Annotated in this window: 60 protein-coding genes and 1 pseudogene (1 of these 61 cut by a window edge); 45 read left to right on the top strand and 16 right to left on the bottom strand. The window is 71.1% G+C overall.

Features of this window, described 5'->3' with window-relative positions:
• From K5S26_RS05935 to K5S26_RS05925, 3 genes are all read left to right on the top strand, one after another.
• Window positions 1-590, top strand: the 3' portion of a protein-coding gene (locus tag K5S26_RS05935; protein ID WP_221856946.1) for an ABC transporter permease subunit. 262 nt of this gene lie to the left of the window's left edge; 590 of the gene's 852 nt are visible here — the last part of the coding sequence; its start codon lies beyond the left edge, outside the window; it ends in the stop codon at window positions 588-590.
• Window positions 591-674: 84 nt separating this feature from the next.
• The gene (locus tag K5S26_RS19140) at window positions 675-1,955 is read left to right on the top strand and encodes a sensor histidine kinase (RefSeq protein WP_221856944.1); all 1,281 of its coding nucleotides are present in this window, start codon (window positions 675-677) and stop codon (window positions 1,953-1,955) included.
• Window positions 1,952-2,647, top strand: coding sequence for a response regulator (locus K5S26_RS05925; RefSeq protein ID WP_221856942.1), 696 nt, complete (start codon window positions 1,952-1,954; stop codon window positions 2,645-2,647). Before K5S26_RS19140 ends, K5S26_RS05925 begins: the two co-directional genes overlap by 4 nt.
• 26 nt (window positions 2,648-2,673) lie before the next feature.
• Here the strand turns inward: K5S26_RS05925 and K5S26_RS05920 are convergent, their stop codons facing one another.
• Window positions 2,674-3,660: an SDR family NAD(P)-dependent oxidoreductase gene (locus K5S26_RS05920; protein WP_308122799.1), complete on the bottom strand. Its 987-nt coding sequence runs from the start codon at window positions 3,658-3,660 to the stop codon at window positions 2,674-2,676.
• Between the two features lie 175 nt (window positions 3,661-3,835).
• Here K5S26_RS05920 and K5S26_RS05915 point away from each other — a divergent pair, with 175 nt between their 5' ends.
• The 5 genes from K5S26_RS05915 (at window position 3,836) to K5S26_RS05895 (ending at window position 8,733) form a co-directional block, all read left to right on the top strand.
• A complete protein-coding gene (locus tag K5S26_RS05915) occupies window positions 3,836-4,666 on the top strand; it encodes an HAD-IIA family hydrolase (RefSeq protein ID WP_221856940.1) in 831 nt (276 codons plus the stop codon).
• Window positions 4,667-4,719: 53 nt separating this feature from the next.
• Window positions 4,720-5,904 carry an MFS transporter gene (locus K5S26_RS05910; protein WP_221857391.1) on the top strand — a complete coding sequence of 395 codons (1,185 nt, stop codon included), beginning with the start codon at window positions 4,720-4,722 and terminating at the stop codon, window positions 5,902-5,904.
• Between the two features lie 68 nt (window positions 5,905-5,972).
• Window positions 5,973-6,668 (top strand): endonuclease NucS, encoded by a 696-nt coding sequence (gene nucS / locus K5S26_RS05905; RefSeq protein WP_221856938.1) that lies wholly within the window; start codon window positions 5,973-5,975, stop codon window positions 6,666-6,668.
• Window positions 6,669-6,772: 104 nt separating this feature from the next.
• A complete protein-coding gene (locus K5S26_RS05900) occupies window positions 6,773-7,447 on the top strand; it encodes an HAD hydrolase-like protein (protein ID WP_221856935.1) in 675 nt (224 codons plus the stop codon).
• A gap of 11 nt (window positions 7,448-7,458) precedes the next feature.
• Entirely contained in the window at window positions 7,459-8,733 is a 1,275-nt protein-coding gene (locus K5S26_RS05895) for a hypothetical protein (protein WP_308122797.1), read from the top strand.
• Window positions 8,734-8,816: 83 nt separating this feature from the next.
• Here K5S26_RS05895 and K5S26_RS05890 read toward each other — a convergent pair whose 3' ends face one another.
• The gene (locus K5S26_RS05890) at window positions 8,817-9,023 is read right to left on the bottom strand and encodes a cold-shock protein (protein WP_135114861.1); all 207 of its coding nucleotides are present in this window, start codon (window positions 9,021-9,023) and stop codon (window positions 8,817-8,819) included.
• 302 nt (window positions 9,024-9,325) lie between these two features.
• Between K5S26_RS05890 and K5S26_RS05885 the strand changes: the two genes are divergently transcribed.
• Both K5S26_RS05885 and K5S26_RS05880 read left to right on the top strand, forming a co-directional pair.
• Entirely contained in the window at window positions 9,326-10,018 is a 693-nt protein-coding gene (locus tag K5S26_RS05885; protein WP_221856933.1) for a hypothetical protein, read from the top strand.
• Entirely contained in the window at window positions 10,008-11,339 is a 1,332-nt protein-coding gene (locus K5S26_RS05880; protein ID WP_221856931.1) for an enterochelin esterase domain-containing protein, read from the top strand. Before K5S26_RS05885 ends, K5S26_RS05880 begins: the two co-directional genes overlap by 11 nt.
• 39 nt (window positions 11,340-11,378) lie before the next feature.
• On the opposite strand, the gene K5S26_RS05875 is transcribed toward K5S26_RS05880, so the two are convergent.
• Window positions 11,379-12,326: a CE1 family esterase gene (locus K5S26_RS05875; RefSeq protein ID WP_281427184.1), complete on the bottom strand. Its 948-nt coding sequence runs from the start codon at window positions 12,324-12,326 to the stop codon at window positions 11,379-11,381.
• A gap of 21 nt (window positions 12,327-12,347) precedes the next feature.
• Between K5S26_RS05875 and K5S26_RS05870 the strand changes: the two genes are divergently transcribed.
• The 9 genes from K5S26_RS05870 to K5S26_RS05830 all read left to right on the top strand — a co-directional run bounded on the left by K5S26_RS05870 (window position 12,348) and on the right by K5S26_RS05830 (window position 20,618).
• Window positions 12,348-12,698 (top strand): MerR family transcriptional regulator, encoded by a 351-nt coding sequence (locus K5S26_RS05870; protein ID WP_221856928.1) that lies wholly within the window; start codon window positions 12,348-12,350, stop codon window positions 12,696-12,698.
• Between the two features lie 62 nt (window positions 12,699-12,760).
• Window positions 12,761-13,372 carry a hypothetical protein gene (locus K5S26_RS05865; RefSeq protein ID WP_221856926.1) on the top strand — a complete coding sequence of 204 codons (612 nt, stop codon included), beginning with the start codon at window positions 12,761-12,763 and terminating at the stop codon, window positions 13,370-13,372.
• Window positions 13,362-14,147 carry an SDR family oxidoreductase gene (locus tag K5S26_RS05860; RefSeq protein ID WP_221856924.1) on the top strand — a complete coding sequence of 262 codons (786 nt, stop codon included), beginning with the start codon at window positions 13,362-13,364 and terminating at the stop codon, window positions 14,145-14,147. The genes K5S26_RS05865 and K5S26_RS05860 overlap by 11 nt, the downstream gene beginning before the upstream one ends.
• Before the next feature lie 109 nt (window positions 14,148-14,256).
• Window positions 14,257-14,904 (top strand): DUF998 domain-containing protein, encoded by a 648-nt coding sequence (locus tag K5S26_RS05855; RefSeq protein ID WP_221856922.1) that lies wholly within the window; start codon window positions 14,257-14,259, stop codon window positions 14,902-14,904.
• Window positions 14,905-14,997: 93 nt separating this feature from the next.
• Window positions 14,998-15,999 (top strand): LacI family DNA-binding transcriptional regulator, encoded by a 1,002-nt coding sequence (locus K5S26_RS05850; RefSeq protein ID WP_221856921.1) that lies wholly within the window; start codon window positions 14,998-15,000, stop codon window positions 15,997-15,999.
• Between the two features lie 280 nt (window positions 16,000-16,279).
• Window positions 16,280-17,080, top strand: coding sequence for an HpcH/HpaI aldolase family protein (locus K5S26_RS05845; RefSeq protein ID WP_221856918.1), 801 nt, complete (start codon window positions 16,280-16,282; stop codon window positions 17,078-17,080).
• Entirely contained in the window at window positions 17,077-18,015 is a 939-nt protein-coding gene (locus K5S26_RS05840) for a 2-hydroxyacid dehydrogenase (protein WP_221856916.1), read from the top strand. The genes K5S26_RS05845 and K5S26_RS05840 overlap by 4 nt, the downstream gene beginning before the upstream one ends.
• Before the next feature lie 76 nt (window positions 18,016-18,091).
• Window positions 18,092-19,606, top strand: coding sequence for an MFS transporter (locus tag K5S26_RS05835; protein WP_308122794.1), 1,515 nt, complete (start codon window positions 18,092-18,094; stop codon window positions 19,604-19,606).
• 76 nt (window positions 19,607-19,682) lie between these two features.
• Complete coding sequence (locus K5S26_RS05830; RefSeq protein WP_221856914.1) at window positions 19,683-20,618, top strand: dihydrodipicolinate synthase family protein; 936 nt, start codon at window positions 19,683-19,685, stop codon at window positions 20,616-20,618.
• A 27-nt stretch (window positions 20,619-20,645) separates the two neighbouring features.
• Here K5S26_RS05830 and K5S26_RS05825 read toward each other — a convergent pair whose 3' ends face one another.
• Window positions 20,646-21,344, bottom strand: coding sequence for a TetR/AcrR family transcriptional regulator (locus K5S26_RS05825; RefSeq protein WP_308122793.1), 699 nt, complete (start codon window positions 21,342-21,344; stop codon window positions 20,646-20,648).
• A 70-nt stretch (window positions 21,345-21,414) separates the two neighbouring features.
• Here K5S26_RS05825 and K5S26_RS05820 point away from each other — a divergent pair, with 70 nt between their 5' ends.
• The 5 genes from K5S26_RS05820 to K5S26_RS05800 all read left to right on the top strand — a co-directional run bounded on the left by K5S26_RS05820 (window position 21,415) and on the right by K5S26_RS05800 (window position 25,734).
• Entirely contained in the window at window positions 21,415-22,170 is a 756-nt protein-coding gene (locus K5S26_RS05820; protein WP_221856910.1) for an SDR family oxidoreductase, read from the top strand.
• Window positions 22,171-22,199: 29 nt separating this feature from the next.
• Entirely contained in the window at window positions 22,200-22,535 is a 336-nt protein-coding gene (locus K5S26_RS05815; protein ID WP_221856908.1) for a nuclear transport factor 2 family protein, read from the top strand.
• Window positions 22,536-22,617: 82 nt separating this feature from the next.
• Window positions 22,618-23,571, top strand: a complete 954-nt coding sequence (locus K5S26_RS05810; protein ID WP_221856906.1) for a LysR family transcriptional regulator — start codon at window positions 22,618-22,620, stop codon at window positions 23,569-23,571.
• Window positions 23,572-23,698: 127 nt separating this feature from the next.
• Window positions 23,699-24,682 (top strand): DUF1852 domain-containing protein, encoded by a 984-nt coding sequence (locus tag K5S26_RS05805; RefSeq protein ID WP_221856904.1) that lies wholly within the window; start codon window positions 23,699-23,701, stop codon window positions 24,680-24,682.
• A gap of 26 nt (window positions 24,683-24,708) precedes the next feature.
• Window positions 24,709-25,734, top strand: coding sequence for a methionine synthase (locus K5S26_RS05800; RefSeq protein WP_221856902.1), 1,026 nt, complete (start codon window positions 24,709-24,711; stop codon window positions 25,732-25,734).
• Window positions 25,735-25,775: 41 nt separating this feature from the next.
• On the opposite strand, the gene K5S26_RS05795 is transcribed toward K5S26_RS05800, so the two are convergent.
• Both K5S26_RS05795 and K5S26_RS05790 read right to left on the bottom strand, forming a co-directional pair.
• Entirely contained in the window at window positions 25,776-26,474 is a 699-nt protein-coding gene (locus tag K5S26_RS05795; RefSeq protein WP_221856900.1) for a GntR family transcriptional regulator, read from the bottom strand.
• Between the two features lie 392 nt (window positions 26,475-26,866).
• The gene (locus tag K5S26_RS05790) at window positions 26,867-27,859 is read right to left on the bottom strand and encodes a LacI family DNA-binding transcriptional regulator (RefSeq protein ID WP_221856898.1); all 993 of its coding nucleotides are present in this window, start codon (window positions 27,857-27,859) and stop codon (window positions 26,867-26,869) included.
• Window positions 27,860-27,954: 95 nt separating this feature from the next.
• Between K5S26_RS05790 and K5S26_RS05785 the strand changes: the two genes are divergently transcribed.
• Both K5S26_RS05785 and K5S26_RS05780 read left to right on the top strand, forming a co-directional pair.
• Entirely contained in the window at window positions 27,955-28,953 is a 999-nt protein-coding gene (locus K5S26_RS05785) for an alpha/beta hydrolase fold domain-containing protein (protein ID WP_221856896.1), read from the top strand.
• On the top strand, window positions 28,950-29,663 hold the full coding sequence (locus tag K5S26_RS05780; protein ID WP_221856894.1) for an alpha/beta fold hydrolase: 714 nt from the start codon (window positions 28,950-28,952) through the stop codon (window positions 29,661-29,663). Before K5S26_RS05785 ends, K5S26_RS05780 begins: the two co-directional genes overlap by 4 nt.
• Before the next feature lie 18 nt (window positions 29,664-29,681).
• Here the strand turns inward: K5S26_RS05780 and K5S26_RS05775 are convergent, their stop codons facing one another.
• Entirely contained in the window at window positions 29,682-30,548 is an 867-nt protein-coding gene (locus tag K5S26_RS05775) for a helix-turn-helix domain-containing protein (protein ID WP_221856891.1), read from the bottom strand.
• A 138-nt stretch (window positions 30,549-30,686) separates the two neighbouring features.
• On the opposite strand from K5S26_RS05775, the gene K5S26_RS05770 reads away from it, so the two are divergent.
• Window positions 30,687-31,715, top strand: coding sequence for an NAD-dependent epimerase/dehydratase family protein (locus tag K5S26_RS05770; RefSeq protein WP_221856889.1), 1,029 nt, complete (start codon window positions 30,687-30,689; stop codon window positions 31,713-31,715).
• 38 nt (window positions 31,716-31,753) lie between these two features.
• On the opposite strand, the gene K5S26_RS05765 is transcribed toward K5S26_RS05770, so the two are convergent.
• Window positions 31,754-32,554, bottom strand: coding sequence for a hypothetical protein (locus K5S26_RS05765; protein WP_221856888.1), 801 nt, complete (start codon window positions 32,552-32,554; stop codon window positions 31,754-31,756).
• A gap of 385 nt (window positions 32,555-32,939) precedes the next feature.
• Between K5S26_RS05765 and K5S26_RS18645 the strand changes: the two genes are divergently transcribed.
• From K5S26_RS18645 to K5S26_RS05735, 6 genes are read left to right on the top strand one after another with little or no spacing between them, the layout of a single operon-like run.
• Window positions 32,940-33,029 carry a potassium-transporting ATPase subunit F gene (locus tag K5S26_RS18645; protein WP_221856886.1) on the top strand — a complete coding sequence of 30 codons (90 nt, stop codon included), beginning with the start codon at window positions 32,940-32,942 and terminating at the stop codon, window positions 33,027-33,029.
• Window positions 33,029-34,699: a potassium-transporting ATPase subunit KdpA gene (kdpA, locus tag K5S26_RS05755; protein WP_221856884.1), complete on the top strand. Its 1,671-nt coding sequence runs from the start codon at window positions 33,029-33,031 to the stop codon at window positions 34,697-34,699. Before K5S26_RS18645 ends, kdpA begins: the two co-directional genes overlap by 1 nt.
• Before the next feature lie 3 nt (window positions 34,700-34,702).
• Window positions 34,703-36,859, top strand: a complete 2,157-nt coding sequence (kdpB, locus tag K5S26_RS05750; RefSeq protein ID WP_221856882.1) for a potassium-transporting ATPase subunit KdpB — start codon at window positions 34,703-34,705, stop codon at window positions 36,857-36,859.
• Between the two features lie 22 nt (window positions 36,860-36,881).
• On the top strand, window positions 36,882-37,496 hold the full coding sequence (gene kdpC, locus K5S26_RS05745) for a K(+)-transporting ATPase subunit C (protein WP_221856880.1): 615 nt from the start codon (window positions 36,882-36,884) through the stop codon (window positions 37,494-37,496).
• A 2-nt stretch (window positions 37,497-37,498) separates the two neighbouring features.
• The gene (locus tag K5S26_RS05740; RefSeq protein ID WP_221856877.1) at window positions 37,499-40,006 is read left to right on the top strand and encodes a DUF4118 domain-containing protein; all 2,508 of its coding nucleotides are present in this window, start codon (window positions 37,499-37,501) and stop codon (window positions 40,004-40,006) included.
• Complete coding sequence (locus K5S26_RS05735) at window positions 40,003-40,698, top strand: response regulator (RefSeq protein WP_221856875.1); 696 nt, start codon at window positions 40,003-40,005, stop codon at window positions 40,696-40,698. Before K5S26_RS05740 ends, K5S26_RS05735 begins: the two co-directional genes overlap by 4 nt.
• A gap of 3 nt (window positions 40,699-40,701) precedes the next feature.
• Here the strand turns inward: K5S26_RS05735 and K5S26_RS05730 are convergent, their stop codons facing one another.
• On the bottom strand, window positions 40,702-41,223 hold the full coding sequence (locus tag K5S26_RS05730) for a DUF6611 family protein (RefSeq protein ID WP_308122830.1): 522 nt from the start codon (window positions 41,221-41,223) through the stop codon (window positions 40,702-40,704).
• 268 nt (window positions 41,224-41,491) lie between these two features.
• Between K5S26_RS05730 and nhaA the strand changes: the two genes are divergently transcribed.
• Together nhaA and K5S26_RS05720 are read left to right on the top strand one after the other, a co-directional pair.
• Complete coding sequence (gene nhaA / locus K5S26_RS05725; RefSeq protein WP_308122791.1) at window positions 41,492-42,700, top strand: Na+/H+ antiporter NhaA; 1,209 nt, start codon at window positions 41,492-41,494, stop codon at window positions 42,698-42,700.
• 11 nt (window positions 42,701-42,711) lie between these two features.
• Window positions 42,712-43,902 (top strand): glycosyltransferase, encoded by a 1,191-nt coding sequence (locus tag K5S26_RS05720; protein WP_221856870.1) that lies wholly within the window; start codon window positions 42,712-42,714, stop codon window positions 43,900-43,902.
• Window positions 43,903-43,962: 60 nt separating this feature from the next.
• Here the strand turns inward: K5S26_RS05720 and K5S26_RS05715 are convergent, their stop codons facing one another.
• Window positions 43,963-44,511: a DUF6611 family protein gene (locus tag K5S26_RS05715; RefSeq protein ID WP_308122789.1), complete on the bottom strand. Its 549-nt coding sequence runs from the start codon at window positions 44,509-44,511 to the stop codon at window positions 43,963-43,965.
• A 152-nt stretch (window positions 44,512-44,663) separates the two neighbouring features.
• Between K5S26_RS05715 and K5S26_RS05710 the strand changes: the two genes are divergently transcribed.
• The 3 genes from K5S26_RS05710 to K5S26_RS05700 are packed head-to-tail and all read left to right on the top strand — an operon-like array spanning window position 44,664 to window position 45,823.
• Window positions 44,664-45,167 carry a hypothetical protein gene (locus K5S26_RS05710; protein WP_221856866.1) on the top strand — a complete coding sequence of 168 codons (504 nt, stop codon included), beginning with the start codon at window positions 44,664-44,666 and terminating at the stop codon, window positions 45,165-45,167.
• Entirely contained in the window at window positions 45,157-45,660 is a 504-nt protein-coding gene (locus K5S26_RS05705; RefSeq protein ID WP_221856864.1) for a hypothetical protein, read from the top strand. The genes K5S26_RS05710 and K5S26_RS05705 overlap by 11 nt, the downstream gene beginning before the upstream one ends.
• Before the next feature lies 1 nt (window position 45,661).
• Window positions 45,662-45,823, top strand: a complete 162-nt coding sequence (locus K5S26_RS05700) for a hypothetical protein (protein WP_221856862.1) — start codon at window positions 45,662-45,664, stop codon at window positions 45,821-45,823.
• Between the two features lie 48 nt (window positions 45,824-45,871).
• Here K5S26_RS05700 and K5S26_RS19135 read toward each other — a convergent pair whose 3' ends face one another.
• The 3 genes from K5S26_RS19135 to K5S26_RS05685 form a co-directional block, all read right to left on the bottom strand.
• Complete coding sequence (locus tag K5S26_RS19135) at window positions 45,872-46,549, bottom strand: Atu4866 domain-containing protein (protein ID WP_221856861.1); 678 nt, start codon at window positions 46,547-46,549, stop codon at window positions 45,872-45,874.
• 127 nt (window positions 46,550-46,676) lie between these two features.
• Window positions 46,677-47,585, bottom strand: coding sequence for an SDR family oxidoreductase (locus K5S26_RS05690; protein WP_221856859.1), 909 nt, complete (start codon window positions 47,583-47,585; stop codon window positions 46,677-46,679).
• Entirely contained in the window at window positions 47,582-48,319 is a 738-nt protein-coding gene (locus K5S26_RS05685; RefSeq protein ID WP_221856857.1) for an SDR family oxidoreductase, read from the bottom strand. Before K5S26_RS05685 ends, K5S26_RS05690 begins: the two co-directional genes overlap by 4 nt.
• Before the next feature lie 87 nt (window positions 48,320-48,406).
• On the opposite strand from K5S26_RS05685, the gene K5S26_RS05680 reads away from it, so the two are divergent.
• Together K5S26_RS05680 and K5S26_RS05675 are read left to right on the top strand one after the other, a co-directional pair.
• Window positions 48,407-49,003, top strand: coding sequence for a TetR/AcrR family transcriptional regulator (locus tag K5S26_RS05680; protein ID WP_221856855.1), 597 nt, complete (start codon window positions 48,407-48,409; stop codon window positions 49,001-49,003).
• Between the two features lie 155 nt (window positions 49,004-49,158).
• The gene (locus tag K5S26_RS05675) at window positions 49,159-49,437 is read left to right on the top strand and encodes a hypothetical protein (RefSeq protein WP_221856853.1); all 279 of its coding nucleotides are present in this window, start codon (window positions 49,159-49,161) and stop codon (window positions 49,435-49,437) included.
• A gap of 30 nt (window positions 49,438-49,467) precedes the next feature.
• Here K5S26_RS05675 and K5S26_RS05670 read toward each other — a convergent pair whose 3' ends face one another.
• Window positions 49,468-50,034, bottom strand: coding sequence for a TetR/AcrR family transcriptional regulator (locus K5S26_RS05670; RefSeq protein WP_308122788.1), 567 nt, complete (start codon window positions 50,032-50,034; stop codon window positions 49,468-49,470).
• Window positions 50,035-50,097: 63 nt separating this feature from the next.
• On the opposite strand from K5S26_RS05670, the gene K5S26_RS05665 reads away from it, so the two are divergent.
• Window positions 50,098-51,081: an NAD(P)-dependent alcohol dehydrogenase gene (locus K5S26_RS05665; protein ID WP_246603689.1), complete on the top strand. Its 984-nt coding sequence runs from the start codon at window positions 50,098-50,100 to the stop codon at window positions 51,079-51,081.
• Here K5S26_RS05665 and K5S26_RS05660 read toward each other — a convergent pair.
• Window positions 51,068-51,523, bottom strand: coding sequence for a hypothetical protein (locus K5S26_RS05660; RefSeq protein ID WP_221856849.1), 456 nt, complete (start codon window positions 51,521-51,523; stop codon window positions 51,068-51,070). The genes K5S26_RS05665 and K5S26_RS05660 overlap by 14 nt on opposite strands.
• Window positions 51,524-51,748: 225 nt before the next feature.
• On the opposite strand from K5S26_RS05660, the gene K5S26_RS05655 reads away from it, so the two are divergent.
• From K5S26_RS05655 to K5S26_RS05645, 4 genes and pseudogenes are all read left to right on the top strand, one after another.
• Entirely contained in the window at window positions 51,749-52,603 is an 855-nt protein-coding gene (locus tag K5S26_RS05655; RefSeq protein ID WP_221856847.1) for an SDR family oxidoreductase, read from the top strand.
• A 113-nt stretch (window positions 52,604-52,716) separates the two neighbouring features.
• Window positions 52,717-52,908 (top strand): annotated as a pseudogene (locus K5S26_RS19295) (helix-turn-helix domain-containing protein); the annotation flags it as partial.
• 97 nt (window positions 52,909-53,005) lie between these two features.
• Entirely contained in the window at window positions 53,006-53,581 is a 576-nt protein-coding gene (locus tag K5S26_RS05650) for an MmyB family transcriptional regulator (protein WP_308122786.1), read from the top strand.
• A gap of 84 nt (window positions 53,582-53,665) precedes the next feature.
• On the top strand, window positions 53,666-54,160 hold the full coding sequence (locus tag K5S26_RS05645; protein WP_221856843.1) for a hypothetical protein: 495 nt from the start codon (window positions 53,666-53,668) through the stop codon (window positions 54,158-54,160).
• A gap of 111 nt (window positions 54,161-54,271) precedes the next feature.
• Here K5S26_RS05645 and K5S26_RS05640 read toward each other — a convergent pair whose 3' ends face one another.
• Window positions 54,272-55,225 (bottom strand): DUF3137 domain-containing protein, encoded by a 954-nt coding sequence (locus K5S26_RS05640; protein ID WP_221856841.1) that lies wholly within the window; start codon window positions 55,223-55,225, stop codon window positions 54,272-54,274.
• Between the last annotated feature and the right edge of the window lie 204 nt (window positions 55,226-55,429).

Here is a 55,429-nt window from a genome sequence, read left to right as displayed (position 1 = left end):
TCCTCAACGGGATCGCCGTGCTGCAGACCGTCGCGGTCCTCCTCGGCGTGAGCATCTTCGCCAAGGAGCACTCCACCGGCGCTCTGCGCACCCACCTGTCCGTCGCGCCCCGCCGCGTGGCCGTCGTGGGCGCGAAGGCCGTGGTCGTCTCGATCACGGTGTTCCTGTGGGGTCTGCTCACGCTCCTCGTCGCCACCGCCGGCGTCGTGGCGGTGTACAGCGGGTTCGGGCTGGACGCCTCGCTCGACGACGCGCTGCGGATCCTCGTGCTGCCCCTGCTCGGCGGTGCCCTGCTCGCCGCGCTGTGCGGCGTGCTCGGCCTCGGCGTGGCCGCCCTGCTGCGCTCGGAGACTTGGTCCGTGACGCTCGTGCTGCTGTTCCTCCTGCTGCTGCCGAGCGTCCTGATGTCGCTGCCGTTCGAGTGGGCGCCGCGGATCGCCGAGCTGCTGATGGGCCCCGCCGGCGCGGCGCTCCACACGCCGCACGACGCGATCGACGGCACCGTCGTGCGCGACATCGTCCTCGCCTTCGCGTGGCCGGCCGCCGCGGTCGCCGCCGGAGCCGTCGCCGTCTCGCGGCGAGACGCGTGACGGACGCCCGTCGTCCGACCCTCGTCTCGGCGCCGGCGGGGCCGCATCCGCTCGGGTGCGGCCCCGCCGCGTAGGGTCGTGAGCGTGAGCGCGCTCGAGCCGTCCGCCGCCGCGGCGCCCGCCGGGCCCGACGAGGGCGACCTCGCGCTGCCGCGCCCGCCGAGCGCCATCCGGCGCTGGCTCGGCCGCCATCCGGTCGTGGTCGACGCGGCCGTCGTGTTCTTCGCCCAGGTGGCGCCCGGGCTGCTCGTGCTGATCGCCGCGACCGCGCCGCTGAGCGACGTGCCGTTCAACGGATGGCACGTGGCCGGCACGGCCGCGAGCGTCACGGCCGGTGGCGTCGTGCTGATGCTGCGCCGCCGCAGGCCCCTGCTCGCCGCGATCGTGTGTGGCCTCCTCGCGGTGCTGCCCTCCCCCTACAACCTCGGCGGCGGGATCGCGGTGTTCGTCGCGCTGTACTCGCTCGGCGTCTACAGCACCATGCGGCGCACCTGGCTCGGCTACGGCATCGCGTCCGCCTTCACGGTCGCCGCGGCCGCCACGATCGGGCTCGCGGCAGCGCTGAACGACAGCGAGCCGATCCGGGGGCTGTTCGGCGAGGCGTCCGTGGCGCTGCCCAACATCGTCGTCTACCTGGTGCCGACGCTCATGGGCGTCACGATCGGCAACCGGCGGCGCTACGTCGAGGCGATCATCGCCCGCGCCTCAGACCTCGCCCGGGAGCGGGACCAGCGCGCACGGCTCGCCGTCGCCGACGAGCGCGCCCGCATCGCCCGCGAGATGCACGACATCGTCTCGCACAGCCTCACCGTGATCGTCACGCTGTCGGAGGGCGCGGCCGCCCAGGCGGAGGCGGGGCGACCGGGCGCGCCGGATGCGATGCGCACGGTCGCCGAGACCGGCCGGTCGTCGCTGGCCGAGATGCGCCGCCTGCTGGGAGTGCTGCGCGCCCCCGGCGAGGAGGCGGGCCGCACGCCGCAGCCCGGCGCCGCCGACCTCGACGAGCTCGTCGAACGTTTCCGCGAGGCGGGCATGCCGGTGCGGCTGGTGCGCAGGGGGCCGCCGGTCGACGACCGCGCGCTGCAGCTGGCGGTCTTCCGGATCATGCAGGAGGGCCTCACGAACGCGCTGCGCCACGCCCCCGGTGCGGCGGACGTCACGGCGCGGGTCGCTCACGACGCCGACGGGGTGGTGGTCGAGGTGACCAACGGCCCCGGCACGCGCCCCGCGGTGTCGCCCGCGGGCCGCGGCAGCGGCATCGTGGGCATCCGGGAGCGTGTGGCCGTCCACGACGGCGAGGTCGAGGCCGGGCCGGCGCCCGGGGGCGGATGGCGCCTGCGCGCGCAGCTGAAGGAGGAGACATGACCGATCCCACGACCGGCGACCCCGGCGCGACGACGGAGGCGCCGGTGCGGGTCGCGATCGTCGACGACCAGCACCTGGTGCGGCTCGGCCTGCGGATGGTGCTGGACGCGCAGCCCGACATCGAGGTCGTCGCCGAGGCCACCGACGGCGCCGAGGCGATCGACCTCGCCGGGCGCGGCGGGCTCGACGTCATGCTGATGGACGTCAGGATGCCGGGCGTCGACGGGATCGCCGCGACCGAGCGGATCGCGCGCGACGGCGACCTGCCGCGCATCCTCGTGCTGACCACGTTCGACCTCGACGAGTACGCGTTCGCCGCCCTGCGCGCGGGCGCGAGCGGCTTCCTGCTCAAGGACGCCCGGCCGGCCGACCTGCTCGGCGCGATCCGCGCCGTGCACGCCGGCGATGCGGCGCTCGCCCCCAGCGTCACGCGCCGCATGATCGAGCAGTTCGCGGCCCCCGCGGCGCCGGAGCGACGCCCCGACCCCCGGCTCGCGACGCTCACGCCTCGGGAGCACGAGATCTTCGCGGCGATCGCGGAGGGCCTCACGAACGAGGAGCTCGCGGAGCGCTTCTTGCTCGCGCCGTCCACCGTGAAGACCCATATCGGCCGGATGCTGCAGAAGCTCGGCGCCCGCGACCGCGTCCAGCTGGTGATCCTCGCCTACGAGGCGGGCGTCGCCGGGCGCTGACCGCGTCCGAGTCGGGGAGCGCCCGGTCAGCGGGCCGCGCGGGCGGCTCGGGCGAGCGGCCACTCGGTGCCGGTCAGCCGCTCGCACTCCTGCCAGATGCGGGTGCGCACGTCCTGGTCGGTGGCCCACCGCGACGGCGTCTGCCGCACCGGCAGACCGCGCGTCCAGAAGCGCGGGCCCCAGTACTCCCCGCCGCGCACGTCCGGATCCACCAGCGCGCGCACGAGCGAGTTCGCGCCGCGCTCCTTGCTCTGCGCCACCGGCGCCTGCAGCCCGTCGCGCAGACGCTTCCAGCGGCTCGGCTCGTTGACGCCCTGCACGCGCGGCGTGCGTCCGCCGATGGAGTACCCGGGGTGCGCCACGACGCTGTCGATCGGGACGCCGGCCTCGCGCAGCCGCGCGTCGGCCTCGATGCCCAGCGCGTGCACCACCAGCTTCGACTGCACGTATGCGTGCCAGGCCTCGTAGCGGTTCTCGAGTTGGATGTCGGTCGGCTCGGCGACTCCGAGGTGCGTGGAGGCGCTGCCCAGCCACACGAGCCGGCTGTTGCGGCGGCGGTCGGACGACTTGGCGAGGGTGGTCAGCAGCTCGGCCGCCAGCACGAAGTGGCCGAGGGCGTTGGTCGCGAACACCAGCTCGCGGCCGTCGCGCGTCAGCTCGCGCGTGCGCGGCGTGTGCACCATGCCGGCGTTGAGCAGCACCCCGTCGAGGCGCGAGCGTGAGAACAGCCCGCCGCGCACCGACGCGGCGGCCGCGCGGATCGAGCCGGGGTTGCTCACGTCGAGCAGCAGCGTCTCGACCGACGCGTCGGGCACGCGGGCCTCGATCGCGTCGTGCGCTGCGGCGAGCCGGTTGGGGCTGCGGCCGCTCATCACCACGTGCGCGCCGGCCGCCGCGAGCTGCTCGCTCGCGAAGTATCCGAGGCCCGCGTTGGCCCCGGTGACGAGATACATGCGGCCTGACAGGTCCGGCAGCGAGGCCGGATCCCAGGAGGGCTCGCCTCGGTCGATCACACGGGAACGATATCCCGCCGCGGGCCGCCGCTCACCCCGACACAACGCAGGAACGGTTTCCCGTGCACGTCGATCCTGCCGCGGGATCCCGCGGGACGGCCCCCGCCGGGCGATGTGTCGTCCTGCGTTGTGTCGCGGCGCGGCGCGGAAGCGCTCCCGGTCCTACGCTGGGGGCATGGAGCGACGCGACGAGATCGAGTGCTGGCTCACCGACATGGACGGCGTGCTCGTGCACGAGAACGTGCCGATCCCCGGGGCCCGCGAGCTGCTGGCGAAGTGGCGTGACGACGGCACCGAGTTCCTGGTGCTGACCAACAACTCGATCTTCACGCCCCGCGACCTCAGCGCCCGGCTGCGCGCGTCGGGCATCGAGGTGCCCGAGGAGCGGATCTGGACGAGCGCGCTCGCGACCGCGGACTTCCTGAAGTCGCAGGCGCCGGGCGGATCCGCTTTCGTGATCGGCGAGGCGGGCATCCTGACCGCGATGCACGAGGCCGGGTTCATCATGACCGAGACCGACCCTGACTACGTCGTGGTCGGCGAGACCCGCAACTACTCGTTCGAGGCCATCACCAAGGCGATCCGCCTGATCGGCCGGGGCGCGCGCTTCATCGCCACCAACCCCGACGCCACCGGGCCGAGCGCCGAGGGCCCTCTGCCCGCCACCGGCGCCATCGCCGCGCTCATCACGAAGGCCACCGGCCGCGACCCCTACGTCGTCGGCAAGCCGAACCCGATGATGTTCCGCTCGGCGCTCAACCGCATCGGCGCGCACTCCGAGAACACCGGCATGATCGGCGACCGGATGGACACCGACATCGTCGCGGGCATCGAGGCCGGCCTCCACACCGTGCTCGTGATGACGGGCATCAGCGACCAGCGCGAGATCGAGCGCTATCCGTTCCGCCCGAACGAGGTGCTCGACTCGGTCGCCGACCTGCTGCGCCCCGCGGATCCCGCCGATCGCCTCGCCCCGGGCCAGCCGGCTGCCGAGGACGCACCGTGAGTCACGGCGCGACGCCCGTCGCGCCGTCGCTCTCCCTCACGCCGTCGCAGGCGATGCGGTGGCGCATCGCGATCTTCGCGGTGTTCGCCGTCACCGGGCTCGCGCTGGCGACCTGGGCCTCGCGCATGCCGGCGATCAAGGCGGCGCTCGGGATCGACAACAGCCACGTCGGCGCCATGCTGGCGGCGGCGGGCATCGCGTCGATCGTCGGCCTCTCGCTGGCGACGCCCGTGCTCGCCCGATTCGGCGCGCGTCGCTCGATGCTGACCCTGATGCTGGCGTATGCCGCCGGCGTCGCCGTGATCGGCGTCGGGACGGAGGTGCTGGCGTCGTATCCGCTCGTGATCGCGGGTCTCGTGCTGTTCGGGCTCGGCAGCGGCTGCACCGACGTGATCATGAACGTCGAGGCGACCGAGATCGAGCAGCTGGCGGGCAAGACGCTCATGCCGCTGTTCCACGCGTTCTTCAGCCTCGGCACGGTGCTCGGCGCGGGCGCCGGCATCCTCGCGGTGTCGTGGGGCGTCGGCGTCCTCGGCCACGCGGTGGCGGTCGCTGTCGCGATCGCCGTGATCGCGGTCCTGGCGATCGCGAACGTGCCGCGCCGTCAGGCCGTCGAGCCCGGCACGGCCGAGCCCGGCACGGCCTGGCGTGACCGGCTGCGCGTGTCGCTGTCGGCATGGGCGGAGCCGCGCACCTATCTGATCGGCGTCGTCATGCTCGGCATGTCGTTCGCCGAGGGCGCCGCCAACGACTGGCTCGCGCTCGGGGTGGTCGAGGGCCACGGCGGCGAGGAGACCCTCGGCGCCGTGGGTCTCACGGTGTTCTCCGTCGCGATGACGACGATGCGGGTGCTCGGCGGCCCGCTGGTCGACCGCTTCGGGCGCGTCGCGATGCTGCGTCTGCTGGCCGTGTCGGCCGCCGGCGGGCTGACCCTGTTCATCCTCGCGCCGACCCTGCCGCTGGTGCTGCTGGGCGCGGCCCTGTGGGGTGTCGGCGCCTCGCTGGGCTTCCCCCTCGGCATGTCGGCGGCGGCCGACGACCCGGCCCGCGCGGCCGCTCGCGTCAGCGCCGCCGCGACGATCGGCTACGTCGCGTTCCTGGCGGGCCCTCCCGTGCTGGGCGCGATCAGCGAGACGATCGGCCTGCTGAACACGCTGTGGATCATCGTCGGCCTCACCGTCGCCTCCGGCCTCGCATCGGGCGCCGCACGGCCGCTCCGCCCCGCCGACCCGTCCTGACCTCACCGAACCCGGGCCGAGCCGGGCGGGTCGCCTGGCCAGGGCACGCGGATGGATAAACTCGGTCGGTGCGCCTCGTCATCGCCCGCTGCTCCGTCGATTACACCGGCCGCCTCAACGCGCATCTGCCGCTCGCGACCCGGGTGCTGATGCACAAGGGCGACGGCAGCCTGCTCGTGCACTCCGACGGCGGGTCGTACAAGCCGCTCAACTGGATGAGCCCGCCCTGCCGCCTCGACGTGGTGGCGCCGAGCGAGGAGCTCGCGGAGACCGGCGTGACCGAGATGTGGAAGGTCACCCACCAGAAGACCGGCGACGCGCTGACGGTGCACATCTACGAGGTGCTGCACGACTCGAAGCACGACCTCGGCATCGACCCGGGCCTCATCAAGGACGGTGTGGAGGCCGACCTGCAGCGCCTGCTGTCCGAGCAGGTGGACCTGATCGCGGAGGGCGCGAAGCTCGTCCGCCGCGAGTATCCGACGGCGATCGGCCCGGTGGACCTGCTGGTGCGCGACGCGGGCGGCATGCCCATCGCGGTGGAGGTCAAGCGCCGCGGCGACATCGACGGCGTCGAGCAGCTGACCCGCTACCTCGACCTGCTGGGTCGTGACCCCCTGCTCAGCGGCATCCAGGGGGTGTTCGCCGCTCAGGAGATCAAGCCGCAGGCGCGCGTGCTCGCCCGCGACCGCGGCATCCGCTGCCTCACCCTCGACTACGACGAGATGAAGGGCATCGACTCGGGGGCGCCGCGCCTGTTCTGACAGACGGCGAGGTTGAGCGAGAGAGCGAAGCGACCGAGACGAAACCCATCGCGTCGCCCTGACGCCGCGCAGGAGGAGCCCGCGGCCTCGGTAGGCTGAGCGGTATGACGTCCTCGCCCTGGTCCTGCATCCTCTGGGACGTGGACGGGACCGTGGCGGACGCGTCGGCCGGCATCCTCCCGCGCATCACCGAGGTGCTCACGGCGATGGGCCGCACTCCCCCGGCACCGGACGAGCTGCGGCACTGGATCGGACCGCCGATGCTCGAGTCCTTCGAGCGGCGGGCGCTGCTGACGCCCGCCGAGGCCGTCGGCGCGGTGGAGGCCTACCGCGCGCTCGCGTCGCGCGACGGCTACGCGGCGTCGGTCGCGCTCTACCCCGGCGTGGCCGAGCTGATCCGCGACGTGCAGGCGGCGGGCGTGCCGCAGGCGACCGCCAGCACCAAGCCGCAGAACCAGGTGCGGGCGATCCTCGAGCACTACGGGCTCGACGACGCGTTCACGGCGATCGTGGGCGCGCGCTCCGAGGCCGACGTGCTCGACACGAAGGCGGACGTGCTGGGGCGCGCGCTCGAGGGACTGACCGCCGCCGGCGTCGACACGAGCCGGCCCGTCCTGATCGGCGACCGGCACCACGACGTCGACGGCGCCGCCGGCCTCGGCGTGCCCGTGGTCTTCGTCCGCTGGGGCTTCGGCACGCCGGGCGAGGAGGAGGGCGCCGTCGCGGTGGTCGACGATGCCGCACAGCTGCGCGAGCTGCTGCTCGCCGACGACGACTGAGGGGCCAGGACGTGACCGAGTTCGACCCGATGACCTGGGCGCTTCCGGCGTTGGTCGTGTTCAGCTCGGCCGCGGTGCTGGTCGTGGCGGTCGCTTTCGCCGTGCGGCACGCCCGCCGCGGGCCGCGGGCGCGCCGCCGGGCGACGACCGCCCTCGACCGCGCCGGCACCGCGCTGGTGCGCCTCGACGACGCCGCGGCCGAGCTCGATCTCGAGGTCGGGCTCTCGGGAGCGCTGTACGGAGGCGGCGCCCCCGCTTCCCTGCGCCGGGCTCGGATGACCGCGCAGCACGACCGCGACTCGGCCTTCGCCGACTACCGCGACGCCTCGGGCGCCGATGTCATCCCCGCGGTGGCCGAACGCGCCGCGCACGACCTGGCGCGGCGCATCGATCGCACGCTCGCTACGATCGAGGCCGCCCGGCGAGACCACCGGGAGTGGATCGAGTCCCACGTCGGCGCGACGGACCAGGTCGCCTCGGCCGAGCGACGCCTGGCCGACGTCCGCGCGCGGACGGGTGACCCGTCCGCGCTGCTGCGGGAACTCGCGGAGCGCGCCGACCGCGACGAGTGGTCCGAGGCGGCGAGGGCGGCGGACGACGTGCGGACCGCGCTCGACGAGGCCCAGCGCTGGATCGGCGAGGCGCGGGAGTCGGCCGGCGACCCCTCTCGGTCGGCGCTCGACCAGCTCGCCCACGCGGAGCGCGCCCTGCATCGAGCGGATGCCGCGTCGCGGACGCTCGAGGAGACGCATCGGCTGGTGACGCAGGCCGGTCTCGCGGTGCCCGACGAGCTCGCCGCCGCCCGCACCGCGATCCGCTCGGCGACCGCGATCCGTGCGGCGCTGCCGGCAGACGAGGCCGATCGTCTGGGCGAGGAGATCCGCCGGGCCGACGGCGAGCTCGTCCGCATCGAGGCGGACGCCGCGCGCCGACCGGTGTCGACGAACGAGGCGATCGCCCGGCTGCGCGATCGGCTGGACATGGCGCTGGCCGACGCGCGCACGGCGCAGCAGAGGCTTCGCGGGGCGCGCAGCGCGCTGCCCGGCACGATCGCCGCGGCGCGCAGCGCGGTGAGCCGGGCGGAGGCGGCGGTGCCGCCGCGCGCCGCTGGGCTCAACGCGCGCGTGCGCCTCGACGCGGCACGGCACGAGCTCGCGTCGGCGCGGCAGACGCAGGATCCGGTCGAGGCGCTGGACGCCGCACGGCGAGCCATCCGCCACGCGGAGGACGCGAAGGCGCTCGCCGACTACCGCCGCCTCGAGAGCGGGCACGACGAGGCGCCCTGACCACTCGCCCCGTCAGGCGGGCCCGCGGGGACGAGAAGGGCCCGGCGACGAATGTCACCGGGCCCTAAGAGGGAGAGATCCGCTCAGATGGGGCGGATGTTCTCAGCCTGAAGGCCCTTGGGGCCCTGGGCGATCTCGAACTCGACGCGCTGGTTCTCCTCCAGCGAGCGGTAGCCCGAAGCCTCGATTGCGGTGTAGTGCGCGAAGACGTCAGAGCCGCCCTCGTCGGGAGAGATGAAGCCGAAGCCCTTCTCCGAGTTGAACCACTTGACGGTGCCCTGCGTAGCCATTTACTGCCGTTCTATCTGTATGGAGCCGACGCGAACAATGCGCCGACGCTCCCCACGGTAACGGAGTCCCCTGCAAAGGGATAGGGTGCAGCATCTCGTGACGTAACCGTTGTACATCGTCGACGACGAACGGAAGCGGCCCTCACCGAAGGGGGGATTCAGTGAGGGCCGGACGACCGTTAGGGGGGACGTCACCGACAGAGTATCGGACATCACGACCTTTTGTCCCCCATTCGGTGGACAAATCGGGGAGCCGGGCGCCTCGGTTTGCCGTCCCGCCTGACGATGCGGACGATGGTCCCATGAGGATCGCCGCCCGCCGTATCGCGCGGCTCGCGCTCGCGGCGGCAGCCGTGTCCGCCACGCTCGCCCTCGCCGGCTGCGGCGGCGGGTTGTCGGCGCACGCCGGCACACCGTTCACCGCGTGCCTGCGCGACGCCGGGGTGGACCTGTCCCGGATGGGCACGTGGAGCCGGGACGAGGAGCGCGACGCCCTCTCGGACACCCGGGCTCTGGAGTGCGTGCTGAGCGACCTGCCCGCCGAGCAGCGGCGGGACGTGCTCGGCTGGGCCTTCCCGGAGGTCGCCCCCGACGCGCCCGCCGAAGCCCAGGCGGCGGTGGCGGACGCGGTGTGGGGCTTCCTCGTCGAACGCGAGAGTGCCGACCCCGCCACCGTGACGGACGCGGGAGCGCTGCTCGTCGCGCTCGGCATGACCGGCCCTGATCCGTCCGGCGTGCGGCACGCCCTCTCCCTGCAGCCGCACCTCGACGCGGCCGGACCGCTGTACGAGGCGTGGCGCGACACCGAGTCGTCGGCCGACGACACGACCACCCGAGCGCGCTTCGTGGACGAGCAGCTCGCGGCGGGCGGCGCGCTCGCGGAGTTCTTCACCGAGACCTCCGACGCCCTCCTCGCCGCGCAGGAGGCCGCGGACCCGCGCGACGAGGGGCGCGGGGCCGAGACGCGACCCGGAGGAGACGACCATGACGGATGACGCGACGACGACGGACACCGCGCGGCAGCCGGAGCTGCCCGGAGACGATCGCCCGGTCGACACGTGGCGCGACAGGCTCGGTCGAGAGCACGCCGAGAGCCGCCCGACCCGGCGAGGCGGAGAGCCGGTCTGGGAGCGCGTCGCCGGCCCCCTCGAGACGGCCTGGTCCGTGCCCGCCGACCGTGCGAAGCTCGCCGAGGAGGCGCTGTCCCGCCCGAACCCGCTCGTGGCCACCGATGCCGACGGCGCCGTGTGGACCTGGGTGGTGCCGGAGCCGGACGCGAGGGCGGTGCTGCTGTGGCTGAACGCCGACTTCCCCCACGATGACGTCGCGGCCGCCGAGCTCACCCGGCTGGCCGGATCCGACCTGTGGACGATCTCGCTGCGGCTGCCCGCCGAACTGCGCACGTCGTACCGGATCGCCGCCTGGCGGGACGCCGACGACCCGCCATGGCGCCGCGCGACCGGGCGCCGCCCGGTCATCCTCGCCGCCATGGGCGCCGCCGGGCTCGACCCTCGTGGCGCCGACGTCGTGGGCGGCTCCCGAGGAGAGACGTCCTCGGTGGCCGCGGGCCCCGCTGCACCGGCCGAGCCGTGGCGGGAGGGGCCACGGCACCGCCCGGCGGCCTCACGTGTCGAGCCGCTCGAGCTCGGCGCCGGCGAACGGGCGTGGACCATCGTGCCGGAGCATCACGCGGGGCCCACTCGCCTGCTCGTGCTCTTCGACGGCCAGGTCTGGCTGGACGGCGTCGGGCTGCCTGCGCTGCTCGACGAGGCCGTCGCCCGGCGTCATGTCGAGCCTCTGCACGTGGTGCTGCTCGACTCGCACGACACCGACACGAGGTGGGACCGGCTCGGGGTGCCCGGCGGCCAGGTCGACGTGGTGCTCGACCGGATCCTGCCGGCGGCACGCGCGCGGTACGACGTCGATCCCCGTGGCGAGGCGACGATCGTGGCCGGCCAGAGCCTCGGCGGCATCGCGGCGGCCTGGACGATCGCGCTGGCGCAGGGAGAGGTGCAGCACGCGATCGCGCAGTCGCCGTCGCTGTGGCGCTTCGACGTGGCCGAGGCACTGCTGGCCGAGCCCGCCTGGCGATCGCTCTCCCTCTCGGCCGGCAGCCGCGAGGGCCACATGCTGGACGACGCGCGCGCTCTCGAGGCGCGCTTGCGCGCCGACCCGCGCCTCGCCTCGCGGTCGGTGCACCTCGCCGCCCTCACGGCGGGGCACGACTGGGCGTCCTGGCGCGCCGACCTGCTCTCCGCTCTCGCGGGCCTCCCGCCGCACGAGCAGGTGCCGAACCGCCCTTATGGGACGCCGTAAGGGCGGTTCGGCACCGGATCTCGCGCTCGGGCGGGGCACTCAGCGCCGACTCGTGCGATCGGCCGCCGCGATCACCTCGGCGACGATCTCCTCGATGCCCCGATCGCGACCGGTGCGGCCGAGCACCCTCGGCGCCGGCCGGGCGCCGGGCACGGTGTGGCCGCCGCCCAGCACGGCATACGACGTCACGGGGGCGCTGCCGGCCTGCCGGTAGGCCGTCTCGCGGATGCGGGCGTTGCGGCGGCCCGGGGAGCGCTCGGGCAGGAGCGCCGTGGTCGGCTCAGCCGTGACGCCGTTGCGGCGGGCGAAGTAACGCGCGGTCTCGGCGGCGGAGAGCGTCACGCCGCCGACCTTGAACATCGCTCGCGCCCACCAGGACATCCGACCGCCCGCGAACGGCACGATCCGGTCGGCGGTGCCGTTGACGAGCGCGATCGGGACGGAGCGGTCCGACTCCTCCGAGAAGCCCGCCAGGAAGCCGGCGCGGTCGGGCATGGCAGCGGCGACGATCACCGCGCCGGACAGCAGCTCGGGCGCCTCGTGGAGGAGGCGGAACACCATCTGACCGCCGTTGGAGTAGCCCACGGCGGTCACCGCCTCCCTGTCGATGCCGTGGGTGCGCTCGACCGCGTCGACGACCGCCCGAGCGAAGGCGACGTCGTCGACCTGCTCCGTCCGCGCGGGGAAGGCGCTCTCCGCGCGCGCGTCGTTCCAGTTGCCTCGGTGGCCGTCGAGGTACGCGACGACCGCGCGCCCGTCTTCGGCGAGCGCGTCCAGGGCGCCTCCCGTGAAGCGACGGTACGACCGTCCGTCCTGCTTCGAGCCGTGGAACACCAGCACGAGCGCCCGATTCTCGGGGCCCCCGCATCGCCGACCACCGTGAACGAGCGGGTCCGGCCCGCGACAGAGACAGTTGCACCCATCAGATCTCCTCCGACGGCTCGGGCGCGTCTCGCCCGGCCTTCGCGCGACGCTATACTTTGACATCATGTCAAGGTCAATTCGGCGATGAGGATCGGTGAGCTGAGCCGCCGTAGCGGCGTGAGCCCGAGATCGCTGCGCTACTACGAGCAGCACGGCCTGCTCTCCGCGAGCCGGGAGGCGAACGGCTACCGCGAGTACGACGACGCGACGGTCGAGCGGGCGGAGACCATCCACATGCTCTTCGGCATGGACTTCCCGCGCGATGTCGTGCGCTCGGTCCTCGCATGCACGGGCGACAGCGCCGACACCTCGCACGACGTGCTCGCCGGACAGCTCGAGCGGGTCCGGTCCGAGATGGCGGAGCGCATCGAGAGGCTCACCGACACGCATCGCCAGGTGAGCGCCTTCCTCGACGCCCGCGCGGAGCGGACCTGATCCGGACCGCGCTCGCACGGAGACTTCTCGGACAGGAGTCCGAGAAGTAGTAGTCTGACCGCATGCCGTCCACCGAGCAGGGTCGCCTGGAGCGCGACGGGGCCGACCCGCGCAGGCAGCGCACGAAGGCCTCGATAGCGGCGGCGGTGGACGCGCTCAGCCGCCGGGCGGAGCCGCTCACCGTCGCCGCCGTCGTCGCCGAGGCGGGGGTCAGCCGATCGACCTTCTACGCCGCCCACGACGGGCTCGGTGCCGTGCTCACCGAGACGATGACGGCGATCTTCGGCGACATCGGCAGTCTCGACCTCGCGCTGCGCGATCGGCAGAGCCTGCGCGACACCGCCGAGGCGACGACGTCCGCGCTCGTGTCCGCGTTCGAGGCGAACCGCCCCCTGTGCCGGGCCGTGTTCGCGTCCGACGCCGGCCCAGAGGTCCTGGCCGCCCTGCGCCGCACGTTCGCGCAGCAGGCCGAGGAGACGATGCGCATCGCCGCGCCCACGGAGGTCGACCCGACGGCCGCTGCCCGCTACGTGGCGGCCGGGACCCTGACCGTCCTCGCCGACTGGGCGCTCGACGACTCCCCCCTGCACCCCGACCGGCTGAGGGCACAGCTCGTGTCACTCCTGCCCATGTGGATGCTCCACGATGAGAAGGACGACACGAATGACACGTAAGTACCTGGTGACCGGCAGCGCCTCCGGAATCGGGCTGGCGACGGCCAGCCGTCTCCGCGAAGAGGGTCACACCGTGATCGGCGTCGACATCGCCGGCGCCGAGATCAATGCCGATCTGAGCACCGCCGAGGGGCGCGCGGAGCTCGTCGCGCAGGCCACCGCTCTCAGCGACGGCGTGCTGGACGGCGTCATCGCGGTGGCGGGACTGGTCGCACCGAAGCCCGTCACGGTCGCGGTGAACTACTTCGGCGCGGTCGCCACGCTCGAGGGGCTCCGCCCGCTGCTCGCGGCCTCCACCGCGCCCCGCGCCGCCGTCGTGGCGTCGCTGGCCGCACTCGAGGACGTCGACGACCGCCTCCTGCAGCTGCTCGAGGCCGGCGACGAGGCCGCGGCGCTCGCGCATGCGGACGCTCTCGGGGCGACGGCCAACGCCGCGGGATCGTCGGTGCTGTACACGACGTCGAAGCTGGCCGTCGCGAGGTGGGTCAGGCGCGCCGCGCCGACCGCGCCGTGGGCGGGCGACGGCATCGCGCTCAACGCCATCGCCCCCGGCGTGATCGAGACCCCGATGACGAAGGCGGCGCTCGAGACGGAGGAGGGCAGGAAGGCGCTCGACGAAGGCGCCCCCGCCCCCTTCAACGGCCCCGCCGCGCCGCCGACGGCTCCCGCCGCGCTGCTCGACTGGCTCACGAGCGCCGACAACGCATACGTGACCGGGCAGGTCGTCTTCATCGACGGCGGCGCTGAGGCCATCCGCCGTCCCGAGCTGGTCTGACGCGGCGAGCGCGCTCGCCCGGCCGGCCGGCACGCCCAGCCGGCCGGGCCGCGCACCCGACCGCGAGACGTAGGGTGGCATCAGCCACCAGACGAGGAGCGGGGGACGCGTGAACGCCACCGGCCTCCTCTGGATCGCGGCGACGGTCTGGTATCTGCTGTGCGAGGCGATCACGGCCTCGGTCTTCCCCGGCTACGACTACGCGACGTTCTACATCAGCGACCTCGGAGTCGCGGAGCACGCCGAACTGCAGGGCCGCGTGCTGGAGTCGCAGATCCCCCAGGTCATGAACGCCGGGTTCATCGGCGCCGGGCTGCTGTTCTTCGTCGGGCTGGCGCTGCTCGTGCCGCAGCTCAGCGCCAGCAGGCTGCGCGTCCCGATGCTCGTGCTCGGCGCCCTCTACACCGCCGGCATCACCTTCGTCGGGCTCGTCCCGGGCTCGCCGAGCAACGTCGACAACGGCCTGATCGTCTTCCACGCGGCGGGCGCGGTCGCGGCGATCGCCGCCGGCAACGCGCTCAGCATCGTCTCGGTCGGACCGTTGCGCTTCCTCGGCGCGGCCCGGCGCATCGGGCCGGTGCTGGGAGCGATCGGCTTCGCGTCGGCCGCGCTGCTCGTCGCCCACGTCGCGCTGCCCGACGGTGTCTGGGAGCGCGGCGCCGTCTACACCTTCATGCTCTGGCAGCTCGTCGTCGGCGCCCTGCTGCTTCGCGGTTCGAAGACTCCCGCCGAACGCTCACCCGAGCGCCGGGAGTGACCGCGGTCGCAGCGGCCGACGCCACGACGCACCGTCGAGCGGCACAATGGAACGGGTTTCGCGCCGTTTCGCGCGACGGGCAGGAGGTCGCGGATGGGTCAGGACGCCTCGCTGACCGCGGTCGCCGCTGCGGCCGGGGTGTCCCTGAGCACCGCGTCGAAGGCGCTCAACGACCGTCCGCGCGTGAGCGCGGCGACCCGCAGGCGGGTCGTGGCAGCCGCCGAACGCCTCGGCTACGTGCCGCGGCAGGGGGCGAGCCGGTTCAAGCTGGGCGGAACGGTCGGCATCATCGCGAGCGACCTGTCGGGCCGCTTCGCCCTGCCGATCATGATGGGCGCGGAGGACGCGTTCGGGCTCGGGGCCGTGTCGCTGCTGATGTGCGACGCGCGCGGCGACACGATCCGCGAGCGTCACCACCTGCGCGCGCTCGTCGAGCGCAAGGTCGACGGCATCATCGTGCTCGGCAGCGTGTCGAACGAGCGGGCGAGCCTCAGCAGCATGTTCGACGTGCCGCTCGTCTACGCCTACGCGCCCTCCTCCGCGCCCGGCGACACCTCGGTCGACTCGTCGCACGAGCGATCGGGTCGCATCGCGGCGGAGCATCTCGTGCAGGCGGGAGCGACCCGCGTCGGCGTCATCGCGGGGAATCCACGGGTGCGCGCATCCGTCGAGCGCTCGGCGGGTGCGCGCGACGTCCTGATGGCGGCCGACGTCCCGCTCGTCGGCTCGACGGTCTACGCGGGTGAGTACTCGGAGCAGTGGGGCCGGGCCGCCGCCCGCGCGATGATCGCGCGCGACCCCGACGTCGACGGGTTCCTCTGCGGCAACGACCAGATCGCCCGCGGCGTGCTCGAGGTGCTTCGCGAGGAGGGATGGGACGTCCCCTCCCGCGCCCGGGTCATCGGTCACGACAACTGGATCTCGATGGCCGAGGCGACCCGTCCGGGCCTGACGTCGATCGACATGCACCTGGAGGAGATCGGCCGCGTCTCGGCCGACCTGCTGCTGCGTGCCATCGACGGTGCCCCCGCGCCCGGGCGGCACACCGTCGAGTCGCAGCTCGTCGTGCGCGGCTCGACCATGCAGACGCACTGACCTCCCCGCTGCCGTGGAGAAGGGCCTCCGCCCGGGCTCGGCCGCGGAGTTGCGAAAGTGAGCGCGAAAGTCGGCGCAGCCGTTTCGGCCTCCGTCAGCGATTCCTAGTCTCCTTCTGAGAGCCGCAGCACGTCCCCCGCATCGCAGCAGGGGAGCAGCGGGCGGCCCCCGAACGCGAGGCGGACGCCTCGCCCTCGACGCGCCCGCGCACCCGGCCGGGCCGCGTCGCCGGTCGCCGCGCCCTCCGCGCTGCGCCGTCACCGATGAAAGGACTCGACCCGTGCGCCCGAACCCCATTCGCGAGAAGCTCTCGGCAGGGCAGCCGACGATCGCGACCCGTGTGCTGCTTCCCGACCCCGCCGTCATCGAGGCCGTCGGCCAGACCGGGGTGTTCGACTACGTCGAGTTCCTCGCCGAGTACAACGCCTTCACGCTGCACGACCTCGACGCCATCGGCCGCGCCGGCGAGCTCTACGGGCTCGGCACGATGATCAAGCTCGACTACGAGCAGAACCACTACCTCGCGCAACGGGCCGTCGGGTCGGGCTTCCACGGGGTGCTCTTCGCCGACATGCGCACGCGCGACGACGTCGAGCGCGCCGTCGCCTCGGTGCGTCCCGACACCCCCGAGCACGGGGGCACGTACGGCGCCGCCGCCCGCCGCAACGCGCGGCCGACCTACGGCGGCGGCGAACAGTACATCGCCAGGGTCGCCGAGACCGTCGTCGGCGTGATGGTCGAGAAGCGCGAGAGCTTCGACGACCTGGACGCGCTGCTCTCCGTTCCCGGCATCGACTTCGTGCAGTGGGGGCCCACCGACTTCCGGATGAGCTCGGGAGGCTCGACCGCCGAGATCGACGCGGTGCGGCAGCGCGTCTTCGACGCATGCCGCCGGCACGGCGTGCCGGCGCGCATCGAGCTGGGCAGCCTGGACGAGTTCAGCGACCTGACCGCGCAGGGCTTCCGTCACTTCTCGCTCGGCATCGACCTCGAGATGCTCTACTTCGGCTGGAAGCAGCTCGGGACCGAGGCCCGTGAGCTGCTCGTCGAGGCGGAGCCCACCGCCGCGGTGCTGCCGTGAGCATCCGCGTCGCCACGACCGTCCCCCTGCCGGCGCCGTCGTCGCAGGCACTCGCCGAGGTCGGGGGCGAGCTGCTCCACGCCGAGCACGTCGAGGCCCTCCTCGGCGTCGAGCGTCTCGACGCCGTCGTCGTGACGATCACCGACGCGCTCGACGCGACGGCCATCGCCGAGCTCGCCGCCCACGGCGCGCGGCTGATCGCCAACGTGGGCGCCGGCTACGACAACATCGACGTCGCCGCCGCCACGACGGCGGGCATCGCCGTGACGAACACCCCCGACGTGCTCACGGAGGCCACGGCCGACATCACCATGTCCCTGCTGCTGGATGCGACACGGCGCGTGAGCGAGGGAGACCGCCTCGTGCGCTCCGGCGCCGCGTGGTCGTGGGGCTTCGACTTCATGTGGGGCCGATCGCTCGCCGGCAAGCGGCTGGGCATCGTCGGCTACGGACGCGTCGGCGAGGCGGTCGCGCACCGCGCCCGCGCGTTCGGCATGACGGTCGCGTCGTCCTCGCGTCGTCCCCGTCCCGAGGACGACGTCGAATGGATGCCGCTCGACGAGCTGTTCGCCACCTCGGACGCGGTGTCGCTGCACTGCCCTCTGACCGACGAGACCCGCCATCTCGTCGACGCCGACAGATTGCGCTCGATGAAGCCGACCGCCGTGCTGGTCAACACCGCTCGCGGAGCGGTGGTGGACGAGGCCGCGCTGGTCGCCGCGCTGCGCGACGGCACGATCGCCGCGGCGGGCCTGGACGTCTACGAGAACGAGCCCCGCCTCGCCGCGGGTCTCGCCTCGCTCGACAACGTCGTCCTCGCCCCGCACCTCGGCTCGGCCACGCGAGAGACACGCGAGGCGATGGCCGACCTGGCCGTCGGCAACGTCCTCGCCTTCGCGCGCGGCACCGCGCTCCCGACCGCCGTCAACCGCTGACCCCCGGGCGGCGCTCCCCGCCGCACCGCCGACCCTGCATCACCCCGACCCGTTCACACGATGAAGTGAGAGAACCGTGATCCACACATCCCCGACCACCGCTCCCTGGTACCGGCAGGTGTCCAGGCGTCAATGGAAGATGTTCGCCGCCTCGTGGCTCGGCTACCTGCTCGACGGCTTCGACTTCGTGCTCATCACCCTGGTGCTGACCCACATCAGCGACGAGTTCGGCCTCTCGGGGGTGCAGGCGGCGAGCCTGGTCTCCGCGGCCTTCGTCAGCCGCTGGTTCGGCGGCCTCGCGATCGGCGCGGTCGGCGACCGCTTCGGGCGTCGGGTCGCGATGATCACAAGCATCCTGCTGTTCTCGCTCGGCTCGCTCGCCTGCGCCGTCGCCCCCTCCTACGCCGTGCTGTTCATCGCCCGCATCGTGATCGGCCTCGGCATGGCCGGCGAGTACGGCGCGAGCTCGACGTACGTGATCGAGGCATGGCCGCCCCGGCTGAAGAACAAGGCCAGCGGCTTCCTCATCTCCGGCGCCGCCGTCGGCACCGTCCTCGCCGGCCAGGTGTACCGCTTCGTCGTGCCCGAGTTCGGCTGGCGGGCCCTGTTCGCCATCGGCCTGGTGCCGATCGTCCTCACCCTGTGGCTGCGCCGCAGCCTGCCGGAGCCGGAGGACTGGGAGAAGTCGCGCCGCCGCGACGAGGCCCCGGGCGCGAAGGCGGCGCCGAACGTCTTCGCGATGCTGTTCAAGGGTCGGCTGCGCGTCGTCAACACCATCACCGCCGTGATCGCCATGGCGCTGCTGCTGCTGATCTTCACCGGCCAGCTGAACGGTCTCGGCACGGCCGCGGCGGGCGTGGTCACGGCCGCCGTGTTCATCTCCTACATGGTGCAGTTCGGCGGAAGGCGCTGGCCGCTCATCGTGATGGTCACCTTCACCGTGCTGTGCGCCTTCCTCTACTCCTGGCCGATCCAGGCGCTGCTGCCCACGTACGCGTCCACCGAGCTGAACTACGACCCCACGGACGTCGCCACGGTGGTCTTCTTCGCGGGCTTCGGCAACGCGATCGGATGCGTGGTCGCGGGCTTCATCGGCGACAGGTTCGGCACGCGCTGGGCGTACGTGGGGAGCCTGCTGCTGTCACAGCTGCTGATCTTCCCCGTGTTCCTCATCGGCGGGACGCAGCTCATCGTGCTGGGCGCGCTGCTGTTCCTCCAACAGCTCTTCGGGCAGGGCATCTCGGGGCTGCACCCCAAGTGGATCAGCGGCTTCTTCCCGACCGAGCAGCGCGCTGCCAGCCTGGGGTTCACCTACAACGTGGGCGCCCTCGGCGGCGCGATCGCGCCGGTGCTCGGCGCGTCGATCGCCAGCAACTTCTCGCTCGGCTTCGCCCTGCCGCTGCTGTCGTTCTCGCTGACCACCGTGGTGATCCTGCTGATCGGCTTCAACGTGCCCGCGCACGTCCAGCGCCTCGTCCACCCGGACGCGTCGCTCCCGTCGGACTTCGCCCGCGACGGTCTGCTCGGCATCGACGAGGACGCATCGGCCCCGGACGCCGAGGGCGTCGGCGACAGCGCGAGGCGACGCTGAGAGCAGGGGGCGGCGGTGAGATCGGACGCCGCCCCCTGCGCCCGCTTGTCCATCCCGATCGAGGAGGATCTCTCAGATGACCGCAGAACTGTCACTGCACGGCATCATCCCGCCACTGGCGACGCCGCTCACGCCCGACGGCGAGGTCGACGTGCGCTCGCTCGAGCGTCTGGCGGCGCGGATCGTCGACGCCGGCGCGGCCGGGCTGTTCGTGCTCGGGTCGACCGGCGAGGTCGCCTTCCTCACCGATGAGCAGCGGGTGCGCGTGACCGAGACCGTCGTCTCGGTCGCCGACGGCCGCGTGCCCGTCCTGGCCGGCGCGATCGACATGACCACGCCGCGCGTGCGACGTCAGGTCGCCGCGGCGGCCGCGGCAGGGGCGGACGCGGCGGTCGTCACCGCGCCCTTCTACACGCGGACCCATCCGGCGGAGATCGCCCGGCACTTCCGGCTCGTGGCGGAGAGCTCGCCCGTCCCGCAGGTCGCGTACGACATCCCCGTCGCCGTCGGGACGAAGCTCGACACGTCCACGGTGCTCGACCTCGCCGCCGACGGGACGATCGTCGCGCTCAAGGACTCGAGCGGGGACGACGCCGGCCTGAGGCGGGTGATCCTGGGCGCTCGCGAGCGAGGGCTCGACCGCTTCGCGGTGCTCACCGGCTCGGAGCTCACGGTCGACTCGGCGCTCGCGTTCGGAGCCGCCGGCTGCGTCCCCGGGCTGGGAAACGTCGACCCCCACGCATACGTGCGTCTCTACACGGCCGCGCGAGCCGGCGACTGGGCCGCCGCGCGCTCCGAGCAGGATCGGCTGTTCGCGCTGTTCGGGCTCGTCGACGCCGCCCCCGCCGAGCGCATGGGCCGGGGCTCGTCGGCCCTCGGCGCGTTCAAGGCGGCACTGCACCTGCTCGGCGTGATCGACGACGCGCGCACCGCCGACCCGTACATCCCGCTGGACGACGCGGAGGTCGCGGTCGTGCGGCGTCATCTCGAGCAGGCGGGCCTGCTGCGCTAGCGGCACGCGGCGGGCCGGGGCGTCTCGTCATCCGTCCGACCCCAGCTTGCGCAGCCACTGGATGAGGAGCTGCGTCTCGGCGGCTCCGAGCACCTCGGCGTGCGCGGCGGCGTGCTCGAGCACGCGATGGATCTCGGCACGCCGGTCGGAGGCGGGCGACGTCGCCTTCCCGGTCCCCGTGATCGCGGCGATGGCGCCCTCGCGCACCGCGGCGGAGAGCTGCGGGTCCGGCGCGGCGAGCACGATCTGCCGCAGGGTCACGCCGATGTTGGCGACGAGGATGTGCGCGGCCGCCTGCTCCGGGTCGACGATCAGGCGGCCCTCGCGGGCAGCGGCATGGGTGAGCGCCGACAGCAGCCGGCTCGGTCGGTCCTGCGCCGCAGGCGAGTGGCCGGGGCGCACCATGCCGTACATCAGCGTGTAGAAGCCGGGGTTCTCGATCCCGAACGCGACGTGCGCGTCCCAGCCGTCGCGGATGTCCTGGACGGGGTCGCCGGACGACTCGTGGGCCGCCTTCTCCGCGAGGTAGAGGTCGAAGCCGCGCTCGATCACCGCGTCGAGCAGCCCCTGCTTGCTGCCGAAGAAGTGGTACAGCGTCGGCATCTTCACGCCGGCGGCGTCGCAGACCGCCCGGAGCGAGATCTCTCCTCCCGGCGCGGCCGCGATCCGCTCGGCGGCGGCGTTCAGCAGCCGTGTCCGCGTATCGGGATGTGCTGCTTCTGTCACATCGCTATAGTAGCGCCATGTATCGGTGTGATAGCTTTCAATATCGTCGATACAGACAGGAGGCATTGACATGACCGAGCACACACTCCAGGGAAAGAACGTCCTCGTCGCCGCGGGAGCCAAGAACCTCGGCGGCCTGATCAGCCGGCGCGCCGCCGACCACGGGGCCAACGTCGCGATCCACTACAACTCGACCTCGGCCCGCCCGGAGGCCGAGCAGACCCTGGCCGCCGTGGAGGCCGCCGGGGGCAGAGGCGTGATCCTCACCGGCGATCTGACGCGGCCCGACAACGTCGCGACGCTGTTCGCCGAGGCGGAGGCGACGATCGGGCGCATCGACGTGGCGGTGAACACCGTCGGGAAGGTGCTGCGCAAGCCGATCCTCGAGACCTCCGAAGACGAGTACGACTCGATGTTCGACATCAACAGCAAGGCCGCGTACTTCTTCCTGAAAGAGGCCGGCAGGCATGTCGCCGACGGCGGCAAGGTCATCACGATCGTCACGAGCCTGCTCGCGGCGTTCACCGACGGCTACTCCACGTACGCCGGCGGCAAGAGCCCGGTCGAGCACTTCACCCGCGCGGCGGCGAAGGAGTTCGCGCCGCGCGGGGTCTCGGTGACAGCCGTGGCGCCCGGGCCCATGGACACGCCGTTCTTCTATGGGCAGGAGACCCCGGAGCGCGTCGAGTTCCACAAGTCGCAGGCCATGGGCGGCCAGCTGACGAAGATCGAGGACATCGCCCCCATCGTGACCTTCCTGGCCACGGAGGGCTGGTGGATCACCGGCCAGACGATCTTCGCCAACGGCGGCTACACCACCCGCTGATCGAGCGGCCATCGAGAGAGGATCACGACATGACCGACACGCAGAGCACCCCCACGCCCGTCACGGCGTTCGTCGAGGCGATCAACGCCGCCGACACCGACGCGTTCGTCGCGCTCTTCGCGCAGGACGGGCTCGTGGACGACTGGGGCACCGAGTATCGCGGGCATGAGCGGATACGACAGTGGGCAGGCTCCGACGCGATCGGCGCCGGGGCGCGCATGAAGGTGCTGTCGGCGTCGACCGACGGCGACACCACGACCATCCGCTTCGACTGGCGGAGCCGCGTGTTCAACGGCGAGTCGACCGGCGTCTTCGTCCTGGACGCCGCGCTCATCCGCAGCTTCACCATCCCGCCCGAGCGGTAGCGGCCGCCCCCGACGCTCCGGACCCGGTCTCGCCGCCTATCGGGTCCGGAGCGGTCACGCGCCATCCGGATAGCCTGTGCCTATGGTGCGAGACGGTCTGGGCACGGCGAGCGGCATCACCCTGCAGCAGCTGAAGTACTTCGTCGAGGTCGCCGCAGAGGGGTCCATCAGCGCCGCGGCAGACCTGCTCTACGTCTCGCAGCCGACGATGTCCGCCGCGATGAAGGACCTGGAGCACCGCGTCGGCAGCACGCTGCTCACGCGGTCCGTCCGAGGGGTGACCCTGACGGAGGCAGGTGCCGAGTTCCTCGGGTACGCGCGCCAGGTGGTCGAGCAGGCGGAGCTGCTCGAGCAGCGCTACCTCGGGCGCCCGCCGTCGCGCCGCCTCCTCGCCGTGTCCACGCAGCACTACTCGTTCGTCGTCGACGCCTTCGTCCGCCTGGTGAAGGCGGCGGACGCGTCGGAGTACGCGTTCGCGCTGCGCGAGACGCGCACGTGGGACATCATCGAGGACGTCCGCACGCTGCGCAGCGAGATCGGGGTGCTCTATCGGAACGAGTTCAACCGGAACGTCATCGACAAGCTGCTTCGCGACTCCGGCCTGACCTTCACCCCGCTGTTCCTCGCCGACCCGCACATCTTCGTCGCCCGAACGAACCCTCTGGCCGAGCGCGGGCGCGTCACCCTCGACGACCTCGAGGGCCTGCCGCGGCTCACGTTCGACCAGGGCGCGAACAACTCGTTCTACCTCGCCGAGGAGATCCTGTCCACGCGGTCGTCGAAGCAGGACATCCGGGTGAGCGACCGGGCCACCATCTTCAACCTCATGATCGGGCTCGGCGGCTACACCATCTCGACCGGCATCATCTCGGACGACCTCGACCCGTCGATCGTCGCCGTCCCGCTCGACGTCGACGAGCGCATCGAGATCGGCTGGATCGGGCACGCCTCGATCTCGCTCACCGACCAGGCGCGGCGCTTCGTCGACGAGATGCGCCAGGTCGTCTCGGGCTTCGGGGTCGAGCTCCTCACATAGCCAGCACCTATAGCCACGTACTAAGCATGCTGATGGGGCTATGGAGACCGGTGCTGCATAGCCTGAATGCCCTGACGCGGGCGCGGCGCCCGTGCCCCACCGCGAGGTATCGAGGCATCCGATCACCATGACGAACGACTTCACGTTCCGCATCAGCACGACGCGCTTCGACGAGGACTACTCCCCGTCGTCCAGCTCTCGCGGCACGACCAACTTCGCGAATCTGGCCCGGGGCGAGGACCGGCGGCAGAACCTCCGCAACGCCCTGACGATGATCGACAACCGCTTCAACGACCTGGCGCACTGGGACAACCCGACCGGGGACCGTTACACCGTCGACACGGACATCGTCTCCGTGGACCTGCGCTTCCCCGCCGACGACGGCGAGACCGTCTTCCCGTTGATCGAGATGCTCGACACGCACATCGTCGACACGCTCACCGGCAGGCGGATCGACGGGATCGTGGGGAACAACTTCTCTTCGTACGTCCGCGACTACGACTTCAGCGTGCTGCTGCCGGAGCACAAGGCGAGGCAGACGGGACTCGACGTGCCGGACGACTTCGGCGAGCTGCACGGAAGGCTCTTCCGGCACTTCCTCGAGTCCGACGCCTACAGGGAGCGGTTCTCGCTGCCTCCGGTGATCTGCATCAGCGTCTCGAGCTCGAAGACGTACCGGCGGATCGGGAACCGGCACCCGATCCTCGGGGTCGAGTACCGCCAGGACGAGCCCTCCCTGACCGACCGGTACTTCGACCGGATGGGACTCCGAGTCCGCTACTTCATGCCGCGCGGCGCCGTCGCACCCCTGGCGTTCTACTTCCGGGGGGACCTCCTGGGCGACTACTCCGATCTGGCGCTGATCGGCCTCATCAGCACGATGGAGACGTTCCAGAAGATCTACCGCCCGGAGATCTACAACGCGAACGCAGCCGCCGCAGAGCTGTACCGGCCGAGCCTGGAGAATCGCGACTACTCGGTGACGCAGGTCTCCTACGATCGCGAGGAGCGCAGCCGCCTGGCCCTCACGCAAGGGCGGTTCACCGAGGAGAACTTCGTGAAGCCGCACGGGGCCGCGCTGGAGCGCTGGGCCTTCAGCCACGCCGTCTGACCGGACGAGACACGAGGAGTCCACCCATGAACGCACTGCTGCCGACCTCGATCGTGGGGAGCCTGCCGAAGCCCTCCTGGCTCGCCCAGCCGGAGACCCTCTGGTCGCCCTGGAAGCTGGAGGGCGACGAGCTGCTCGAAGGCAAGAGGGACGCGCTGTCGTTGGCGGTCGACGAGCAGCGCCTGGCGGGGCTGGACGTCGTCAGCGACGGCGAGCAGACCCGCCAGCACTTCGTCACCACGTTCATCGAGCACCTCAGCGGGGTGGACTTCGAACGACGCGAGACGGTGCGTATCCGCGACCGCTACGACGCGAGCGTCCCGACGGTCATCGGCGCGGTGGGGCGTGAGAGGCCGGTCTTCGCCGACGACGCGAGGGCTCTCCGTGCGCAGACCGACCGGCGCATCAAGTGGGCGCTGCCCGGTCCGATGACGATGATCGACACGCTGTCGGACAGGCACTATCGGAGCCGCGAGAAGCTCGCCTGGGAGTTCGCGAAGATCCTCAACCAGGAGGCCAAGGAGCTGGAGGCGGCGGGCGTCGACATCATCCAGTTCGACGAGCCGGCCTTCAACGTGTTCTTCGACGAGGTGGGCGACTGGGGCGTGGCCGCGCTGGAGCGGGCGGCCGAGGGCCTGCGCAGCGAGACCGTCGTGCACATCTGCTACGGCTACGGCATCAAGGCGAACACCGACTGGAAGGCGACTCTCGGCCCGGAGTGGCGCCAGTACGAGCAGACGTTCCCGCTGCTCCAGCGATCGACGATCGACACCGTCTCCCTGGAGTCCCACAACTCCCGCGTGCCGGTCGACCTGATCGAGCTGCTGCGGGGGAAGAACGTGATGCTCGGGGCCATCGACGTGGCGAGCGATCAGATCGAGACCCCCGATGAGGTGGCGGCCACGCTGCGCGACGCACTCCGCTTCGTCGATGCGGACCGGCTCTGCCCGAGCACGAACTGCGGCATGGCGCCCTTGGCCCGGCAGGTCGCGCGAGACAAGATGTCCGCGCTCGCGGCGGGCGCGGACATCGTCCGGGCCGAGCTCGCCTGACGGGTGCGAGAGACCGCTCGGGCGGCAGCCCCGACCGGTGCTCACGCCGCCGAGCCGCCCTCGGCGGGCTCGATCGACGGGTCCTGCGCGAGCGCCGCTTCCTGCGTGTCGAAGATCCCGTGCTGGGCACGGATCAGCCGCTCGGCGCCCGCGGCGTCGCCGGCGAGGATGGCGTCCCGGAGGTCGGCGTGCAGCACGCGCATCTGCTCGAGCAGCTCCGGCGGGAACCGCATCCCGGTGAGGTTGCGCTCCAGCGTCGCCTCCATGTCGCTCATGTGGTCGTGATGCAGGACGTTCCCCGACCGTGAGGACAGGTAGCTGTACAGGCTGCGGCGGGCCTCCGACGCGTGCGGCGCGCCGATCGCCGCCTCCATCTCCTCGACCAGATGCGCCGCCTCCTGGCGCTCCTGCAGGGTGAGCCTCGGGATCGCCATGTGCGCGGCGACCCCCGCCTGATAGCCGGCGTGCAGCCGCGACATCCGCTGCGACGCCGGGGTCACCTCGGTCACGCGCGTGAGGCGACTGGGAAGGATCTCCACCAGCCCGACCCGCTCCAGGCGCTGCAGCGCCTCCCGCACCGGCGTGCGCGACATGTGCAGCCGCTCGGCGAGCTCCACGTCCTGCAAGCGCTCTCCGGGACGCAGCTGGCCGCGGGCGATCGCCCGCGCGATCCGGTGGAACGCGTCCTCGCCCAGCGACTTCTTCCGCGGCGGTGGCGTCCCGTCGACCCACACCTTCATCTGTTGCCTCCCCACGCCGGTCGCGTGACCGGCGTGGGGAATATATCGGCCGTGCGGCGGGGCGCCGGGGAACGTGTCCTCCTCTCGCACAAGGAGGCGCGGCGCGGGACGGCGCCGGCGTCACGGAACCTACAAGAGTCCCTATGCGGGAAGGCACGCTCCGTGAGTCGCCGATATACAGCACGGCCTTCTCCTTGGCGGCCGCGACCGGACGAGAGCACGCTGGGTCTGGCGTCGGTGGTCGTGTCGCTCGCGACCTGGCTGCCTTCGGGGGAAGGACTCCTCAGCCGCCACCGGCCGCGCACTGGGGCGACGCCCTCTCGGACCCGCCTCGCGACGCGTCCGAGAGGGCGTTCCGCAGGCGGCGCAGATCCTCGGCCGACCGATCGCGTCTACGTGCTCGCCCGGATGATGAGCTCGGGCTCCAGGGTCACCGTCTGAGGCGTCCCTCCGCCGACCGCGATCTCATCGATCATCAGCCTCAGGGCGGCGGCGCCGGACTCCTCGAACGGCTGCCGCACCGTCGTCAGCCCGATCGTCTCCGCCACGGTGCCGTCGTCATATCCCACCAGCGCCACCCCTTCTTCTCGGCTCCGGCCGGACGCACGAAAGTGCTGCCAGACCCGTGCGGCGAGCCCGTCGTGGTGAGCGACCACGGCGGTTGCGGACGGATGGGCGCGAAGCGCGGCGGAGGCGACGTCGCCGGGCGCGGCCGACGGCGGGCAGACCGTGTCGACGACGTCGACGAACTCCTGGATGCCCGCGACCCGCACCATCGCCGCGGACAGGTAGTCGCCGGACATCTGCGGCTCGTGAAGGAAGATCGCCCGCCGATGGCCCCGTTCGCACAGGTGACGCCCGATCGCTCGACCGCCGGCCAGGTCGTCGACGAGCACGGCGGAAGGCGCCGACGAGGGGCGATCGGCGCCTCGGACGTCGATCAGGACGACCGGCAGCCTCGACTCCCGGCTGGCGCGCAGCGCGGCGCCCGAGAGCGGCACGCCCATCACGATCAGTCCGTCCATGCCACGACGCGCGGGAAGGGCGTCGAGCAGTGGCGCGACGGACCGGGCCGCCGACTCGAGATCATGGGCGACGATCTCGATGGCGGTGTTCCGTGTGCGCGTGAGCATGCCCGTGAGGCGACGGAGATACGTCGGGTAGCTGCTGAACGGCGCCGCGACGGCGATCCGGGTGCCGGCTCGTCGCTGCGGCGGCGCCTGTTCGGTGCGGTAGCCCAGAGCGCCCGCGGCGGCGAGCACCTGCGCCCGGGTCGACTCGCGGACGCGATGGGGCGAGTTGACCGCGAGCGACACCGTGGAGATGCTGACGCCGGCGCGCTCCGCGACGTCGTAGATCGTGACCCGGCGACCGGGTTGCCGCATGCGCCACCGCCTCACCGGATCGCTGTCATCGAAGTTCTTCGATCCTCACACAATGTCCCGAGGCGCACTCGAGCGCGCAGGGAGGCAGAGGATCGATGGCGAGACTCACCGATGCGCACGTCGACCCCGCGATCCTGCGGTGGATCGCACGGTACGGCGAGCTCTCGTCGACGGTGCCGGGCCTCGGAGATCCCGACCCGGCGGTCAGCCGCGCCGCGGCGCGACGGATCTCCGACCTCGTCGCGGCGGAGTTCACCGCGCCCGTTCCCCCTGGCGTCTCGATCGACGACTTCCTCCTGGATGGGCCGCACGGTCCTCTTCGCGTTCGTCGCTACCGCCCCGACTCGGTCCCCGATCTCGCCCCGACCCAGCTCTGGATGCACGGCGGAGGCTTCTTCGCCGGCGACGTCCACGAGATCCTCAATGACAGAGTCTGCGCGGCGTTGGCGCGGGCGAGCGGCGTCCAGCTCGTCTCGCTCGACTACCGCCTCGCACCGGAGCACCGCTATCCCGCGGCCGTCCACGACGCCATCTCCGCCCTGGACGCCCTCGTCTCGACCCCCGGCCTCCTCGGCGTCGACCCGCGTCGCCTCGGGATCGGCGGCAACTCCGCGGGGGCGGCCATCGCCGCCAGCACCGCGCTGCACCTCCGCGACTCCGCCGTGGTCGAGCTGATCCATCTCGATGCCGAGGTGATCCCCGCGGCGCTTCCGCCGGTCGGCGATTCGGCGGAGGAGTTCGCGGAGGGCTTCGGGCTGGATGGCCTGTCCTCTCTGGCGGAGGTCTACTTCGGACCGGACGGCCCCGCAGACGCCTATGGCGCGGTGCTCGACGCACCGAGTCTCGTCGGGCTGCCGCCGACGCTGCTCATGCTCGCGGAGCTCGACCCGCTGCGCGATGCCGGCCTGCGCTTCGCCGACCGGCTGGCGGACGCCGGCGTGCCCGTGACCGTCGTCGTCGGCGAGGGACATCTGCACGCGTCGCTGGGCCTGACGGCGCAGTTCGCCGGGGCGCGGGAGTGGAACCGTCGTCACGCCGCTCGGCTCGCCGCCGCCTACCGCACGGCACCCGAGCCTCTGAGGAGAGACCGATGAGACTGTTCACCCGCGAGCTCGGCAGCGGTCCGCGCACCGCTGCCCTCGTCCATGGCGCCTCCGAGAGCTCTACGGCGTGGCACGACTTCGCGAGCATTCTCGTGGAGAAGCACGACCTGTCCCTCATCCTCGTGGACCAGCGCGGACACGGCGAGAGCCCGCGCTCCGACAGCTACACCCTCGAGACGTTCACGCAGGACCTGATCGACACCCTGCCCGTCGGCCTCGACCTGCTCATCGGGCAGTCACTCGGCGGACGGGTCGCTGCAGAGGCCGCGCCGGCCCTCGCACCGAGGCGGTTCATCGGCATCGACCCGGGCTTCGCCGTGTCGTGGCGCTTCGGGATGGCGATGCGGCTCATGAACCGGGTGCGTCCGTTGATGTCCCGTGCCGCGATCCGAAGGGCGGGCATCAAGCGCACGGGTGCCGGGTCGATCGACCGGCAGATGGCGAACTGGGATGCCTGGGACTCGCGCATGGTCCCCTACCTCGCCACCACCGGGCGTCGCACGGAGTACACGCCACGGCCGCCGGCCGTCCCGTCGACCATCGTGCTGGCCGAGGACAGCGTCGTCGTCTCGCCGGAACGGGCGCGGGAGTTCGGCGATCTCGGGTGGGACGTGCGGACGCTCCCCGGGGCGCCCCACGACATGCACATCCAGATGCCCACTCAGCTCGCCGCGCTGCTGGACGACCTCCTCACCGCGTGAGGGACGAGTCCCTCACGCTCAGGAGCGCGGGCGCGAGGGTCGGGTCGGCGCCGCGCGATCTCCTGGCGTGGTCCGCGCGGCCATGGACCCCAGGAGCGCGAGCCGCTCGGCCGATCCGCTGCCGGGCTGCGCGTGATAGACGACGAGCATGATCCCGTCGGTGCCGGCGACAGCGAGCTTCTCCCGTTCGAGGCGGAGCCGCCCGACGGCGGGATGGTCGAGCAGGACGCTGGCGCCGGTGCGCTCGGCGATGTCGTGCCGCGCCCACAAGCGACGGAACTCCGGGCTGGCGAGTGACAGCTCCCCGACGAGCTCGACGACGCGCGGGTCGTCGACGCTGCGCCCGACGGTCCTGCGGAATCCGGCGAGGAGCGCGGCGGCTGCCCGTTCCCAGTCCTCGAAGAGATCCTGTTCGGCCTCGTCGAGGAACACGTCCCGGAGTCGGTTGCGCCCGGCGACGAGCCGGGGCGAGACGGCCGCGGCGAGCGCGTTTGCGGCCAGGACGTCGAGGTGGCGGCCCTCCGCGAACGCGGGGAACGGGAGCTGGTCGATGAGCCGGGCGGTGCTGGCGGGGAGCGTCTCCCGACGGGGCTTGGGCCGGCCACGGCGCTGGCGGCCGTCCACGAGGCTGAGCAGGTACGCGTCGTCGTCGAGTCGCAGCACGCGGGCGATCGCCTCGAGGACCTGCGCGGACGGGTGCCGATCGCGTCCCTGCTCGAGGCGGAGGTAGTACTCGGCGCTGATGCCGGAGAGCATCGCGACCTCCTCACGACGGAGGCCGGGCACCCGGCGGACGCCGAGGACGGGGATGCCGACCTGCTCGGGGGTGACGAGCTCGCGCCGGGCTCTCAGATACTCGCCCAGGGTGTTCGGCGCGTCCGTCATGTCGCCTACGGTAACGAGCGCCGCCCGGTGGAGCGTATGCCCTGTCACTACCAGTGTCACCAGGGGCCTGGGCGACCGTGCCGGGCGCGATCAGGATCGTGATGTCGCTTGAGGAACGCATCACGAAAGGTCTCTCCCATGTCCGAGGTTCTCGTCACGGGCGGGTCCGGCTTCATCGCCGGTCATGTCATCGCTCAACTGCTGGATCAGGGGCACGTCGTCCGGTCCACCATTCGCTCGCTCCGCAAGGAGGACGCCGTCCGCGCGGTGCTCCGCGACGCGGGGGTCGCCCGCGACGCGGAGCTGACCTTCGTGGAAGCGGATCTGATGAAGGACGCGGGGTGGGCGGACGCCGTCCGCGGGGCGGACTACGTCCTCCACCTCGCCTCTCCGATCCACACCGGCAGGGTGAAGGACGAGGAGGAGGTCATCGCCCCTGCACGCGACGGCGCCCTGCGGGTCCTGCGCGCCGCCCGCGACGCCGGCGTCAGACGTGTGGTGCTCACCTCTGCGTTCCACGCCGTCGGATTCGGCCACGGCCGCATCGATCACGTCTTCACTGAGGACGACTGGTCGCCGGTGGACGGTCCCGGCGTCGACGTGTACGGGCGCAGCAAGATCCTCGCGGAGAAGGCGGCCTGGGACTTCGTCGAGCAGCCGGGCATGCAGCTCGAGCTGACCACGATCCTGCCCGTCGCGGTGATGGGCCCGGTGATGGGCGAGGACGTCTCCGGCGCGAACCACATCGTGCAGAACATGCTGAAGGGTGAGATGCCCGGCGTTCCGAACATGTTCGTGCCCATCGTGGATGTGCGGGACGTCGCCGCCGCGCATATCGCCGCGATGACGGCCCCCGGCGCGGCCGGCGAGCGATTCCTCGTCGGCACGGGCGAGCCGGCGGTCGCGATGAAGGAGATCGGCGCCGTCCTCAGGGCTGAGCTCGGCGAGAGGGCCGGCAGGGTCCCGACCCGGTCGATCCCGGACCTCGTCGTCCGCCTCGCCGCGCTGTTCCGGGACGATTTCAGGTCGGTCGCCGCCGACCTGGGCTACGTCAAGCGCGTCTCCGAGACCAAGACCCGTGCCGTCCTCGGGGTGACGCCACGGCCTGCCCGCGAGGCGATCGTCGCCGCCGGCCGCAGCATGGTCGCCCGCGGACTGGCAGGCTGACTCCGTTCCCCGCCCGGCGGCGAGATCCGCTCCCCGCGTCAGTCGGGAGCGTTGACGGCTGCCACGACCGCCCCGAGAACCGCGTCGTACAGACGACTCGTCAGCGCGTTGTACTCCTCCATCTGTGCATCGTCGCGGAATCCGAGGTCGTTCCACGACCCCATGCCGCCGAAGACCCACGCGAGCGTCGCCGCGGCCAGCAGCTGCCGCCGGGGCAGCGACAGCGTCTCGGGGGCCAGGTCGAGTCCGTACGCGATCGTCGGCGTCGGATCGTCGAGCGCGGACGACGACGTGTCGAAGACCGTCCGCCAGTGCTCGAGCTCGTGTGTCGCGGCGAACCACGAGATCTCGGCGAGGGTCTCGCGGAGGCGTGCCGCGGCGGATGCCGGTTCGACGGACACTGGCGACGCCGCGTCGAAGGGCCGTCCGAGCATGTCCACCGCCCAGATCCGGCTGTCTGCCGCCTGCGGGTGCGCGACGCTCCAGCGACTGAGCCAGACCCGCGGCCGGCGGCCGTCGGTCACGATCGCCCACGAGCCGCCGTTCGAGAACGAGGCGGCGATGTGGGCGGGCAGATCGCCCGTGATGCCGCGCGCCGTGAGCAGGAGAAGACGCGTGCACCCGCCCGCGCGCAGAGCGCCCAACCACTCGGCGACGCCGTCGCTCCGGCGCACGCGGGTGCGCAGGAGGGTCTTCTCGGTCCACTGGATGCGCAGCGACCCGACGTACCGGAAAGCGGGGGCCAAGGCCTCCGTCGGCGGGGGCACGTCGCCCGTCGAGGCCAGCCACGCGCTGCCGTGCAGGCAGAGAGAGACGAGAGACGCGAGTTCACCGTTCACCTCCCCATCGTGGACCATGCGCTGCCGACGCTCGCCCGCGATGCGCACGACGGCGGCGGCGACCCGCCTGCTGACGGATGCTCACCGCACCCGCCGCGGCCGATGAGCGGCGGGCCTGTGAACCCTGTGCGCACCCGCTCCGAGCGCTGCCTCGTGAGCATCTCGTGAGAGTTCGACGATTCGTCGTATGCGTTCTGTTAGGGCCCCCATCAGCGCGACGAGGGCGGTGTTTGATCGGGAGTTGCGTCCGCTTCGGACGCGCGACCCACTGTCCTGCGGTCGCTGCGAGGTGAATGGAGCTTGTTGTGCTTGACGTCGTCTACGTGCTGGGCGTGATCGTCCTGTTCGTGGCTGTCGGACTGATCGGGAAGGCGGTGGAGAAGCTGTGATCGTCTTCGAGCTTCTTGCCACCGTGCTCGGCGTCGCGGCGGTCTTCTATCTGGTGTTCGCCCTCGTCAAGCCGGAGCGTTTCTGATGGAGTGGCTGCTGCTCATCGCGAGCGTCGCGACGATCGTCCTCGCGCTCGGCCTGACCTATCGCCCGGTCGGCGACTACATGGCATGGACCTTCACAAGCCGGAAGGACTGGAAGGTCGAACGCGGCGTCTACAAGGTCATCGGCGTCAACCCCAAGCAGGAGCAGTCCTGGCAGGCGTACCTGCGTTCGGTCCTGTACTTCTCGATCGTCGGCGTCCTGCTGCTCTACCTGCTGCAGCGCACGCAGCAGTGGCTGCCCTACTCCCTGGGCAACGAGAACGTCGAGCCGGGCGTCGCCTTCAACACCGCGATCTCGTTCGTGACCAACACCAACTGGCAGGCGTACTCGGGTGAGGCGCTCTCCTACACGGTCCAGTTCGCCGGGCTCGCCGTGCAGAACTTCGTATCGGCGGCAACCGGCATCGCTGTGGCGATCGCCCTGGTCCGCGGCTTCGCGTACCGCCGCAGCGGGACGATCGGGAACTTCTGGGTGGACCTCATCCGCGGCACGTTCCGGATCCTTCTGCCGCTGTCGATCGTGGCCGCGGTGGTCCTGATCGCCGGCGGCGTCGTGCAGAACTTCAACGGATACGTCGACGTCACCACCATCACCGGCGGCACGCAGACGATTCCGGGCGGCCCGGTCGCCTCCCAGGAGGCCATCAAGGAGATCGGCACCAACGGTGGTGGCTTCTACAACGCCAACGCCTCGCACCCGTTCGAGAACCCGACGGGGTGGACCAGCCTCTTCCAGGTGTTCCTGATCCTTCTCATCCCGTTCTCGCTGCCCCGCACCTTCGGCAAGATGGTGGGCGACAACCGCCAGGGATACGCGATCCTCGCCGTCATGGGCACGCTCTTCCTCGCGTCGACCTTCGCGCTCGCCGCGTTCGAGTTCGCCGGCCGCGGAACCGCCCCCGAGCTCGCGGGCGCGGCGATGGAGGGCAAGGAAGCGCGCTTCGGGCTCGTGCAGTCCGTCCTCTACGCCTCGACCACCACCTTGACGTCGACGGGCTCCGTGAACTCGATGCACGACTCGTACACCGCGCTCGGCGGCATGATGCCCATGGTCAACATGCTGTTGGGCGAGATCGCTCCCGGCGGTGTGGGTGCGGGCCTCTACGGAATGCTGATCATCGCGGTCATCGCCGTCTTCGTCGCGGGGCTTCTCGTGGGCCGTACGCCGGAGTATCTGGGCAAGAAGATCGGTCCGCGCGAGATGAAGCTCGCGAGCATGTACATCCTCGTCATGCCGATCCTCGTGCTCGGCGGCATCGCGCTCAGCTTCGCCATCCCGGCGTTGCGAGGCAGCATCATCGACGAGTCCCTGGCGAACTCCGGATCGCACGGCCTGTCAGAGGTGATCTACGCCTTCGCGTCGGCCGCCAACAACAACGGCTCCGCGTTCGCCGGCCTGACCGCCAGCACGCCATGGCTGACCGCCGCCCTCGGCGTCGCGATGCTGCTCGGCCGGTTCATCCCGATCGCGCTGGTGCTCGCGCTGGCTGGGTCGCTCGCCTCGCAGGACAAGATCCCCGCGACGGCCGGCACCCTGCCGACGCATCGTCCGCTGTTCGTCGGCCTCACCGTCGGCACCGCGGTCCTGGTGACCGCACTCGTCTTCTTCCCCGTTCTCACGCTGGGTCCCCTGGCGGAAGGGCTGCTGTAAACCATGTCCATCATCACCGAGAGCCCCACATCCGACGCTCCGAGGGCGACCTCGCGGGCCCCCCGGCAGACGCTCACCTGGGCGCAGATCCGAACCGCTCTCCCGGGCGCGTTCCGGAAGCTCGATCCCCGCGCCCAGTGGCGCAACCCGGTCATGTTCATCGTGTGGGTCGGCGCCGCACTCACCACGATGCTCGCTGTCGCCGAGCCGTTCCTCGGTGGCCCGGCGGAGTCCGGCGGCACCAGCGTTCCGTGGTCCTTCACCTGGATCATCGCCGTCTGGCTGTGGCTGACCGTGGTCTTCGCCAACCTCGCCGAGTCGATCGCCGAGGGCCGAGGCAAGGCGCAGGCCGACACGTTGCGCAAGACGCGGACCAGCACGACCGCTCATCGCGTCGTCAGCTATCACCCGGAGACGGATGCGGCCGCAGATGAGGCGCTCATCACGGACGTCTCCTCGGCAGACCTGCGCCTCGGCGACATGGTGGTCGTATCCGCTGGAGAGCTCATCCCGGGCGACGGCGACATCGTCTGGGGCATCGCGAGCGTGGACGAGTCGGCCATCACCGGCGAGTCTGCGCCGGTGGTGCGCGAGTCGGGGGGCGACCGCTCCGCGGTCACTGGAGGCACGCGCGTGCTCTCCGACCGGATCGTGGTCCGGATCACGTCCAAGCCGGGCGAGACGTTCGTCGACCGGATGATCGCGCTCGTCGAGGGCGCAGCCCGTCAGCGCACCCCGAACGAGATCGCGTTGAACATCCTCCTCGCCTCCTTGTCGATCGTGTTCGTCGTCGTCGCGCTCACCCTGAACCCGATCGCGTCGTACCCGGCGAGCCCGGCGAGCATCACCGTCCTCGTGGCGCTGCTCGTCTGCCTCATCCCGACGACGATCGGCGCGCTGCTCTCCGCGATCGGGATCGCCGGCATGGACCGGTTGGTGCAGCGCAACGTCCTCGCGATGTCGGGGCGCGCGGTCGAGGCCGCCGGTGACGTGACCACGCTGCTGCTCGACAAGACGGGCACGATCACCTACGGAAACCGTCGAGCAAGCGCCTTCGTGCCCCTCGGCACCGTCGAGATGCAAGAGCTCGTCAAGGCGGCAGCGCTTTCCTCGCTCGCCGACCCGACCCCGGAAGGCAAGTCCATCGTCGACCTCGCGCACTCCGAGGGCGTTGATGTGGAAGCCGACCCTCGCGGCGAGATCGTCCCGTTCACGGCGCAGACGCGCATGTCCGGCCTTGACCTCGCCGACGGGGCGCAGATCCGCAAGGGCGCCGGCAGCGCGATCACCGGTTGGCTCGAGGAGGACGGCGCGCGGCTGCCCAGCAGCGAGCTGGCAGAACTCGACGAGCATGTCGAGCGCATCTCCCAGTCCGGTGGGACCCCGCTGGTCGTCGCGGTGAAGTCCGCGGACGGCAGCCGACGGGTCCTGGGCGTGGTCCACCTCAAGGACATCGTGAAGGAGGGCCTGACGGAGCGCTTTGCGGAACTGCGCTCGATGGGCATCCGCACCGTGATGGTCACCGGCGACAACCCCCTCACCGCCGCCGCGATCGCCAAGGAGGCCGGCGTCGACGACTTCCTCGCCGAGGCGACTCCCGAGCAGAAGCTCGCCTACATCCGGAAGGAGCAGGACGGAGGCAACCTCGTCGCGATGACCGGCGACGGCACCAACGACGCCCCCGCCCTGGCGCAGGCGGACGTCGGTGTGGCGATGAACACGGGAACGTCGGCGGCCAAGGAGGCGGGCAACATGGTCGACCTCGACTCCGACCCGACCAAGCTGATCGACATCGTCGCCATCGGCAAGCAGCTGCTGATCACGCGAGGAGCGCTCACCACGTTCTCGATCGCCAACGACATCGCGAAGTACTTCGCGATCATCCCCGCGATCTTCATGGGAGTCTTCCCGCAGCTCGCGGTGCTGAACATCATGGGCCTGCACTCCCCGGCATCCGCCGTGCTGTCAGCGGTGATCTTCAACGCCATCGTGATCGTCTTCCTGGTGCCTCTCGCCCTTCGCGGCGTGAAGTACCGCCCGCTGAACGCATCGAAGATCCTCGGCCGCAACCTCGCCGTCTACGGCCTGGGCGGCATCATCACCCCCTTCATCGGCATCTGGCTCATCGACCTGCTCGTGCGCCTGATCCCCGGCTTCTGACCCTCGAAAAGGAACACACATCATGAACGCTGCCACCCGCAGCGGCGGACGGACCTTTTGGGTCGCCACTCGCACCCTGCTCATGTTCACCGTCGTCCTCGGAATCGGCTACACCCTGTTGATCACCGGCATCGGACAGCTCGTCTTCCCCTCGCAGGCGAACGGCGCGGCCCTGGCCGACGAGAACGGAGACGTCGTCGGCTCCTCACTGATCGGGCAGTCATTCACCGACGAGGAGGGCGATCCTCTGCCGGAGTACTTCCAGAGCCGGCCCTCCGCCGCCGGTGACGGATACGACGGAACGTCCTCCTCCGGCACCAACCAGGGTCCGGAGAACGAGGACCTCATCGCGGCGATCGCCGAACGCAAGACGCAGATCGCGGAGTTCAACGGTGTGAGCGAAGCGGACGTGCCCGCCGATGCGGTCACCGCCTCCAGCTCCGGCCTGGACCCCCACATCAGCACGGCCTACGCGCAGATCCAGGTACAGCGCGTAGCTGAGGAGCGCGGCCTGCCGCAGGACGAGATCGAGGACCTCGTGGCTGAATGGACCAAGGGACCGGACCTGGGCTATGTCGGCGAGCGGGTTGTGAACGTCGTGCAGTTGAACCTGGCCCTGGACGAGCTGGAGGGCTGATCATGACGACACGGGGGCGGCTGCGGGTGTTGCTCGGCGCCGCCCCCGGCGTCGGCAAGACGTTCGCGATGCTCGAGGAAGGGCGGCGCCTGCTCGCCGAGGGCAAGGACGTGGTCATCGGCATCGTCGAAACGCACGGACGCAGCGCGACCGCGGCGATGACCGATGGGATCCCCGTCGTCGAACGGACACGCGTGGCCCACCGCGGCGTGGAGCTCGACGAGATGGACCTCGGCGCGCTGCTGACCAGAGCACCCTCCGTCGCGCTGGTCGACGAGCTCGCGCACACGAATGCACCGGGTTCACGCAATGACAAGCGCTGGCAGGACGTGCAGGAGCTGCTCGCCGCGGGGATCGATGTGATCTCGACGCTCAACATCCAGCACATCGAGTCCCTCAACGACGTCGTGGAGCAGATCACCGGCGTTCCTCAGCGCGAGACGGTACCTGACAACGTGCTGCGGAGCGCAGATCAGATCGAGGTCGTCGACCTCGCACCGCAGGCGCTGCGCGACCGGCTCGCCGGAGGCTTCGTCTATCCCGCCGAACGGATCGACGCCGCTCTGTCGAACTACTTCCGGCTCGGCAACCTCACGGCGCTGCGCGAGCTCGCTCTCATCTGGCTCGCCGACGAGGTGGACCAGGCGCTCAAGGGCTACCGGGCCGAGCACGGGATAGACAGCACCTGGGAGGCACGAGAACGCGTCGTCGTCGCCCTCACCGGCGGCCCGGAGGGCGAGACGCTGCTGCGTCGCGGGTCACGAATCGCCGCGCGGTCCGCGGGCGGCGAGCTCATCGCGGTCCATGTCACCAGCCAGGACGGACTGCGGGCCGCCAATCCCGCGGTCCTCACAGACCAGCGCGCACTCGTCGAGAAGCTGAACGGCACCTACCATCAGGTCATCGGCGAAGACATCCCGACCGCGCTCGTCGAGTTCGCCCGGTCCGTCAACGCCACGCAGCTCGTTCTCGGCGCAAGCCGGCGAGGCCGTTTCGCGGGTGCGTTCACCGGACCAGGCATCGGCGCAACCGTCGTCCGCGAGTCGGGGGACATCGACGTCCACATGGTCAACCATGCGGCTGCGGGCCGGCGATTCGCGCTTCCGCCTCTGACCGGAGCGCTCACTCGGAAGCGACGGGTACTCGGTCTCGTCCTCGCCCTCGTCGGCGGCCCCGCGCTCACGGCCCTGCTCACCCTCTTCCGCAGCCCCGACTCGATCACCACCGATGTTCTGAGCTATCAGCTGCTGGTCGTCGCGGTGGCCCTGGTCGGCGGAATCTGGCCCGCTCTGTTCGCCGCGGTGCTGTCCGGGATCACGCTGGACTTCCTGTTCATCGAGCCCCTCTACACGGTGCACATCCACGAGCCTCACCACCTGCTCGCGATCATCCTGTACGTCATCATCGCGAGCATGGTCAGCTTCATCGTCGACCGGGCCGCGCGATACACGAGGGCCGCACGTCGCTCCGCGGCAGAGTCGGAGATGATCCAGACCATCGCCGGCAGCGTCCTGCGCGGAGACAACGCGATACAAGCGCTCATCGACCGCACCCGCGAGGCGTTCCAGCTCCCGGGGGTGCGCCTGATGGCTGGCGAGACCGTCGTCGCGCGCTCGGGAGAGCCGCTGCCCGACAGCCGCCACACCACCGTCAGGATCACGGACGAGGCCGTGCTCGAGCTGCACGGTGCGGATCTCGCAGCCTCAGAACGTCGCCTGCTCACCGTCGTGACGTCGCAGCTCGCGGCCGCCCTCGAGCATCAGCGCCTCGAGAAGACGGCGAAGGAGATCGAGCCGATCGCCGCCTCCGACCGCGTGCGAGGGGCGCTGCTCTCCGCCCTGAGCCACGACCTTCGCCGCCCGCTGGCCGCCGCTGCCGCCGCCGTAGGAGGGCTCCGCGCTGCCGGGCCGAATCTGGGGCGCAAGGACAAGCAGGAGCTTCTCGACACAGCCGACGAGAGCCTCACCGCTCTCGCGACGCTCGTGACCGACCTCCTCGACGTCAGTCGCCTGCAGACGGGCGTGCTGACCATCGCCGCGCTCCCCACCGACCCCGCCGAGGCCATCGCGCCGGCTCTCGACGAGCTTCATCTCGGCCCGACCGACGTCACGCTGGCCCTCAATCATGACGACGCGATCGCGCATGCGGACCCGGTTCTCCTCCAGCGTGTCCTGGTCAACCTGCTGACCAACGCCCATCGGCACTCTCCGACGGGTGTCCCGGTGCACGTCTCCACGAGCACCTTCGGGGACCAGCTCGAGATCCGCATCATCGACCACGGCCCGGGCGTCCCCGCCGACAAGCGGGACGACATCTTCCTGCCGTTCCAGCGGCTGGGCGACACGGACAACTCGTCCGGGCTGGGACTGGGGCTCGCGCTCTCTCGTGGTTTCGTCGAGGCCATGCGAGGAGTGCTCACGCCCGAGGACACCCCCGGAGGCGGACTCACGATGGTGATCTCCCTGCCCATCTTCTCGGCCGGCCATGACAACACGGAGGAACGCAGATGAAGATCCTCATCGCGGACGACGACCCTCAGATCCTGCGCGCGCTTCGCATCACCCTCACCGCGAAGGGGTACAGCATCGTCACCGCTGCCGACGGCGCGCAGGCGATCGCCGCGGCGATCGACCACCACCCCGACATCTTCCTCCTCGACCTCGGGATGCCTGAGCTCAACGGCATCGAGGTCATCCACGGCATCCGTGGCTGGTCCACGGCCCCGATCCTCGTCGTGTCGGGGCGCTCAGGGGCCTCCGACAAGGTCGAGGCTCTCGATGCGGGGGCAGACGACTACATCACCAAGCCGTTCGCCGTGGAGGAGCTCCTCGCGCGCATCCGGGCGCTGACCCGGCGCGTGCCGCAGGAGGAGACGGCCGCCGTCGTGAGGCTCGGCGACGTGATCATCGACCTCGCGGCGCGCAGCGTCACCCGCAGCACCGCCGACGGCGTGCGGCAGATCAGGCTGACACCCACCGAGTGGCAGGTCATCGACATCCTGATCCGCAATGCGGGGAGGCTGGTGACCCGTCAGACGCTTCTCACCACGATCTGGGGCACGGAACACGCGGAGGACACCGGGTATCTCCGCCTCTACGTCTCACAGCTGAGGAAGAAGCTCGAGTCCGATCCTTCCAACCCGGTCCACATCCTGACAGCGCCGGGAATGGGATACCGCATCGAGGGCCTCGCCGCTGAGTAGCGGTCAGCCCCGGCGGGCCTGACCGCTCGTGATGTCGTCGAACGCCGCCTGCCACTCACTCTGGAGAACGGCGTGCGGGCTTCGACCCTGCCGGTAATCCTCGGCGGCGCTCTGGAGCACATGCGCGAGCGACTCGGCCCGCTGCTCAGCGGCGAGGGCTGCGCGATCGACGTGGAAGGCGGACCTGCAAGACCACAACGAGACCGCACGACGGTTCACCGGCGCCGCTCGGAAGCCCATGAAGACGCCGACGGGCACCAGAACAGCCAGAACGATGGCGGCCGCAGAACCGACGGGAACGCCGGCGGCGCAGAGTGCCAGCGCTCCGGTGAGGCCGAGCACCACGGCGCAGGGGACGAAGAAACGGAAGAGGTCGGCGGACAGCAGGTCGCGCGGATCCGAGTCGGGCGGATACACGACGAGCCGCACCGAGACCGCGCCGTACCGACCGACTGAACGCGACACGTATCCCCACCGCGCCGACGGTGTGCGAGACGTCGATCTCGCCGCGCGCGGCTGATCCATCAGACTGCTCTTCATCCCCGCATCGTCGCGCTTGCGGCTCGCTCGGGGGAGCCCCCCTCACGACACCCATACGGCTCGGGCCGCAGAAACGCGGATCTCCTCACGTTCTCCATGCGACGAGCCGCTCCGGTAAGATCGTCGGTGGAGTGTCGGGAAGTCTGGTCGACGTCGACGTCGACCGATCCCGGTCGGCAGCGACCGATCAGAGAGGACACTCTTGAGCGCACCTTCCCGGATTGCACACACCCGAGCTCGCGTCCGCAGGTGGGTGACGGCGGAGACCACCAGCGGCCTGATCCTGATCGCCGCGGCGGCGGCGGCACTGATCTGGGCGAACTCGCCCTGGCGAGAGGCGTACTCCTCGCTGTCGGCGTTCACCATCGGGCCGGAGGCCCTGCACCTCGATCTGAGCCTGGCGACGTGGGCGGCCGACGGTCTGCTCGCGGTGTTCTTCTTCGTCGTCGGGGTGGAGCTGAAGCACGAGATCGTCGCGGGCAGCCTCCGCAATCCGCGACAGGCGGCCGTGCCGGTGCTCGCCGCCGTCGGCGGCATGGCCGTCCCGGCGATCATCTTCGTCCTCGTCGTGGGACTCAGCGGCGATCGGACCGCTGCCCACGGGTGGGCCATCCCGACGGCGACGGACATCGCCTTCGCCCTCGCCGTGCTGGCGATCTTCGGGCGCGGACTGCCGCGCGCCCTGCGGACCTTCCTCCTCACGCTGGCCGTCGTCGACGACCTCCTCGCGATCATCGTCATCGCGGTGTTCTACAGCAGCGGGATCGACATGGTCGCGCTGGGTATCGCGCTGGCGGGCGTCGCCGTGTTCGCGGTGCTGGTCCGCACGCGCACCCCGCGCTGGTGGCTGCTGCTGCCGGTCGCCGCGATCGCGTGGGGGTTCATGCATGCCTCGGGCGTGCATGCGACCATCGCGGGCGTACTGCTGGGGTTCACCGTCCCCGCACGTCCTATCCGCTTCGACCGCGAGCCACGCACCCACCGCTTCGACGAGGCCGTGCGCCCGTTCTCGTCGGGCATCGCGCTTCCCGTGTTCGCCTTCTTCTCCGCCGGCGTCACGCTGATCGACGGCGAGGGACCGGGTGGCGTGCTGCTGCAGCCGGTGGTGCTCGCGATCGTCGCGGGCCTGGTGCTGGGAAAGGTCATCGGCGTGCTCGGCTTCACCGCGCTGGTGACGCGGTTCACGCCGCTGCGGCTGCCCGACGCGATCGGCCTGCGCGACCTGCTGCCCGTCGGACTGCTGACGGGAATCGGCTTCACCGTGTCGCTACTGATCTCCGAGCTCTCCTTCCCCGACACCGAGCACACGGACGGCGCGAAGATCGCCGTCCTCATCGGCACGATGCTCGCGGCCAGCCTGGCCGCAGCGCTGCTGCGCTGGGACGCTCGCAAGGCCCGTGCGGCGGACATGAACGAGGACGGCGCCGTCGACACCGACACCGCGCGCATCGGCGACGACTGAGGGATGAGGCGATGCGCATACTGCTGACGACCCTCGGGAGCCGCGGAGACGTCGAGCCGTTCCTGCGGCTCGCGCACGCCCTGCAGCGGCGAGCACACGAGGTTCGAGTGATCGCCCCGGACGACGTCGATGCGGAGGCAGAGGGTCTCGATGTCGTCGGCCTGGGGCTGCGCGTGGAAGACCTGGCTGTCGCGCAGGACGTTCGACAAGCGATGCGCGTGTTCCGGGAGCGCATCAAGCCCGCGATGAGCCGGGCGCTCGCCTCGGTCGTGGCGGAGGCCATGCGGTGGCAGCCCGATGTGATCGTCTCTCACCCGAAGCTCCTCACCGTGCCGGCGGTCGCCTCTCGTCTTGAGATCCCACACGTCCTGGTCGAGCTGACGCCGGTGGTGACCGCCACGGGCGCGTTCCCCGCTGCCGGCACGACGACCCGCGATCTCGGACCGACGTTGAACCGCATGACGTACCGGCTGGTCGCCCTGTCGGCGCGCATGTTCCGCGACGATGTCGCGATGGCTGCTCGGCGGCTTGGTCTTGGGAGAGCACCCGCCCTCCCGGCACCGGCGCGAACCCTGGTGCCGATCAGCCCGGCGCTGCTTCCCCGTCCCGACGACTGGCCGCCGCACACGTCGCTCACCGGCGACTGGGGCGCAGCGGGCACCCCGATCCGAGTGGACGACGAGCTCGAGACGTTCCTGGCAGACGACGCCCCGTTCGTCTACGCGGGGTTCGGCTCGATGACGGGCGGCGACGCGGCCGTGCGCGGCGCGGCGATCGTCGAGAGCGCCCGCCGACGCGGGTTGCGCGTTCTCGTGTCGACGGGGTGGGGCGGTCTCGCCGTGCCCGCTCGAGCGGGCGGCGACGACGTCCTCGTCCGCAGAGCGGTGCCGCACGATGCGGTCCTGCCGGGTGCGCAGGTCGCCGTCCACCACGGAGGCGCGGGAACGGTCCATGCCGCGACCCGTGCGGGCGCGCCGTCCGTCGTCGTGCCGTTCCTCGCCGACCAGCCCTTCTGGGCAGACCGTCTCCATCGCGCCGGCCTCGCGGGGAGACCGCTTCCGAGAAACGGGCTGACGACGAAGAACGTCGGCAACGCCCTCGACGACGCCGCGGGTCGGCGCGGAGCCGTCGCCGACGCCGCGGCCGTCATGTCGGCGGAGCGGGGCGTCGAAGCGGCGGCCGCCATCATCGAGTCGCTCTAGGCGGCAGCCCACTCCTGCACGCGAGCACGTCGATCGGAGCAGCGATGAACCGTACCTCCGTCACCGTCGAGCACACGAGCTGGGAAGGGCGGCGTAGATCCTGGCCCATCCGAGTTCGTACTCGACCGGCGACAGCTCCCCCGCGCGAGTGTCGAGATCACGCAACCTGCTCACGCACGACGCGATGACTCGCCGGCTCTCGCCGTCCGCCGGCGGCTCTGAAGACAGAAGGTCGACGACGTGAACGAGGCGGCGGCTCTGCGAACGCAACCGTCGTGTCGCGCGCGCGGTGACGGTCAGCATCAGCGCTCCGCCTGCGAGCGCGACCGTCACCACCCACGGCGTCTGACCCAGCCAGAGCAGACCGAGCAGGACGCCCGCCCCGACACCGAGCATCGGAGCGAACGCGAACAGGCGCAGCAACGCCCGATCATGGGAGGTCGCGCCCGGGGGGAGCACTGTGAGCTCCTCCACGAGGATCCCGCCGCGGGACACCGACCGGGTGAATCGGCCCCACCGGGCCGACACATGCAATCGCAGCGAACGCGGGAGGACCCCGTCGGAGTCGCGAGAAGTGAAGGTCGGAGCCCTACGCGGATCGTGGATCATGCCCATAACCATCTGCAGCGCAGCGAAAGCGGGGAAGTGCCCCTCATGGAATCCATGCGCACGGCCCCGCCGACACGGCACCGGCACGCGGGTCGCGTATGGGTCTCGTACGGATGTGCGCTACGCCCGCCGCAGTGCCGTAGACCGGTGTCATGACCTTGACCACGCTTCTTCCGACGCTTCGGCGAAGCCTGCCCGACCCCTTGCGGGCGACCCGTTGGCCGGACCACACCGAAGCCACGACCGTCGATGTCATCATCGACGCGATATCTCTCGACGGCCTCGCCCGGCTCTGCGACACCCCTTGCGTCCACACCGGCGAGCACACGGTCGGTCACGCCCGTGATGGACGCACCGTCCGAGACGACATCACGGTGGTCCTCACCCGCGTGGTGCATGTCGAGCGACTCGCCGACGGCCTGGCGCTCCGACTCGACGCCGACCTCACGCACGCGGATCCGTCCTGGACCGACCTCCGTCTCATCGGACGCGCTTCGACGGCGAGCGTGACGAACGCCATCGTCGTCGATGGGCTGCGAGCCACCTCCCTTGTGCCGGCCGACGTCACCGCCGGAGACGTGGTCGCCGTCCCGTGTGCGGGCCTGTTCACCCGGCGCGACATCCGCCGAGGCGCAGCAACGGGACGTGATCGCTGACATGGGACGCACCATCGTCCTAGGAGACGAGCGTTTCCCGTTCGATCTCACGAGCTTGGATCGCCGAGCCGACGGCGCGGACACGGCGATCGTGTGGGCGACGGACCTCCGCGAGGTCACCGAGACGGCAGCGGCCAAGCAGCTCGCGCGCGCGACTCACGCGGTGACGCGACTGGCGTCGACCATGCTCGACCTGCGCCGCATCGTCGTCGTCTACGTGCGAGCGCGAAGCGGACGCTCCACGCGCCTCGCGCGAGCTGCCGCTCGGCTGGCGAAGGTCGCGAACCACGACCTCGAACGGCGGCGCGGCTACTCGACCGACGTGGTGTTCCTCGATGCCACCGGCTGCGAGGACGCCGGCGCGCTGCGCAGCAGGCTTCACGAGTGCGCCGACGGGAACATCGGCCTCGTCCTCACGGGAGACGTGCTGCTGAGCTGGGACGAGATCCGTCACCGTACGGTCCGCGACGTCGTCCTCGAACGGGACATCTGACATGGCCGGCACGCCCGGGGGCGCGGCGGTCGCTCACGTCGACTTCCTCGCTGACCTCGACGTCCTCCGCCCCGAGTGGCCGATGACACGGCTCCTCGCCGCCGGCGACGTCGTCGTCGTCGATGCAGACGATGACGCCGGCATCGTTCGAGGAAGCACGTGACCCACCGGTGGCACGGAGAGCCCGCGACGGGCTCAGACCGCGCGCGGGCTAAGCCCGTCGCATGACGAAGTCCGCGTGGAAAAGCGTGCCGCGATGCTGGACGCCGAACGCCCAGAAGCCGCTGTCATCGAGGTACACGATGCAGTCGCCGCGCGTCCAGTACCGACCGGTGTACGCGTCGGTCCGACCGCTGCGGGTCTCGCTGTACCGCCCTCCGGGCAGAAGGTGTTGCTCGAGGGCGTGGGAGGGGTCCTCCCACGCCCCCTCCCAATCCGCGGCGACATCGACGGTGACGCCGGCGACGGGCTCGCCCTCCCACGCGACGAGCTCACCTGCCACGACGATGGCGACGAGGTCGGCGGGACGGATCATCAGCGTTCCTCGGACCTCGGCGGCGCTGACGCGTCGCGACACGATCGCGAAGGTCGCGGGGTTCCCCGGCACGAGGTCGTACGCCTCGGGATCTGAGTCACGTCTGGCCCCCACAGCACCGCGGACCTGAAGGGGCACGACCGACGCCCCGCGGAGGTCGACACGAGGCGGAGCCGACGTCTCGCCGCCGGCCCGTTCCGGCCCGACGTAAGAGATCACGCCGTCCTCGATCTGAAGGGCGCCCCGGATGGCGCGGACGGGATCGATGTGCAGTCGTCCGTCGAAGAGCCGCACGGACGACATGTCAGGACGAGCCCCTGGATGGTCCTGCAGCCCGGATGCAGGTTCGGTCACCGCACCATCCTGACACCGCACGAGCGGCCACCGCTCGGACGATCGCGAAGGATCGGCTGACGGATCCGGCGGCTCCCGCCCGTCGCACCGCACCGCCTCCCGTCTGTGGGACCCGCGACGGAACGGATCATCGCTTGAGCTCCAGCGTCTCCCCGAAGCCGAGTCGGCGGACGAACGCCTCTCGGGTGAGGTCGCTGAAAGCCATGACGTGGTCCACCCCCGCCTGAGCGGCGTCCACCACGGAACGGAAGGGCTTGCGTCCCGCCGGGAGCGCGAGGATCCGTGCGACTTCGTCGGCAACGCTCTGCGGGTCCGCCGGATGCTCGGGGTCGAAAAGCCCGTCGTGGGCCTCGTCGGTGCGTGCCACGAGCGCGTCGAGGTCGGCGTACTGGGTCGTCACCGCCGTGTCGCTGGCGTGGCTTGCTCCTGGGAAATGGTTGGTGCCTTGGGTGATCGCCCCGGGCATGACGATCGACGTCTCGATCCCGAACTGGGATACCTCGTACGAGGTGACGACAGCCAGGGCGTCGAAGGCGGCTTTCGACGCCACATAGGGTCCGAGGAACGGCGGGGTCGTGACGAGGATCGTGCTCCCCACGTACAGCAGCGTCCCGAAGCGCTGCGCGCGGAGGTGCGGGAGCGCTGCACGGTTCACGCGATGCGCCCCGACGGCGTTCACGTCGAGGAGGTGGGTGAGATCGTCCTCGGTGAACGCCTCTGTGTATCCGACGAACAAGTGGCCGGCGTTGTGGACGACGGCGTCGAGCCGGCCTGCCTCGTCGATCACGCGCTGGACGGCGGCATCCGCCGACGCCTGCGAGGTGACGTCGAGGTCCGCCACACGCACGGTTCCCGGTTGCGCGCGCGCGAAGCTCTCGAGCTCGGACGCGGCCCGGGCGTTGCGTCCTTCGGGGTCGCGCATGGTCGCGTACACGGTGTGACCCTGCGACAGAAGCGTCTCCGCCGTGGCGCGGCCGATGCCGGTGGAGGTGCCGGTGATCAGCGCCGTCCTCGTCGAGGCGGCGGCGTCGCTCACGCGGCGCCGCCGTTGACGTACAGCACCTGACCGTTGACCCAGCGGGCCGGACCGGCGAGGAACGACACCATCTCCGCGATGTCTTCCGGGGTGCCGAGACGCCCCATCGGGTTGGCGCCGGCGATGCCGTCGATCTGCTCGGGGGTCTTCCCCTCGAAGAACAGCGGCGTGGCCGTGGGGCCGGGCGAGACGGCGTTGACGGTGATGTCGCGGCCCCGCAGCTCGCGGGCGAGGATGAGGGTGAGCGCCTCGACCGCGCCCTTGGATGCGGCGTACGCACCGTAGCCGGGGATCTGCAGACGCGTGACGGAGGTAGAGAAGTTGACGATCGCGCCGCCGGCGCGCATCCGCTTCGCCGCGAGCTGGTCGACCACGAACGTGCCGCGCACGTTCGTGCGCTGCACGCGGTCGAACGTGTCGAGGTCGAGCTGCGCGATGGGCGACAGCGGCATGATGCCCGCCGTGTGCACGAGCACGTCGACGCCGCCGAACTCCTGCTCCGCGGCATCGAACACCGCGCCCATCCGGTGCTCGTCGGCGACGTCTCCGCCGACGGCGATGGCGCGACCGCCCGCGTCGACGACGCTCGCGACGGTCTCGTCGGCGCGGTCCTTGTTGCCGGCGTAGTGGACGACGACCGCCAGCCCGTCTCTCGCGAGTCGCTCGACGCTCACCCGGCCGATGCCGCCAGAGCCTCCCGTGACGATGGCGACGCGGTCCGTGCTGCTGGTCATGATCTCTCCCACGATTGGATGTGAACGAGTCGTTCATAAAGAAGCGTAGCACTATAATGAACGAGTCGTCCACAAAAGGGGAGATCGATGAGTGAGACGCAGGTGCCCAGAAGAGGACGCGGCCGACGCCCCGCCACCGAGGTCCGGTCCGGGGTCCTGGCCGCCGCCGGGCGCCTCCTCATCGAGGAGGGCATTCAGGCCGTCACCTTCGAACGGATCGCCAAAGAGGCGGGCGCGAGCAAGACGACGCTCTACAAGTGGTGGGCATCCCCGGGAGCCCTGGCCGCCGAGGCGTACTTCTTGGAGAGCGAGCCCGAGCTGGAGTTCCCCGACACCGGAGACCTCCACGCCGACCTCGTGGCGCAGATCACCTCCTTCATCGGGCTGCTCACGCGTGGCGGCGCCGGAAGGCCGATCGCCGAGCTCATCGGCGCCGCCCAGACGGACCCCGACCTTGCCGACGCCTGGTCGCGCACCTACGCCCTCCCCCGGAGAGAGCTCGCACGCGCGCGGCTCCGCGCCGCCCAGCGCCACGACGAGCTTCCTCCGGACGCCGACCTCGACATCGTCATCGACCAGCTCTGGGGCGCCTGCTACCACCGACTGCTGGTCCTCAAGGTTCCGCTCGGGGACCTGGACGTCGAGCGGCTCGTCACCTCCGCGATCCGCGGCGCAGGGGGCTGACCAGCGGTCAGCTCCCGAAGTCACTCTCGTCGATCCGAGCGCCCCGCAGACACGTGGCGGGCGGCCTGGGATCGCCCGCGTTTGTGACACTCCCACCCACTGGGCCGTCCTATCCCCGAAGGGGAAGGCGGCAGAACGTCGGTGGGGGACGGCACGTGGAACAGAGGAGACTCGCGGACGAGTTCGCGGCGGCGTTCCGCCGATGGGCGGAGGGCGATGCCGTCGCCATGGATGACCTGATCCGGCTCGCCACCCCGCCGATGTGGTGCGTCGCGCGCGACCAGGGTCTCTCACCGGAGTCGGCGGCGGGCGTCATCGAGGCCACGTGGTTCGCCGTCGTCCGCGACGGTGCGCGGCTTCTCACACCTCAGAACGCGCTGGCGTCGATTCTCGCGACCGTGCGCCATGCCGCTCGGGGGCATCGGCGGAGGTGACCGTCCGACGAGCCGGGCTCGCCGGCCCGGTCACGTCGTCATCGCGCGGCGGAAGAGCTCGATGACGCGTGCGCACCGCGCGGGCGCTCTGACCGGATCCAGGGCCGCCACGGTGCGGATGGATGCGATGACCAGGCCGACATCGTCCAGGGTGAGATCGTTCCGGACTTCGGGTCGTCGACGGGCCCTGTCGACGAGATCGCGCAGATCGGCCATGGCGGCGGAGGCGTCAGCGCTCGTGCGGGTCGTTCCGGGCGCGGGTTCGACGAGCGTGACGGTGAAGCCCGGGCTGTCCTGCTCGAGGGCGGCGAACACGCGCAGCGCCTGCAGGAGCCCGGCGAACGCGTCCTCTGCCGCCAGCGCGTCGTCGAGGAGCTGCCGACAGCGCTCGGTCTCCGCTTCGTAGACGGATGCGAGCAGGTGGGCTCGGGAGGGAAAGTGCCGATACAGGCTGGCCGAGGACAGTCCGGCCCGTTGGGCGATGACGCGCAGCGGCACGTCCGCCCCCGCCTCTGCGACGGACACACGCGCTGCCGTGAGAAGCAGATCACGGTTGCGCGCGGCGTCGGCTCGGCCGACGCGAGACGATCTCGACACTGGCTGCTCTCACTTCCGCCGGAAACGTACACCTGCTCTCATTTCGATCCTACGGTTCATCTCATGACCGCTACCAGGGCAGACCAGCCGGCCACGATGCAGGCCGCACTCTTCGACAGGTATGGCCCAGCCGAGGTGCTGCGCCTCCGAGACCTCCCGGTTCCCACGCCCCAGCCGGATGAGGTTCTGGTCCGGGTCGCCGCATCGAGCGTGAACGGCGGCGAGGTCGCGGCACGCCGCGGCGCGCTGCGCCTGCTGACGGGGAGGAAGTTCCCGAAGCGGACCGGCATCGACTTCGCAGGAACGGTCGCCGCCGCAGGCCCGGGCGTCGACGACACGTTGCTCGACGCCGACGTATGGGGCGTGCTGGACGAACGCGGCGCGACCGGAAGCCACTCCGGGTACGTCACGACCACAGCCGACCGGATCGTGGTCGCCCCACGGAACCTGGCCCCGGCCGACGCGGTGTCGCTGCTGGCCGGGGGGACGACGGGCCTCCGCGGTCTCCGGGACATCGCTGATCTGCGACCCGGAGAACGGCTCCTGGTGCGTGGGGCAGCCGGCGGCGTCGGCAGCGTCGCCGTGCAGATCGGCAAGATGCTGGGCGCGCACGTCACGGGGCTCGCGAGCCCGCGGACATCCGACTTCGTGACCGGGCTCGGCGCCGACGAGGTCATCGACTACCGCACGCCCCTGAGCAGTCTCGGGAAGTACGACGTGGTGTTCGACACCCGCGGCACCGAGCATGCCCGCCTTCGGCGCCTCCTGGGTCGCGGCGGTCGTCTGGTGACCATCGCCTTCGACATCGACCGGCCCTTTGCGAGCCTCGGCTACATCGCCCTGTCGACGCTCCACGGCTCGACGAGGGTCCGGCTGTTCTTCGGCACGCCCCGCACCGAGCTCCTGAAAGAGCTGACGACGCTTGCGGAGGAGGGATCGCTCCGACCGGTCGTCGACGAGGTGTATCCGCTGGAACGCATCGCCGAGGCGCACACCCGGTTCGAAAGGGGCGGCGTCGCGGGAAAGATCGTCCTCACGGACCGCTGAGAAGCCCGGGGCGAGAGCGGACGATGCCCCTGATGGCGGTGATCAGCATGCCGATCCACGCGGCGGTCCCGATCACCACCGCGGCGCCCACGATCGCCGCCGCGGCATCCGGGCCCATGCCCGTCCAGCTCTCGAGCGACGACGGAAACGGGCGGACGTCGCCGCCGTCCGACAGCGCCAGACCAGCGACGATCATCGCCATCCAGAGCACGACCGAGGCCACCGCATAGTTCCGCGGAGCGGCGGCGGCGCGGCGTGCCTCGAGATCGAAGACGCTCAGGATGGGTGGGATCAGCAGAAGGATCAGGAGGATCGGGCCTATCAGGAGGCCGACGGCCCCCATCCACCCGATCTCGGCGCCGAGGAGAGCCCTCCCGAAGAACACGAAGACGGGAAGCAGGACGGCCAGCGGCCACTGAAGGGTCCAGACGATCGCACCCAACCTCGTAGCCCCCACGCGGACACGATAGCCGAAGGCGTTCCCCGGCCGTCCCGGTCGGCGGGGCCGAGCGCTCAGCGGCCGTATCCCCCGCCCGCCGTCGTGCGAAGCCGCGATGGCGCGAAGGGGGGTCTGTGATTCCTCGTCACGAGCGGGCCTGCTATCCGTGTCCTCACGGACGGATGGGGCGAGAGGTTGGAGTTGTTCAATGCAGAGAGGAACGCTTCCATGCCCTATCCCACCGATCGCCCGGCCGTGTGGTTCGTCACCGGCACGTCCCGAGGCCTGGGCCTCGCGCTCGTCACCCACCTGCTGAACCGCGGCGACCACGTCGCGGCCACGACGCGCTCCGTCGAACGTCTTCTCGCCGCGCTGAGCGATGCCGACACGTCGAACCTGCTTCCGCTGGAGGTGTCCCTCACCGAAGAGACCGAGGTCAGGCGCGCCATCGCGGCCGCCACCGACCGGTTCGGCCGCATCGACGTGGTGGTCAACAACGCCGGCTACGGCTACCTCGGCGCCGTCGAGGAGACGAGCGACGCCGACGTGCGGGCGATGCTCGACGTGCAGGTCGCCGGCACGTGGAACGTGATCCGCGCCGTGCTGCCGCAGCTGCGGGCCGCGCGCAGCGGGCACGTGATGAACATCTCGTCGATTCTGGGCGTGCTGTCCTTCCCCGGCTGGGGTCTGTACTGCGCGGCGAAGTTCGCCGTGGAGGGACTGTCGGAGTCGCTGGCCGCCGAGGTCGCCGACTTCGGCATCCGCGTGTCGATCGTCGAGCCCGGCTACTTCGACACCGACTTCCTCACCGATCACTCCCTCGCCCTCGCGAGCGACGTCTCGGACGCCTACCCCGGCATCCGCGAGATGATCCGGACGCATAAGGCGATGCCCGGCAGCCAGCCCGGCGATCCGTCCCGGGCCGCCGAGGCGCTCGTGGCGATCGCCCGGCAGGGCAGCGGGCCGCTGCGTCAGCAGCTCGGCTCTGACTCGTCCGGTCTCGCCGAGGGGAAGGCCGACGCGCTGAAGGCCGAGATCCTGGCCGGCCGGGAGCTCGCCCACCGCACCGACTACGTGCGCTGAGGGCGCATCCGCCGACGGATGGTCCGGAGCACCTGCACGGCGCGTTCCGGACCGTCCGTCCCCGCACGGCTTCCCGTCTCGCGCGTCGTGTCCGCACGGGGCGTGGGGAGAATATGTCCATGAGCGATCCGCACCGCGAGCTCGGGGAGTTCCTCCGCCACGCCCGCGCGAACCGCGACCCCCAGCAGACCGGGCTGCTGCCCGATGGCCGCGCGCGCCGCGTGCCGGGTCTCCGCCGCGAGGAGGTCGCGCTGCTGGCGGGCGTGTCCACCGACTACTACACGCGGCTCGAACAGGGCAGGCGCATCGTCCCCTCCGTCCAGGTCGTCGACGCGCTGATCAGAGCACTCGATCTCGATGCGGCCGGGCAGAGCTACCTGCGCACCCTCATCGACGCGACAGGTGCTCCCGCCCCGCGCGCGCACGACCGCGCAGCGGGTGCGGCCCGCGATGCATCAGCTGCTGGAATCGCTCACCTCGCAGCCCGCGCTCGTCCTCGGCCACCGCACCGACATCCTCGCGACCAACCCGCTGGCGAGGGCACTGTTCGCCGACTTCGACGCCCTGCCCGCCCGGCATCGCAACTACGCGCGGTGGATGCTGCTGGACGAGGAGGCGCGCACCCTTTTCGTGGATTGGGAGCAGCAGGCCCGCAACGCCGTCGAGGCGCTCCGGCTCGACTCCGCCGCTGCGGCAGACGCTGACACCCAGCGGCTCATCGGCGAGCTCTCCCTCGCCAGCGCCGACTTCCAGCGCTGGTGGTCCGACCACCGCGTCCACCTGCGCACCCACGGCACCAAGCGCCTCCGCCACCCCGTCGTCGGCGCACTCGAGGTGCAGTTCGAGACGCTCGCGCTGCCCGGGGACGACCACCAAGTGCTGTACGTCTACACCGCCGAGCCCAGAACGGCCTCCCACGACGCGCTGACCCTGCTGTCCAGCTGGTCGGGACGAGGGGCACCGAGTCGGGAGCGTTGACCTGCGACAACCTCGGCGTCGCCACGAGCGTTGGCAGTCAACCGGTCCCGGGGATGCAGGAACGGCCTGCACTAGCGTGGACGCATGCATTTCAGTCGATCGGGGCGTGTCGTCGCTGTGCTGCAGTGGTTCCTCGCCGTGATCATGCCGTTCTTCGCGGTGTTCGGGCGAGTGCTGTTCACGGGCGAACTCGGCTGGCTGGGCGTCATCGGCCTCCTCTTCAGCCCGATCGGCGCGATCCTTCTCCTCGTGCCGCCCCTCGTCGCCCTCTTCGACCGCGAGGCGAGGCGGCTGGGCAGTGTGCGGGTCGCTTACGCGTGGGCTACCGTCGCCATCTGGGTGGCGCTCTTCGCGTTCTCGCTCACCGCCCCGGACAGCAGCGACGCGCACCCGTACCCGTCACCGTTGCAGGTGCTCACCGGTATCGGATCCGGCACCTCGATGGCCGTCACCACGGTCGTCGTCACGGTCGCTGCTGCGGGTTGGCTGCTCGCTCTCGGTGTCGCCATCGCGGGGATCGTGCGGAGCCGGCGATCGGATGCGCGTGCTCATGCCGGAACGCCGGTGCCGACTCCGTAACCGCTCCTTCCCGCGACGCGTAACCAAACAGGCAGCAGGCCTCCTCGCCGGCTCGCGTCGATACGACCCCCGTCGCATCCGTCGCCGTGCATACCGACGACGGATGCGACATCAGCCGAACAGGCCGAAGACGTCGGTGCCGATCGCCCAGAGCACGGCCGTCGCCAGCACGATGGCGAGCACGCCCCACCACGAGGTGCGGTCGGTCAGTCGGCGGCCCGGAGCGGCGACACCCTTGGGCGGACGCGTCACGATCGGCATCCTCCCGCGACGATCGACGCGTGTCGTCCCCAGGCGGTCGTCGCGCCAGCGACGCCACTGCTCGACCTTCTCCGTGAGGACCGCGAGAGTCGCACGCAGCCACTCCCACGTCTCGGGATCAAGAGTCGCCAACGGGCGCTTCGCATACAGGAACAGCCGGTCGTCGACGATCTCGACATCGAACTCTGCGGCATGATCCACAAAGCGGGCCATGATGTCCGGGGTGAACAAGTACAGCGCGTCCCGTTCGTAGTCGCGAGGACAGTACAGCGTGAAGTACCGATCGAAATCTCCCTCGAGCCGCAGCCGCTGACGTGGATCGAGGTCGCGTGGGAGATTCGTGTGACCGGCGAGGGAGTTGTTGCCGCGAGCATCGAGCACGATATGAGGCAGGCGGGTGCCGAGCTGCACGCTCGCATACCCCCACTTGTGCACGGTGCGGCCCTTGCCCGTGCCGGTCGTGAAGCGGGCGTTGCCCACGATCAACCCGGTCGCGTCATACCGGGTCAGCACATCGACATCGCCGGGCTGCCACGCCGCGTCGAAGATCATCCCCGGCAGCCCCGGCCGCGCGTTGTGCCGCACCGGACGGTAGGTCATGCCGTTCGCCCTCGCGAATCGGTCGAGACGGAACTGGGTACGTCCACCGGCGCCCGGCCAATCACGGACCGCGTGAAAGATGATGAGGACAGGGATGACGCTGTAGACGACCGCGCCGGTCCCGTAGAGCAGCCACTCGCTCAGCTGCGCCCGGGCGAACCCGTCCTCGCCGATCACCCACGCCCAGAAGACCAGCAGAAACACGAACGACCCGACCGACGCCAAGATGCCCGCCGCTGCCCAGGCTCGCGAACGGTTCAACGGGCTGGGAAGACCTGACCGAATCGGCCTGGCTTTCGTTCCGTCCTCTAATCCAGGATGGGATGACGATGCCGAAGAAGTTCGAACCGGAGATGCGTGAGCGGGCGTTGCGGATGCTCGCTGAGGCGCTGCCGGAGCACAAGAGTA

The sequence above is a fragment of the Microbacterium marinilacus genome (genome assembly GCF_019753765.1).
GTDB lineage: Bacteria > Actinomycetota > Actinomycetes > Actinomycetales > Microbacteriaceae > Microbacterium > Microbacterium marinilacus.
The sequence above is the reverse complement of the archived record's forward strand: the minus strand, read 5'-3'. Positions and strand labels throughout refer to the sequence as shown.

Coding starts and splice junctions, on each gene's coding strand:
- K5S26_RS05850 (WP_221856921.1), top strand. CDS start 14,998: ATGGGTCAGGACGCCTCGCTGACCGCGGTCGCCGCTGCGGCCGGGGTG.
- K5S26_RS05815 (WP_221856908.1), top strand. CDS start 22,200: ATGACCGACACGCAGAGCACCCCCACGCCCGTCACGGCGTTCGTCGAG.
- K5S26_RS05775 (WP_221856891.1), bottom strand. CDS start 30,548: ATGACGGACGCGCCGAACACCCTGGGCGAGTATCTGAGAGCCCGGCGC.
- K5S26_RS05685 (WP_221856857.1), bottom strand. CDS start 48,319: ATGACCAGCAGCACGGACCGCGTCGCCATCGTCACGGGAGGCTCTGGC.
- K5S26_RS05915 (WP_221856940.1), top strand. CDS start 3,836: ATGGAGCGACGCGACGAGATCGAGTGCTGGCTCACCGACATGGACGGC.
- kdpB (WP_221856882.1), top strand. CDS start 34,703: ATGTCCATCATCACCGAGAGCCCCACATCCGACGCTCCGAGGGCGACC.
- K5S26_RS05740 (WP_221856877.1), top strand. CDS start 37,499: ATGACGACACGGGGGCGGCTGCGGGTGTTGCTCGGCGCCGCCCCCGGC.
- K5S26_RS05925 (WP_221856942.1), top strand. CDS start 1,952: ATGACCGATCCCACGACCGGCGACCCCGGCGCGACGACGGAGGCGCCG.
- K5S26_RS05830 (WP_221856914.1), top strand. CDS start 19,683: ATGACCGCAGAACTGTCACTGCACGGCATCATCCCGCCACTGGCGACG.
- K5S26_RS05770 (WP_221856889.1), top strand. CDS start 30,687: ATGTCCGAGGTTCTCGTCACGGGCGGGTCCGGCTTCATCGCCGGTCAT.
- K5S26_RS05735 (WP_221856875.1), top strand. CDS start 40,003: ATGAAGATCCTCATCGCGGACGACGACCCTCAGATCCTGCGCGCGCTT.
- K5S26_RS05900 (WP_221856935.1), top strand. CDS start 6,773: ATGACGTCCTCGCCCTGGTCCTGCATCCTCTGGGACGTGGACGGGACC.
- K5S26_RS05730 (WP_308122830.1), bottom strand. CDS start 41,223: ATGGATCAGCCGCGCGCGGCGAGATCGACGTCTCGCACACCGTCGGCG.
- K5S26_RS05890 (WP_135114861.1), bottom strand. CDS start 9,023: ATGGCTACGCAGGGCACCGTCAAGTGGTTCAACTCGGAGAAGGGCTTC.
- K5S26_RS05865 (WP_221856926.1), top strand. CDS start 12,761: ATGCCGTCCACCGAGCAGGGTCGCCTGGAGCGCGACGGGGCCGACCCG.
- K5S26_RS05795 (WP_221856900.1), bottom strand. CDS start 26,474: ATGAAGGTGTGGGTCGACGGGACGCCACCGCCGCGGAAGAAGTCGCTG.
- kdpA (WP_221856884.1), top strand. CDS start 33,029: ATGGAGTGGCTGCTGCTCATCGCGAGCGTCGCGACGATCGTCCTCGCG.
- K5S26_RS05860 (WP_221856924.1), top strand. CDS start 13,362: ATGACACGTAAGTACCTGGTGACCGGCAGCGCCTCCGGAATCGGGCTG.
- K5S26_RS05715 (WP_308122789.1), bottom strand. CDS start 44,511: ATGATCCACGATCCGCGTAGGGCTCCGACCTTCACTTCTCGCGACTCC.
- K5S26_RS05800 (WP_221856902.1), top strand. CDS start 24,709: ATGAACGCACTGCTGCCGACCTCGATCGTGGGGAGCCTGCCGAAGCCC.
- K5S26_RS05910 (WP_221857391.1), top strand. CDS start 4,720: ATGCGGTGGCGCATCGCGATCTTCGCGGTGTTCGCCGTCACCGGGCTC.
- kdpC (WP_221856880.1), top strand. CDS start 36,882: ATGAACGCTGCCACCCGCAGCGGCGGACGGACCTTTTGGGTCGCCACT.
- K5S26_RS05720 (WP_221856870.1), top strand. CDS start 42,712: ATGCGCATACTGCTGACGACCCTCGGGAGCCGCGGAGACGTCGAGCCG.
- K5S26_RS05645 (WP_221856843.1), top strand. CDS start 53,666: ATGCATTTCAGTCGATCGGGGCGTGTCGTCGCTGTGCTGCAGTGGTTC.
- K5S26_RS05665 (WP_246603689.1), top strand. CDS start 50,098: ATGACCGCTACCAGGGCAGACCAGCCGGCCACGATGCAGGCCGCACTC.
- K5S26_RS05875 (WP_281427184.1), bottom strand. CDS start 12,326: ATGTCAAAGTATAGCGTCGCGCGAAGGCCGGGCGAGACGCGCCCGAGC.
- K5S26_RS05655 (WP_221856847.1), top strand. CDS start 51,749: ATGCCCTATCCCACCGATCGCCCGGCCGTGTGGTTCGTCACCGGCACG.
- K5S26_RS05805 (WP_221856904.1), top strand. CDS start 23,699: ATGACGAACGACTTCACGTTCCGCATCAGCACGACGCGCTTCGACGAG.
- K5S26_RS05880 (WP_221856931.1), top strand. CDS start 10,008: ATGACGGATGACGCGACGACGACGGACACCGCGCGGCAGCCGGAGCTG.
- K5S26_RS05780 (WP_221856894.1), top strand. CDS start 28,950: ATGAGACTGTTCACCCGCGAGCTCGGCAGCGGTCCGCGCACCGCTGCC.
- K5S26_RS05710 (WP_221856866.1), top strand. CDS start 44,664: ATGACCTTGACCACGCTTCTTCCGACGCTTCGGCGAAGCCTGCCCGAC.
- K5S26_RS05785 (WP_221856896.1), top strand. CDS start 27,955: ATGGCGAGACTCACCGATGCGCACGTCGACCCCGCGATCCTGCGGTGG.
- K5S26_RS05790 (WP_221856898.1), bottom strand. CDS start 27,859: ATGCGGCAACCCGGTCGCCGGGTCACGATCTACGACGTCGCGGAGCGC.
- K5S26_RS05680 (WP_221856855.1), top strand. CDS start 48,407: ATGAGTGAGACGCAGGTGCCCAGAAGAGGACGCGGCCGACGCCCCGCC.
- K5S26_RS05870 (WP_221856928.1), top strand. CDS start 12,348: ATGAGGATCGGTGAGCTGAGCCGCCGTAGCGGCGTGAGCCCGAGATCG.
- K5S26_RS05885 (WP_221856933.1), top strand. CDS start 9,326: ATGAGGATCGCCGCCCGCCGTATCGCGCGGCTCGCGCTCGCGGCGGCA.
- K5S26_RS05810 (WP_221856906.1), top strand. CDS start 22,618: ATGGTGCGAGACGGTCTGGGCACGGCGAGCGGCATCACCCTGCAGCAG.
- K5S26_RS05700 (WP_221856862.1), top strand. CDS start 45,662: ATGGCCGGCACGCCCGGGGGCGCGGCGGTCGCTCACGTCGACTTCCTC.
- K5S26_RS05820 (WP_221856910.1), top strand. CDS start 21,415: ATGACCGAGCACACACTCCAGGGAAAGAACGTCCTCGTCGCCGCGGGA.